Annotated in this window: 41 protein-coding genes, 1 pseudogene and 1 riboswitch (1 of these 43 cut by a window edge); of the genes and pseudogenes, 22 read left to right on the forward strand and 20 right to left on the reverse strand. The window is 69.9% G+C overall.

Annotated elements, in window-relative coordinates; all coding sequences use genetic code 11:
• A protein-coding gene (locus E4A53_RS01550; RefSeq protein ID WP_136161340.1) for a response regulator transcription factor crosses the window boundary here: on the reverse strand, positions 1 to 269 show its 5' portion. 394 nt of this gene lie to the left of the window's left edge; 269 of the gene's 663 nt are visible here — the first part of the coding sequence; the start codon lies at positions 267 to 269; its stop codon lies off the left edge, out of view.
• A 7-nt stretch (positions 270 to 276) separates the two neighbouring features.
• Positions 277 to 609: a PepSY domain-containing protein gene (locus E4A53_RS01555; RefSeq protein WP_206366193.1), complete on the reverse strand. Its 333-nt coding sequence runs from the start codon at positions 607 to 609 to the stop codon at positions 277 to 279.
• An 86-nt stretch (positions 610 to 695) separates the two neighbouring features.
• Here E4A53_RS01555 and E4A53_RS01560 point away from each other — a divergent pair, with 86 nt between their 5' ends.
• Positions 696 to 2,720, forward strand: coding sequence for a TonB-dependent receptor plug domain-containing protein (locus tag E4A53_RS01560; protein ID WP_136161342.1), 2,025 nt, complete (start codon positions 696 to 698; stop codon positions 2,718 to 2,720).
• A gap of 11 nt (positions 2,721 to 2,731) precedes the next feature.
• Here the strand turns inward: E4A53_RS01560 and E4A53_RS01565 are convergent, their stop codons facing one another.
• Together E4A53_RS01565 and E4A53_RS01570 are read right to left on the reverse strand one after the other, a co-directional pair.
• Positions 2,732 to 4,066 (reverse strand): MFS transporter, encoded by a 1,335-nt coding sequence (locus E4A53_RS01565; RefSeq protein ID WP_136161343.1) that lies wholly within the window; start codon positions 4,064 to 4,066, stop codon positions 2,732 to 2,734.
• Between the two features lie 128 nt (positions 4,067 to 4,194).
• The gene (locus E4A53_RS01570) at positions 4,195 to 6,729 is read right to left on the reverse strand and encodes a TonB-dependent receptor (RefSeq protein WP_168694279.1); all 2,535 of its coding nucleotides are present in this window, start codon (positions 6,727 to 6,729) and stop codon (positions 4,195 to 4,197) included.
• A 178-nt stretch (positions 6,730 to 6,907) separates the two neighbouring features.
• On the opposite strand from E4A53_RS01570, the gene E4A53_RS01575 reads away from it, so the two are divergent.
• The gene (locus E4A53_RS01575; protein ID WP_136161345.1) at positions 6,908 to 8,962 is read left to right on the forward strand and encodes a phytase; all 2,055 of its coding nucleotides are present in this window, start codon (positions 6,908 to 6,910) and stop codon (positions 8,960 to 8,962) included.
• A 17-nt stretch (positions 8,963 to 8,979) separates the two neighbouring features.
• Positions 8,980 to 10,266, forward strand: a complete 1,287-nt coding sequence (locus E4A53_RS01580) for a histidine-type phosphatase (RefSeq protein WP_136161346.1) — start codon at positions 8,980 to 8,982, stop codon at positions 10,264 to 10,266.
• 62 nt (positions 10,267 to 10,328) lie between these two features.
• On the opposite strand, the gene E4A53_RS01585 is transcribed toward E4A53_RS01580, so the two are convergent.
• Entirely contained in the window at positions 10,329 to 11,117 is a 789-nt protein-coding gene (locus tag E4A53_RS01585) for an ABC transporter ATP-binding protein (RefSeq protein ID WP_136161347.1), read from the reverse strand.
• Positions 11,111 to 12,118, reverse strand: a complete 1,008-nt coding sequence (locus E4A53_RS01590; RefSeq protein ID WP_136161404.1) for a FecCD family ABC transporter permease — start codon at positions 12,116 to 12,118, stop codon at positions 11,111 to 11,113. The genes E4A53_RS01585 and E4A53_RS01590 overlap by 7 nt, the downstream gene beginning before the upstream one ends.
• A 34-nt stretch (positions 12,119 to 12,152) precedes the next feature.
• Between E4A53_RS01590 and E4A53_RS01595 the strand changes: the two genes are divergently transcribed.
• On the forward strand, positions 12,153 to 12,989 hold the full coding sequence (locus tag E4A53_RS01595; RefSeq protein WP_136161348.1) for an ABC transporter substrate-binding protein: 837 nt from the start codon (positions 12,153 to 12,155) through the stop codon (positions 12,987 to 12,989).
• Here the strand turns inward: E4A53_RS01595 and E4A53_RS01600 are convergent.
• Both E4A53_RS01600 and E4A53_RS01605 read right to left on the reverse strand, forming a co-directional pair.
• Positions 12,986 to 15,010 (reverse strand): TonB-dependent receptor, encoded by a 2,025-nt coding sequence (locus tag E4A53_RS01600; RefSeq protein ID WP_136161349.1) that lies wholly within the window; start codon positions 15,008 to 15,010, stop codon positions 12,986 to 12,988. The two genes, E4A53_RS01595 and E4A53_RS01600, sit on opposite strands and share 4 nt — an antisense overlap.
• A gap of 170 nt (positions 15,011 to 15,180) precedes the next feature.
• Positions 15,181 to 15,414: riboswitch (cobalamin riboswitch) on the reverse strand.
• A gap of 87 nt (positions 15,415 to 15,501) precedes the next feature.
• Positions 15,502 to 16,485 (reverse strand): AraC family transcriptional regulator, encoded by a 984-nt coding sequence (locus E4A53_RS01605; protein ID WP_168694280.1) that lies wholly within the window; start codon positions 16,483 to 16,485, stop codon positions 15,502 to 15,504.
• Positions 16,486 to 16,819: 334 nt separating this feature from the next.
• Here E4A53_RS01605 and E4A53_RS01610 point away from each other — a divergent pair, with 334 nt between their 5' ends.
• From E4A53_RS01610 to E4A53_RS01620, 3 genes are read left to right on the forward strand one after another with little or no spacing between them, the layout of a single operon-like run.
• The gene (locus E4A53_RS01610; RefSeq protein WP_136161351.1) at positions 16,820 to 19,204 is read left to right on the forward strand and encodes a TonB-dependent receptor; all 2,385 of its coding nucleotides are present in this window, start codon (positions 16,820 to 16,822) and stop codon (positions 19,202 to 19,204) included.
• A gap of 38 nt (positions 19,205 to 19,242) precedes the next feature.
• On the forward strand, positions 19,243 to 20,223 hold the full coding sequence (locus E4A53_RS01615) for a quinone oxidoreductase family protein (protein WP_136161352.1): 981 nt from the start codon (positions 19,243 to 19,245) through the stop codon (positions 20,221 to 20,223).
• Positions 20,224 to 20,253: 30 nt separating this feature from the next.
• Positions 20,254 to 20,661, forward strand: coding sequence for a RidA family protein (locus E4A53_RS01620; RefSeq protein WP_136161353.1), 408 nt, complete (start codon positions 20,254 to 20,256; stop codon positions 20,659 to 20,661).
• Between the two features lie 12 nt (positions 20,662 to 20,673).
• Here the strand turns inward: E4A53_RS01620 and E4A53_RS01625 are convergent, their stop codons facing one another.
• Positions 20,674 to 22,290, reverse strand: a complete 1,617-nt coding sequence (locus tag E4A53_RS01625) for an O-antigen ligase family protein (protein ID WP_136161354.1) — start codon at positions 22,288 to 22,290, stop codon at positions 20,674 to 20,676.
• A 246-nt stretch (positions 22,291 to 22,536) separates the two neighbouring features.
• On the opposite strand from E4A53_RS01625, the gene E4A53_RS01630 reads away from it, so the two are divergent.
• Positions 22,537 to 23,208, forward strand: a complete 672-nt coding sequence (locus E4A53_RS01630) for a class I SAM-dependent methyltransferase (protein ID WP_136161355.1) — start codon at positions 22,537 to 22,539, stop codon at positions 23,206 to 23,208.
• A gap of 25 nt (positions 23,209 to 23,233) precedes the next feature.
• On the opposite strand, the gene E4A53_RS01635 is transcribed toward E4A53_RS01630, so the two are convergent.
• Together E4A53_RS01635 and E4A53_RS01640 are read right to left on the reverse strand one after the other, a co-directional pair.
• Complete coding sequence (locus E4A53_RS01635; protein WP_136161356.1) at positions 23,234 to 23,455, reverse strand: hypothetical protein; 222 nt, start codon at positions 23,453 to 23,455, stop codon at positions 23,234 to 23,236.
• Positions 23,456 to 23,499: 44 nt separating this feature from the next.
• A complete protein-coding gene (locus E4A53_RS01640; protein WP_168694281.1) occupies positions 23,500 to 24,090 on the reverse strand; it encodes an SOUL family heme-binding protein in 591 nt (196 codons plus the stop codon).
• 161 nt (positions 24,091 to 24,251) lie between these two features.
• Here E4A53_RS01640 and E4A53_RS01645 point away from each other — a divergent pair, with 161 nt between their 5' ends.
• Genes E4A53_RS01645 through E4A53_RS01670 form a run of 6 tightly spaced genes read left to right on the forward strand, consistent with a single transcriptional unit; the run spans position 24,252 to position 28,055 of the window.
• Positions 24,252 to 24,968 (forward strand): hypothetical protein, encoded by a 717-nt coding sequence (locus E4A53_RS01645; RefSeq protein WP_136161358.1) that lies wholly within the window; start codon positions 24,252 to 24,254, stop codon positions 24,966 to 24,968.
• A gap of 37 nt (positions 24,969 to 25,005) precedes the next feature.
• Entirely contained in the window at positions 25,006 to 25,383 is a 378-nt protein-coding gene (gene crcB, locus E4A53_RS01650) for a fluoride efflux transporter CrcB (RefSeq protein WP_136161359.1), read from the forward strand.
• Complete coding sequence (locus E4A53_RS01655) at positions 25,380 to 26,471, forward strand: RluA family pseudouridine synthase (RefSeq protein WP_136161360.1); 1,092 nt, start codon at positions 25,380 to 25,382, stop codon at positions 26,469 to 26,471. Before crcB ends, E4A53_RS01655 begins: the two co-directional genes overlap by 4 nt.
• An 8-nt stretch (positions 26,472 to 26,479) precedes the next feature.
• The gene (locus E4A53_RS01660; protein ID WP_136161405.1) at positions 26,480 to 27,139 is read left to right on the forward strand and encodes an HAD-IA family hydrolase; all 660 of its coding nucleotides are present in this window, start codon (positions 26,480 to 26,482) and stop codon (positions 27,137 to 27,139) included.
• Positions 27,136 to 27,378 (forward strand): hypothetical protein, encoded by a 243-nt coding sequence (locus E4A53_RS01665; RefSeq protein WP_136161361.1) that lies wholly within the window; start codon positions 27,136 to 27,138, stop codon positions 27,376 to 27,378. Before E4A53_RS01660 ends, E4A53_RS01665 begins: the two co-directional genes overlap by 4 nt.
• Entirely contained in the window at positions 27,375 to 28,055 is a 681-nt protein-coding gene (locus E4A53_RS01670) for an ATP12 family protein (RefSeq protein WP_136161362.1), read from the forward strand. Before E4A53_RS01665 ends, E4A53_RS01670 begins: the two co-directional genes overlap by 4 nt.
• On the opposite strand, the gene E4A53_RS01675 is transcribed toward E4A53_RS01670, so the two are convergent.
• The 6 genes from E4A53_RS01675 to E4A53_RS01700 form a co-directional block, all read right to left on the reverse strand.
• The gene (locus tag E4A53_RS01675) at positions 28,038 to 28,607 is read right to left on the reverse strand and encodes a hypothetical protein (protein ID WP_136161363.1); all 570 of its coding nucleotides are present in this window, start codon (positions 28,605 to 28,607) and stop codon (positions 28,038 to 28,040) included. The genes E4A53_RS01670 and E4A53_RS01675 overlap by 18 nt on opposite strands.
• A 31-nt stretch (positions 28,608 to 28,638) precedes the next feature.
• Positions 28,639 to 29,271, reverse strand: a complete 633-nt coding sequence (gmk, locus tag E4A53_RS01680) for a guanylate kinase (protein ID WP_136161406.1) — start codon at positions 29,269 to 29,271, stop codon at positions 28,639 to 28,641.
• A gap of 129 nt (positions 29,272 to 29,400) precedes the next feature.
• Positions 29,401 to 29,619, reverse strand: a complete 219-nt coding sequence (locus E4A53_RS01685; RefSeq protein WP_136161364.1) for a hypothetical protein — start codon at positions 29,617 to 29,619, stop codon at positions 29,401 to 29,403.
• 51 nt (positions 29,620 to 29,670) lie between these two features.
• Complete coding sequence (locus tag E4A53_RS01690) at positions 29,671 to 31,494, reverse strand: DUF885 domain-containing protein (protein WP_136161365.1); 1,824 nt, start codon at positions 31,492 to 31,494, stop codon at positions 29,671 to 29,673.
• Between the two features lie 74 nt (positions 31,495 to 31,568).
• A complete protein-coding gene (gene fumC, locus E4A53_RS01695) occupies positions 31,569 to 32,954 on the reverse strand; it encodes a class II fumarate hydratase (protein ID WP_136161366.1) in 1,386 nt (461 codons plus the stop codon).
• A 79-nt stretch (positions 32,955 to 33,033) separates the two neighbouring features.
• Positions 33,034 to 33,516, reverse strand: a complete 483-nt coding sequence (locus E4A53_RS01700; RefSeq protein ID WP_136161407.1) for an SspB family protein — start codon at positions 33,514 to 33,516, stop codon at positions 33,034 to 33,036.
• A 78-nt stretch (positions 33,517 to 33,594) separates the two neighbouring features.
• On the opposite strand from E4A53_RS01700, the gene hisB reads away from it, so the two are divergent.
• The 5 genes from hisB to E4A53_RS01725 are packed head-to-tail and all read left to right on the forward strand — an operon-like array spanning position 33,595 to position 36,618.
• Positions 33,595 to 34,191, forward strand: a complete 597-nt coding sequence (hisB, locus tag E4A53_RS01705; RefSeq protein ID WP_136161367.1) for an imidazoleglycerol-phosphate dehydratase HisB — start codon at positions 33,595 to 33,597, stop codon at positions 34,189 to 34,191.
• Positions 34,184 to 34,789 carry an imidazole glycerol phosphate synthase subunit HisH gene (gene hisH, locus E4A53_RS01710; RefSeq protein WP_136161368.1) on the forward strand — a complete coding sequence of 202 codons (606 nt, stop codon included), beginning with the start codon at positions 34,184 to 34,186 and terminating at the stop codon, positions 34,787 to 34,789. Before hisB ends, hisH begins: the two co-directional genes overlap by 8 nt.
• Complete coding sequence (gene hisA, locus E4A53_RS01715; protein WP_136161369.1) at positions 34,786 to 35,523, forward strand: 1-(5-phosphoribosyl)-5-[(5-phosphoribosylamino)methylideneamino]imidazole-4-carboxamide isomerase; 738 nt, start codon at positions 34,786 to 34,788, stop codon at positions 35,521 to 35,523. The genes hisH and hisA overlap by 4 nt, the downstream gene beginning before the upstream one ends.
• Positions 35,524 to 35,533: 10 nt before the next feature.
• The gene (gene hisF / locus E4A53_RS01720; protein ID WP_136161370.1) at positions 35,534 to 36,298 is read left to right on the forward strand and encodes an imidazole glycerol phosphate synthase subunit HisF; all 765 of its coding nucleotides are present in this window, start codon (positions 35,534 to 35,536) and stop codon (positions 36,296 to 36,298) included.
• Positions 36,298 to 36,618, forward strand: coding sequence for a phosphoribosyl-ATP diphosphatase (locus tag E4A53_RS01725; protein WP_420822592.1), 321 nt, complete (start codon positions 36,298 to 36,300; stop codon positions 36,616 to 36,618). The genes hisF and E4A53_RS01725 overlap by 1 nt, the downstream gene beginning before the upstream one ends.
• Positions 36,619 to 36,699: 81 nt before the next feature.
• Here the strand turns inward: E4A53_RS01725 and E4A53_RS01730 are convergent, their stop codons facing one another.
• The 3 genes from E4A53_RS01730 to E4A53_RS01740 are packed head-to-tail and all read right to left on the reverse strand — an operon-like array spanning position 36,700 to position 40,494.
• Complete coding sequence (locus E4A53_RS01730; protein ID WP_136161371.1) at positions 36,700 to 36,981, reverse strand: ETC complex I subunit; 282 nt, start codon at positions 36,979 to 36,981, stop codon at positions 36,700 to 36,702.
• Positions 36,982 to 37,036: 55 nt separating this feature from the next.
• On the reverse strand, positions 37,037 to 39,484 hold the full coding sequence (gene hrpB / locus E4A53_RS01735) for an ATP-dependent helicase HrpB (protein WP_206366204.1): 2,448 nt from the start codon (positions 39,482 to 39,484) through the stop codon (positions 37,037 to 37,039).
• Entirely contained in the window at positions 39,481 to 40,494 is a 1,014-nt protein-coding gene (locus E4A53_RS01740; RefSeq protein WP_136161373.1) for a polyprenyl synthetase family protein, read from the reverse strand. Before E4A53_RS01740 ends, hrpB begins: the two co-directional genes overlap by 4 nt.
• Positions 40,495 to 40,590: 96 nt before the next feature.
• Here E4A53_RS01740 and E4A53_RS01745 point away from each other — a divergent pair, with 96 nt between their 5' ends.
• The 3 genes and pseudogenes from E4A53_RS01745 to E4A53_RS01755 form a co-directional block, all read left to right on the forward strand.
• On the forward strand, positions 40,591 to 40,875 hold the full coding sequence (locus E4A53_RS01745; protein ID WP_136161409.1) for a chorismate mutase: 285 nt from the start codon (positions 40,591 to 40,593) through the stop codon (positions 40,873 to 40,875).
• 39 nt (positions 40,876 to 40,914) lie between these two features.
• Complete coding sequence (locus E4A53_RS01750; protein ID WP_136161374.1) at positions 40,915 to 42,216, forward strand: O-acetylhomoserine aminocarboxypropyltransferase/cysteine synthase family protein; 1,302 nt, start codon at positions 40,915 to 40,917, stop codon at positions 42,214 to 42,216.
• A gap of 172 nt (positions 42,217 to 42,388) precedes the next feature.
• Positions 42,389 to 42,801 (forward strand): annotated as a pseudogene (locus tag E4A53_RS01755) (hypothetical protein); the annotation flags it as partial.

Consider the following 42,801-nt stretch of genomic DNA (forward strand, 5'->3'; position numbering starts at 1 on the left):
CCCTCGACCCGCTCGGTCCAGTCGCCGCGCGCCGAGACGATGATCACCGGGAACAGCCGGTCAGCGGCGCGCCAGCGCTTCAGTACGGACAGGCCATCGAGCTGCGGCAGGCCGAGGTCGAGGATGGCGATGTCGTAATCCTCGACATCGCCGGCGAACCAGGCGTCGCGGCCGTCCGGCGCGATGTCGACGACGAAGCCGGCCGCGTGGAGCGCGGCGCGGATATCCTCCGCGACGGCGGCTTCATCCTCGACGACCAGGGCGCGCATCCGGCGGTCAGTCCTCCTCGACCTTCAGCACCTTGCCGGTGCGAGCGTCGATCTCCACCTCCATTACCCGGCCGGTGGACGACAGGGTCTTCACTTCATAGATCAACCGGCGCGGATGATCATCGTCGTCGTCGAGCTCGACCTTGATGACCTGGCCGGGGGCGCGAGCCTGGGCGATCGCCATGATCCGGGTCAGCGGCAGCACCTCGCCACGGCGAAGCGCGTCGCGGACCTGCTCGTGCGACTTGTGGGACTTGCTGCCGGCAACGGCAGCGGCGGGGACGATGGCGAGCAGCAGCGCCGCGGCGATCGTCTGGCGGAGGGATGGGCGTTTCATCATGGCCGCTGCCTAGCGAGGCGCCGCTGACATCCGGCTGACGGCCGACGGCGGCGGGGCGTCAGCGCCCGGCGCCTATCACCACGGACATGGGGACCACCAGATTCACCGCCGGGACCGCGACGCTGCTGTTGCTTGCCGGCACGCCCGCGATCGCCGCGCCCGCCGCCGAGCCCACCGCCGCCGCCAGCGGGGTGCTGGTGTTCACGCCGGACTTCTTCGCCGATTCGCGGCCGAACGACGCGCTCGACATGGTCAGGCGGCTGCCCGGCTTCGCGATCGTCGACGCGGACGCCGAGGTGCGCGGCTATGCCGAGGCGGCGGGCAACATCCTGTTCGACGGCAAGCCGCCGTCGACCAAGGCGGAATCGCTGGAGGACCTGCTGCGCCGGATCCCGGCGGCGGCGGTGGCGCGGATCGAGTTGATCCGCGGCGGCGCGCCGGGAATCGCGATGGGCGGGCGCGACGTCGTCGCCAATGTCGTGCGCGCGACCGCAGCCAGCCACCACGCCGCGATCACCGCCGGCGCGATCGCGGCCAATGACCATGTCCTGCACCCGGTGATGACGCTGGAGGCGTCGCGCCAGTCCGGCCCCCGGCGGATCGAGGGCGCGATCGGCATCACCACCGAGATCGACGAGGATGCCGGGCGCGGATCGACCCGGACGATCGACGCGGCGGGGGCCGTCACCAGGCAGATGCCGCGCCGCAAGTGGGAGACGGTGCAGACGCTCTCCGGGCGCGGCGCCTGGGACACGCCGCTGGCCGGCGGCACGCTGTCCGCCAACGCCAGCATCAGCCGCGCCCGCAAGCGTGAGGATGTCGACACCGGCCCGGAGGCGGTGCGCGAGCGCGAAACGCTGACCGAGGGCGAGGCCGGCGCGCAGTACCGTCATCCGATCGGCGCCGACAGCCGGATCGAGGCGTTGCTGATCCACCGCATCGGCCGGCTGCGCTTCGATTCGACCGCGATCGAGGGCAACGACAGCGAGCGCTTCACCCAGAGCAGCGATACGGCGGAAAGCATTGCCCGGCTGTCGCTGCGCCGCGAGCGCGGGCCGCTGGCGATCGACGCGGCGATCGAGGGCGCGATCAACAGTGCCGACGGCAGTGCCGCGCTGTTCGCCAACGGCGCGCCGGTTCCGGTGCCCGGATCGAACAGCCGGGTCGAGGAGCAGCGGGTCGAGGCGTCGCTGGGCGCGACCTGGCGGCCGTTCGCCCGGCTGACCGTCGAGCCGTCGCTGCGGCTGGAACGGTCGCGGCTGCGCCAGCGCGGCGACGCGGTGCTCGACCGGCGCTTCACCTATTGGAAACCGCGGCTGGCGCTGACCCGCGCGCTGGGCGGCGGCGACCAGATCCGGCTGGCGGTGCAACGCGACGTCGGGCAGCTCGACTTCAACGATTTCGTCGCCTCCGCCTCGCTCGACCGGGGCGAGATCAACGCCGGGGCGGTCGACCTGCGGCCGCCGCGCAGCTGGAGCGCCGCCGCGACCTACGAACACCGCTTCGCCGGCGACGGCGCGATCGTGCTGCGCGCGGCGCACGAACGGATCAGCGACGTCGTCGACCATGTCGTGCGCCACGACCAGGGCGTACCGTTCGACGCGATCGGCAATATCGGCCGCGGCAGCCGCGACACGCTGACCGCCGAGACCACCCTGCCGCTGGCGCCGCTGGGCATCGCCGGCGCGCGGATCGTGTCGAGCGTGACGCTGACCCGAAGCCGGGTCGGCGACCCGGTGACCGGGGCACGGCGCTGGATTTCCGGCGACAAGCCGGTGACCGGTACGATCAGCCTGATCCACGATTTGCCCGGCGGGGCGGTAAGCTGGGGCGCCGACCTGACGCTGGCGGAGCGCAAGCGCGAATACCGGCTGGACGAAATCCGCACCAAGGCGCGCGGATTCCGGTTCGACGCGCATATCGAATACCGGCCCGCCCCCGCCTGGCGGCTGCGACTGGAGGCAGTCAATCTGACCGCCCTGCCCTTTGCCGAGACCCGCCGCAAATATGCCGGCGCGCGCAGCCTGGCCGCCCCCGACAAGACCGAGGAGCGGCGGACGGCGACGACGCCGACGGTCCTGTTCACCGTCCGGCGGGCATTCGGCGGGTGAGCGGCGCGTGCTCAATCGGCGAGATGGGTCCGCCACAGGCTGGCGGCGAGCAGCATCGACAGCACCGAGGCGCCGATCCAGAACCAGATCGCCGGGCCGAAATCATAATGGCGCTGGCCGTCGACGATCCGCATGCCGCCTTCGATCAGCGCGCCGGAGACATGCTCCTGCACGGCGGCGCCGACATAGCTGAACACGCCGATCACCCCCATCGCCGCGCCGGCGACCCGTTTCGGCGCGATGTCGACCGCGAACAGGCCGCCGAGCGAGGTGACCAGGCCGGTCAGCCCCATGCCGAACAGCAGCATGCCGAGAACCAGCATCGGCGTGCTCGCCGGGCCGAAGAAGATCAGCAACAGGCCGATCAGTTCGAGCACGGCGAACAGCAGGTTGGCCGGCGGGCGGCGGGTAGCGAACCATTTGTCGGAAATGAAGCCGAAGGCGATCGCGCCGACGATGCCGGCGAGCGTGCTCAGCATCAGCAGCGTGCCGGCCATCGGCAGGCTGTAGCCGCGCGCCTCCTGAAGATAGAGCACGCCCCAACTGTCGATCGCGTAGCGGGTGACGTAGGTCAGCGCGCTGGACACGGCGAGCACCCAGATCGCCGGGATCTTCAGGATCGACAACTGGGTGGAAAGCACGCTGCGCGCGGTGCCGCGTTCGGCATGGACATGGTGGTCGCCGCGCCATTCGGCGACCGGGGGCAGGCCGAGCGTCTGCGGCCGATCGCGCAGCAGCCACCAGCAGCCGGCGGCGGTCAGCAGGCCGAGCAGGCCCGGCCCCCAGAAGCCGTAGCGCCAGCCGAACAGCGCGGCGAGCCCACCGACCATGACGAAGGTCAGCCCCTCGCCGATCGAATGGGCGGTGCTCCAGATGCCGTAGATGCGCCCGCGCTCGCGGTTGGAATACCAGGCGGTCATCGCGACGACGCCGGCGGGGGCGCCGGCGCTCTGGAACCAGCCGTTCAGGCCCCAGATCAGCACCGCCGCCCAGAGCACGGTGATGCCGCCCATCGCGATGTTGCAAAGGGCGGTGGCAAGGAAGGTGGCGGTCAGGAAACGGCGGACATTGGCGTGATCGGCGAGGAAGCCGTTGGTCAGCTTGCCGATCGCATAGGTGTAGAACAGCGCCGAGCCGATCATCCCCAGTTCGACCGGGGTGAAGATGCCTTCGTCGATCAGCGGCTTCTTGACCACGCCGAGGGCGAGACGACAGGTGTAGATCAGCCCGTAGCCGAGGGTGATGGCGATCATCACCCGCAGGCGGTGGTGGCGGTAGAGCCGGTCGATTTCCGCCTTGTCGGCAAGAACGGGGCGATCCTGCCCGGTCACGAAATAGCGCAGCATCGCCGTCCCCCGCTCCCATCGCCCACGGCCCGGCTCTGCTCGGTGCCGATCCGACCCCGGCCCGGCACGGGCCGGACCGGGGCCGTCCAGTGAACCCGGTTCCGGGCCGACGCCGGCCCCGGAACCCCCTAGAAGTTCAGCTGTATGCCGGTTTTCGCCGACCAGCCGTAGCGTTCGATCTCGACCAGATGCCGCGGTATGCCGATGAAGCGGCGCTGCGGTTCGTCGTTCAGGTTCGCGCCTTCGACGAAGATGTTGAAATTGGGGGTGATCGCGTAGCCGATGCGCGCATCGAACTGGTTGAAATTGTCGACATACTGATCGCCATCGCGCGTCTCGCCGACCGTGTCGAGATAGCGCGAACGGTAGGTATAGGCCACGCGCGCCGAGATGCCGTATTTCTCGTAGGTAAGCTGTGCCGAGGCAACGCGGTTCGACTGGTTGGCGAGCCGGACCGAGTCGGTGCGGCCGGGGATGCCGGTTGCCCGCGACTTGACGAAGGTCATGCTGGCGCCGACGCTGAACCCGTCGAGCGGCGACGGCAGGAAGCTCAGCTCCATCTGCGCGTTCAGCTCGAGCCCGGTGACCCGCGCGTCGTCCGCGTTCTGCGGCTGGGTGACGAAGGCGGTCGGCAGCGTCTGGCCGGCATAGGTGCCGCCAAGCACGGTCGTGCCGGTCAGGAAGATCGGGTTTTCGATCCGCTTGTGGAAGAAGGCCGCCGACAGGATGCCCTGCTTGCCGATGTAATATTCGACCGCCGCGTCGAAATTGGTCGCGTAGAGCGGCTTCAGGTCCGGATTGCCGAGGCTGACTTCCCTGTCGCCGACATTGACCAGCACATAGGGCGCGATGTCCTCGTAATTCGGACGGCCGATCGCCCGGGTGACGGCGCCGCGCATGGTCAGGCCCGGTGCCGGGTCGAAGCGCAGGTTGATGCCGGGGAAGAAGTCCGTGTAGCTGCGGCGGCCGAAGCTGTCGAAGCCCTGATCGAAGGTCGAGGCGTCGGTGATCGTCTTGCCGGCGAAGCGGCCCCTGGTGTGCTCCATGCGAACGCCGGGCACGATGGTGAAGGCGCCGAACTTGGCGCTGGCCATCACATAGCCGGCAAGCACGCGCTCGCGGATCCGGTAGTCGCCGGCCAGGCTGTCCGACAGCGAGCTTTCGTCGTCGATCTTGAACTCGCCCTGGTGGGCGGCGAGGTAGGCGTCGGCCGCCGCGGCGTCGATGCCCTGCCCGAACGGATAGGCGGTGCCCTTGTAGATGTTGCCGACATCCGCGCCGAGCACGTCCGCGATCGTCATCGGCCCCTTGGTACTATAGGCCCGGTTCTCCTTGTCGTTGCTCTTGCGGCGATCGACATATTTGGCGCCCGTCTTGAAATAGGCGCTGTCGCCGATCTCCAGCGGGGTGCGGAAATCGACCCGCGCCTGATACAGATTTTCCAGCGCCAACCGGCTCTCGTACTTGGCCTTGGAGGCGGTGAATTTCGACGGATCATAGGCGGCATCAAGCGGCGACACGTCGACCATGTAATCGTCGAAATCATAGCTGCCGCCGATCTTCTTCGCCTTGAACGTCCATTCGTCGCGATGCGGGTCGCGCTTCTTGGCACGCGAGTAGGTTCCCTCGACGTTCAACTGGCTGTCGCCGAACATGAACTCGCCGCCGGCCGAACCGGAGAAGCTGCTCGTCGCCTCCTGACGAGTGCGAACCCGGCGATCCGCGCTGCCGTTGGCATAGTCGCCGCTGGTCGCCGTCTGGTTGGTGATTTCCGCCGGGTCGTCGACCGGCAACTGGGCGCCGAAATGCTGGCGCGATTCGCTGTCCTCGTATTTGGAATAGGTGAAGCGCAGGAAGGTCTTGACGTCGGTGCTGGGCCGCCAGTCGAAATTGGCGACGGCGCCGGTGCGGGTCCGGTGAGTCGCGTAGCGCCGGATACTGAATTCGTCAGGAATGACGTGGCCGTTGACGTCGACCCAGTTTTCCGAGGCGCCGACATTGTCCGCCCACAGCTTGCGGTCGGACCGGCTGAACGACAGCACGGCGCCGAAATCCTTGTTGGCGCCGAACAATGCGCCGGCGGTCAGATCCACCTCATACGGCTTCTTGTGGTTGGCCTGATAATAGCCGACCGCCGCCTTGCCGGTGACGAAGGTCTTGCCGCGATCGAACGCGGTCAGCGTCTGGATATTGGCCTGACCGGCGATGGCGTTGGCGTCGAGGTCCGGCGTCAGCGTCTTGACCACGGTGACCGAGCCGATCAGCGCGGACGGGATGTCGTCCAGCTTCACCTGGCGGCCGTCCGGTTCCGGCGCCGGGGCCGTCTGGCCGTTCAGCGTCACGTTCAGCAGTTCCGGGCCGACGCCGCGCACCGTCAGGTAGCGGCCCTCGCCCTGATCGTTGGCGACCGACAGGCCGGGCAGGCGGCGCACCGCTTCCGCCACGTTCTGATCGGGCAGGCGACCGACATCGTCGCCGCGCACCGCGTCGACCTGATTGTCCGACAGGCGCTTTTCCTCGATCGCCGCGCGATCCGCAGCCCGGCGCCCCGTCACGACGATATCGTCCGGCGTGCCCCCGCCCTGGGCCATGGCCGGCGCCAGACCGACAAGCCCCGTCGTCAGCATCAACGCCTTTACACACGACCCGAGATCAGCAGCCATCTTGCCCTCCATATCCGCCTCGCACTCTTGGCCCGGTGCGATTCGTCCAGGAGATACTATGAATGAAAATTCTATTTTGCAACATATTTAGAATAGTTCTTGCATATTTTTCGCACGTACTTACTCTGCGAGGGCGAAATGAAGCGGCGATGACAGCCTGGCAGCGCGGGAGAGAGGGATGAAACTGGTAACGACGATCGGCCTGCTGGTGGGAACGGCGCTGGTACCGGCCGCCGGCTTCGCCCAGGACCGGCCGGCAACGGTGACCGCGGCGGCCGAGACGCAGGCCGCGCCCGGCGGCGACGCCAACCAGGCGGCGATCGCCGTCAACCCGGCGGCGCCGGAAGCGAGCCGGATCGTCACCACCGCCGAGAGCAAGGGATTGCAGGTCCACGCGCTCGACGGCCGCCTGCTCAGCACCGCCGAGGCGGGCGAAGCGGTCGGCGTCGCCTTGCGCGGCGGCTTCATGTTGGGCGGCGCGGCGCAGACGCTGGTCGTCTCCGCCGACGGCGCGGCGAACAGCCTGCGCTTCTTCACGCTGGCGGGCGATCGGCTGACCGAAGTCGGCGCGCGCGCGGTGCCGCTGGACTTCGCGGTCGAGAATGTCTGCCTGTTCCGCAACGCGCCCGACGCCGCGCTCTATGCGATCGCGGTCGGCGACGGCGGCGAGATCGACCAGTGGATGGTCTACGCGACCCCCGACGGCAAGGTCGATGCGCGCCAGGCGCGGCGCATCACCCTGCCGACCAAGATCAAGCATTGCGTCGCCGACGACGCGAGCGGGAAGCTGTATGTCGCCGAACAGGCGACCGGCCTGTGGCGGTTCAACGGCGACCCGGAGACCGATTCGGCCCCGGCGCTGATCGACGCGCCTCGCATCGGCCGGATCAGCGAGGAACTGGGCGGCATCGCGCTGTACGACGCGGGGCCGGCGCGCTGGCTGATCGCGTCCGACGCGTCGACCGGGCGGCTGTTCCTGTACGACCGCACCAAGGACGACGCCTATGCCGGCGCCGTGACGATGGCCGGGCCGGGCGGCACGGCGGTGAAGGAGCCGGGCGGGCTGGCGGCGACCGGTGCGGCACTGGGCAGCGGCTTCGGCCACGGCCTGCTCGTCGCGGCGGACGAGGACGCTGCCGGCGGCGCCAATTACAAGCTGGTCGGGTTCGACGCGCTCGCCGCGCCTCTCGGCCTGGCGGTCGGTACGCCGGAACTGCCGCCGACCAGCGTCGCGCCGCGCTTCCCGACCGTCACCGCGCGGGTGGAGACGGTGCCGGTTGCCGCCGCCGGCGACGCCGCCGACGATCCCGCGATCTGGCACAACCCGGCCGACCCGGCCGCCAGCCTGATCATCGGCACCGACAAGAAGGCCGGGCTCTACGTTTACGACATGCAGGGCAAGGTCGTGCATTTCGCGCCGGTCGGGCGGATGAACAACGTCGACCTGCGCGACGGCTTCATGCTGGATGGCAAGCCGATCGTGCTGGTCACCGCCAGCGACCGGACGCGCAAGGCGGTGGCGATCTACCGGCTGGACACCGCGACCGGGGCGCTGATCGACATCGCCGACGGGCTGCAGCCGTCCGGCCTGTCCGACCCGTATGGCCTGTGCATGTACCGCAGCACCAGATCCGGCCGCAGCTACGTGATCGTCAGCGACCCGGACGGGCTGAACCGCCAGTGGGAACTGGTCACCCGGCCGAACGGCAAGGTCGCGATCAGGCAGGTGCGCGATATCCGGTTCGGGTCGCAGACCGAAGGCTGCGTCGCCGACGACGCCAACGGCGCGCTCTACATCGCCGAAGAAGATGTCGCGCTGTGGCGGGTCGGCGCCGAGCCGAAGGCCGGGGACGCGCGCAGGCAGGTCGATTCGGTCGCCGGCAACCCGGCGCTTAAGGACGACCTGGAAGGCGTGTCGCTCTATGACCTCGGCAACGGGCGCGGTTACCTGGTCGTGTCCAGCCAGGGCAACAACAGCTACGCCGTCTACGACCGCGACGGCGCCAATGCCTATCGCGGCTCCTTCGCCGTCGTCGCCGACGGCGCGACCGGGATCGACGGGATCTCGGAGACCGACGGGCTGGACGTGAGCAGCCTGCCGCTCGGCCCCGGCTTCGAGAAGGGCGCGATGGTCGCGCAGGACGGCCGCAACGTGCTGCCCGGCGAGAAGCAGAATTTCAAGATCGTCAGCTGGGCCGACATCGCCGCCGCGCTGAAACTGGAAAGCCGCTGAGCGGCCGGGAGGGGAGCATGAGCATGCACACAGCCATTCGCGCGATGATGGGCGTGGCGCTGGCGGCGATGACTGCCGGAGGCTGCGCCGCGACCGACAGCCCGGCGAACGCCGACGGCCTTGCGCTGGAACGGGTGGTGTTCGTGATGCGCCATGGCATCCGCCCGCCGACCAAGGACCCGGCGAAGGGCACCAATTACACCAGCGATCCGTGGCCGGCCTGGCCGGTCGACTACGGCCTGCTGACCCCGCGCGGCGCCGCCGGCATCCGCCTGCTCGGCACCGCCGACCGCGCCGAATACGTGAAGCGCGGGCTGATCCCGGCCAACGGCTGCCTGACCCCCGGCGCCGTCGATGCCGAGGCGAGCGCCAAGCAGCGCGCGATCAAGACCGGCGAAGCCTATCTGGAGACGTTGCTGCCCGGCTGCGTCGTCGCGGTCGCCCACCCGGAAAAGGAAGGGCCGGAGGACGCGATCTTCCATCCGCTCGATTCCGGGCCCGCCGATTTCGACGGCGCACGGGGCCATGCCGAAGCGCTGGCGCTCGCACCGGCCGGGGGGCTACCGGCCGAGGCCGCCACCCACCGCGCCGAAATCGACCTGCTCGGCACCGTCCTCGGCTGCTGTTCGGCGACGGTCTGCGCGGCGAACGGGGCGGGCGACGCCTGCACGCTGGCCGACCTGCCGACGACGCTGGCCGCGAACCCGCACGACCGGCCCGACCTGGAGGGGCCGCTGGTGATCGGATCGACGATCAGCCAGACCTTGCTGCTCGAATATCTGGAAGGCATGCCGATGAGCGACGTCGGCTGGGGCCGGGTGACCCGCGACCAGATCGAGCAGCTTCTCGTCTTCCACCCGGTCAAGTTCCGCTACGAGAACGGATCGCCCTATGTCGCGCAGCGGGCGGCGGGGCCGCTCGTCTCGCGCATGCTGGGCGCGCTGACCGCCGGGGCGGACGGCGCAAGGCTGACCCTGCTGTTCGGCCATGACACCAACCTGGCCGATATCGGCAGCCTGCTCGGCCTGGACTGGCAGGTGCCGAGCTACCCGAAGGACGATATCCCGCCGGGCGGCGCGCTGGGCTTCGAGCTGTTGCGCGACGGCAAGGGCCAGCGTTTCGTCCGCGCCTTCTTCCGCGCGCAGACGATGGACCAGTTGCGCGAGCAGCAGGCGCTGGACCCGGATGCGCCGGGCTATCGCGCCTATCTGCCGATCCCCGGCTGCAACGCAGCGGGCGACACCGCGCCCTGCCCGATCGACCGTTTCACCACGGTGGTGAAAGCGAAGCTGGCCGGATCCTGAATTCCCGGAAGGGTCCGACCGGCGCCCTGGCCGGACGGGAATGGGGGTGATGCAGCATCCGCTTATCCCGTCCGGCCATCTCCACAGCGGCGCAGCGGCACGACCAGCGCGGCATCGCCGGCGGTGCCGATCCACGCATCGATACCGTAGACGGCGGCGAGCCGGGCCGGGGTCAGCACCTCCGCCGGCGTACCGTCGGCGACCAGCGCGCCGCCGTCGAGCAGCAGCAGCCGGTCGCAGAAGCGCGCCGCCATGGTCAGCTCATGCAGCACCGCCACGACCAGCGCGCCGCCCTGCGCCTGCGCGCGGAGCAGCTCCATCACCTCAAGCTGATGCCCCGGATCGAGCGAGGCAAGCGGCTCGTCGACGATCAGCGCCGGTGCCTCCACCGCCAGCGCGCGCGCAAGCAGCACCCGCGCCCGTTCGCCGCCCGACAGCTCCGTCGCCACCCGACCGCGCAGCGCACCGACATCGGTGAACCGGATCGCCCGTTCGATCGCGGCATGATCGGCGGCGCCGATACGCGAGAATGGCGCGAGGTGCGGCAGCCGGCCGAGCGCGACCAGCCGTTCCACCGCCAGCGGCCAGTGCAGCGTCTGGCCCTGCGGCAGATAGGCGATGGTGCGGGCAAGTTCGGCGCGCGACAGGGCGGCGGCGTCGGTGTCGTCGACCAGCACCCGCCCCCGCGCCGGCACCAGCCGCAGGATCGCACGCGCCAGCGTCGACTTGCCGGCGCCGTTGGGGCCGACGACACCGATCAGGCTGCCGCCACCGAGGGTGGCGGAGACATCGCGCAGCACCGGCCGGCGGCCGAGGGTGACGCCGAGCGCGTCGAGGGCGATCGTCACCACAGCCTCCGCTCCCGCATCAGATAGACGAGGAAGACGGGGACGCCGACGAAGGCGGTGACGACGCCCAGCTTCAGCTCGTTGGTCGACGGGATGATGCGGACCAGCACGTCGGCGAGGGTGAGCAGCGCCGCCCCGGCGATGGCCGAAGGCACCAGCAGCGCCGAGGGCGAACGATCGGTCAGCGGGCGGACGAGATGGGGCACGATCAGCCCGACGAAGCCGATCGCGCCCGACACTGCGACCGCGCCGCCGACGCCAATCGCGACGCCGAGCAGCAGCCGCAGCCGCGCCCGGCCGAGGTCGATGCCGAGCGCCAGCGCCCCGTCCTCGCCCAGCGTCAGCGCGTCGAGCGCCCGCCCGTCCCACAGCAGCAGGGCGAGCCCCGCGGCGATGCAGGGCAGCGCGATCCAGATATGGGTGATCGACCGGTCCTCCAGCGACCCGAGCAGCCAGGTCATGATCTCCATCGCGGCGAACGGGTTGGCCGCCATGTTGAGCGCGAGGCTGATCCCGGCGCCGGCCATCGTCCCGATGGCGATGCCGGCGAGGATCAGGGTCAGCGGGCTTTCCGACCGGCCCGCGAGCAGGAACAGCAGCGCCAGCGCGACCAGCGTCGCGAGGATGGCGCAGAGCGGCAGAACCACCGGATGCAACGCCGCCAGCCCGAAATAGAGCGCGACGACCGCGCCCAGCGCCGCCGCGTTCGACGCGCCGAGCACCGACGGTTCGGCGAGCGGGTTGCGCAGATAGCCCTGCAGCGCCGCGCCGGCGGCGCCGAGCATCGCGCCGACCGCCAGCGCCAGCACCGCGCGCGGCAAACGCAGTTCGAACAGGATGGTGCGGGCGATCCAGTCATCGCCGCCCGCCGCCGCCGCGAGCAGCCGCCCCGGCGGCAGCCCGGCCGGACCGACCAGCACCGACAGCGCCGCCGCCACCACGCAGGCGAGCAGCAGGCCCAGCGTGACCAGAGCGCGCTTGTGCCGGCCGCCGGGCGGCGGCATGAGCGGGGGCGTGACCGCGTCCGTCGAGAGATCCATGCCCGCCATCGCCCTACGCCTTTGCCTTGCCCTGCTGCTGTGCGGCGCGGCGGCACCGGCGACGGCGGCAGCGCCGGCGCGGATCGTGTCGCTCAACCTGTGCGCCGACCAGCTGATCCTGGCGCTGGCCGACCGCGCCCAGATTGCCGCACTGACCCGTTTCGTCAAAGACCCTTCGTTGTCGGCCGCCGCCGCCGAGGCGCGCGACGTGCCTGTCGCCGACAGCAGCGCGGAGGCGGTGCTGGCGCTTCGCCCCGACCTGATCGTCGCCAACCCGGGCTTCGCGATGGGCCGGATCGCGGCGCTGACCGGCGGGCGCTACCGCGTCGTCGAGCTGCCGGCGGCGGAAAGCCATGCCGAGATCGTCGCCAACATCCGCACCGTCGCGGCGGCGGTCGGCCACCCGGCGCGCGGCGAGGCGATGATCCGCCGGATGGACGCCGAACTGGCGGCGATCCCGGTGCTGAAGGGCGCGCGCGTCGCCGCCTATTACCAGCGGCGCGGCTTCCTGAGCGGCACCGGCACACTGATGGACGAGCTGATGCGGCGGGCGGGGCTGCGCAACCTGGCCGGAGTGCTGGGCAAGGGCCCGCTGTCGCGGCTGAGCATCGAGGAACTGGTCGCCAGCCGGCCGGACTATCTGATCGTCGACAGCGACAGCGACCGGGTCGTCGACCACGGCACAGAGATGCTGCACCACCCGGCGCTGGCCGCGATCCCGCGCCTTCGCCTGCCGCAGGCATGGACGGTGTGCGGTGGGCCGGCCTATGTCCAGGCGGCGCGCAGCCTGGCCGCCCAGATGCGGCCGGCGCATCCGGGCGGCGCACGGCATTAGAGGCGGACCTTGACGCCGCCGTAGACGGCGCGGCCCGGTGTCGCGAAGCTGAACACTTCCTCATAGCGGCGGTCGAGCAGGTTCTCCGCCCGGCCGAACAGCGCGATCGCCGGGGTCAGCCGGTATTCCGCGTTGAAGTTGACCAGCGTGAATGACCGCAGCCGGACCAGTTCGGGCACATAGGACGGGTCGACGAAGGCCAGGTCGTTCTGCGCCCCGTTGTAGCGCACGGTCAGCGTCGCGCTGAGCGGACCGTCCGCCGGCGCCCAGCTGAGGTTGGCGCTGGCGATGTGCTTCGCCCGCCGCACGGCCTGCCCGGTGAAGCGGGTCGGCACGAAGGCGACGACCGGCAGCACGTCCTGATCCTGCTTGGCGTCGAGCCAGGTGTAGCTGGCATCGACGCGCCAGCCGTCGCCGAGCCGCGCCTGGGCATAGGCTTCCACGCCTTTCTGGCGGGTGGCGGTGGCGCGGTTGCCCGGCGTCGCGACATACTGGCCGCCGACCTGGACATAGATGGTGTAGATCTCGTCGCTGAAGCGGTTGGAGAAATAGGTGGCGCCGAGCGTCACCGCCCGGTCGGCGAAGCTCTGCTCGACGCCGGCCTCCCAGCCTTCCGATCGTTCCGGGCGCAGCGCCGGGTTGCCGGTGTAGCGGCCGTCGGAAAAGCCGAACAGCTCGAAGAAGCCCGGCGCCTTGATGCCGGAGCCGGCCGCCGCGTGGATGCGAGTGCCTTCACCGAAGCGGTAGCTGCCCTGCACCCGGTAGGTGGTGCTGTCGCTGAACAGATCGTTGTCGTCGATGCGCAGCGATCCACCGAGCGCCAGCCGGTCGAACAACGTAACGTCATACTGGGCGACGAAGCCGAGCGTGTCGCTGTGCCGCTTGCCGGTGAAATTGCCGGCGATGGCGGGGGGCGAAGTGTTCTGGAATTCCTCGCGCTCCGCATCGACGGCGAAGGTGAAGCGGTTCTGTACGTCGGCATTGCCGAAGCGGACGGTGCTTTCATAGGAACCGCGATAGCGCCGCCCCTTGTCGCCATAAGCATAGCCGACGGTCTGGCCGGCGCGCGGCAGGAAGGAGAAGGGCACGTCGTAGCCCTTGCGCGTGGTGTCGGCGATCTGGAACGACAGCGCGCTGGTCCAGTGGCCGTCGAACGCCGTCGCCTCCGCCCGGACCAGGCCGTAGAACGCCTCGTTGCGGTAATGGGCGCCCGGGCTGTCGATGGTGTAGCCGAAGCTCGGGCTGGTGGCATCGCCGTCGCTGGCGTTCAGTTCGGCGTCGGTATAGCTGTAGCGGGCGACGCCGGTGACCTTGAAGTCCGGCGACGGCGCCCAGACCAGCTTGGCCGACGCGCCGGCGTTGTCCGACCCGACATCGCGGCTGCCGCCACGCGCGGTCGCCGTGCCGCCGGTGTGGAAATAGGAGCCGGTCAGCGCATAATCGAGCGTGCCGGCAACGCCGCCGACGCGGGCGCCGGCGGACAGCGTTTCGAACGATCCGCCTTCCGCGCGCAGGCTGACGCCGGGCGCCTCGCGCCCCGACAGGGTGATGTAGTTGACGACGCCGGCGATCGCGTCGGAGCCGTAGAGCGCGCTCTGCTGGCCGCGCAGCACCTCGATCCGCGCGGCTTCGTCGGCGATCAGCGTGCCGAAATCGAACTCGCCGTTGAACGGGTCGCTGGCCTTGATGCCGTCGACCAGCACCAGCACATGGTTGGCCTCTGCCCCGCGGATGCGCAGCGCGGTCAGGCCGCCGACGCCGCCGACGCGGCTGACCGCGACGCCGGGCACGTCGCGCAGCACGTCGGAGACGATGCGGGTCTGGCGCTGTTCGAGCGCGGCCGCGTCGAGCAGGGTGACCGACGCGCCGAGCAGGTCGGCGGGGATCGCATCGCCCGAGCGCGAGGCGGTGACGACGATCGCCGCGCCGTCGTCCGGCTGGGCCGGCGCGGCCTGGGCATGGGCGGCGCCGGCGCACAGCACGGCGGCGATCGCGGCGCGTGACGGGAGGAAACTGAACATGATCGAAAACCCCAAGCGTCCGAACGACGGGCCGGGGCGTCCGCGCGAGCGGCCGGCGCGCGCTGCCGGGCGGACGCGATAGCGCCCGACACGCGTGCCGGTGCGGCCCCTGCCGCACGATGCGTCGCTCAGACGGAGGACCGTGCCGTGGCCAATCCCTGGGCCAGGGCAAGAGCGACCATGCGCCGGCAGGTCTCCTGGCTCGCGGGTCAGGGCGCGATGCACGCCTTCCCAGGCCCCGCCCGTTCGGCTTCGGCCCAGTGGCGGCCCCTTCCATCAGAGGGGCCCAGTGCATCGCGCTCGCCGCTTACAGTTGCAGGGACAGCCGCGGATTTGGGTGTCGCCACCCGCACCGCATTCCCGTTTTCAGCCCCTTGCGGGGCACCGGCGCGATCTTTCGGCAACCGGAGTGACCCGCTTGCCGCCCGCGGCCCTAGACCAATCGCCGGGCAATGCCAATCATGTTGTCAACCGCCCGGCGCGGCGCCGGCTCAGCCGCCGCGCCGCAGCGTTTCGGACGGGGTCTCGCCGTAGCGGCTGCGGTAGCATTGGGCGAATTTGCTGGGGTGGGAGAAGCCGCAGCCGAGCGCGATGTCGGTCACCGTCCGCCGGGTGCGGGCACCGGCGATCAGCGCCAGCCGGGCCTGTTCCAGCCGTTCCCGTTTCAGATAGCCGGTCGGCGAGGTCGACCGGAAGCGCCGGAAACCGGCCTGCAACGCCCGCTCGCCGACGCCGGCGGCGCGGACGATGTCGGCAAGCGCGATCGGTTCGGCGGCATGGGCGCGGATAAAGCGTTCGGCGCGCAGCACGAAGTAGGGGACCGGCCCTTCCCCCAGCCCCGGCAACGCATCGGAGAAATTATGGGGAAAGGCGGACAGCAGCAGCGCCGCGATGGTCTGCTGGGTGCTTTTCTGCACCGCTTTCAGGCAATAGCCGGAATGGTCGCCGGTTGCCGCGAGATCGCCCCAGATCGCCACCACCGTCCGCGCCAGGCTGGCCAGCCCGCCATGGAGCGGCCGTGCCGCCGTCAGGAATTCCAGCCGGCGCGGCAGGCGGCGGCCGAGATCGGCGGCCAGCGCCTCCTCCAGGACCGAACGGCCGATCTTGACCGTCATCTGGCTGTAGGCGTCATCCATGTCGAGCCGGATCGGCTGGGTGGTGTTGAGCACGCACAGCGTGCCCGGCAGGCTGTTCGTCGAGGCGTTGCCCTGCCAGGTCTGGCAGCGGCCGCTGAGCGTGAATTTCATCACGAAGAAGTCGTCGAGCGGCGGCGCCTCTATCGTCACCTCGCGATTATAGCGGAACTTGGTCAGGATCAGGTCGCCGCCCAGCGCCACTTCGTCCAGCTCGAACAGGCGCGGTTCGCCCGGGCGGCCGCGCGGGTTGATCGCGTGCGGGCGGAAACGGCCGCACATCGTGTCGCGGACGACGTCGAGATCGGTGGTGGCGAAACGGTGGAACACGCTGGCTGCCATGCCGTCGGCGATATTCGGCCCGCGCCATTCCGGTATCACAAGGGGTGCGATCCCCGCGACAGCGTTCCGGACCGAAGCCATGCTGCGTATCTCCGTAGCTGCCGCCTTTTTGCTGCCGGGGCATGAATTTTGTCAATCCGGACCACCCCCGCCGCCGCGGGCCGGCACGATTTCGACGGAATCGGGCTAGGATTCGGCCGAAACGATATAGGGCGGCGCCCGCCCCCTTCCCTATCCTTGCTTTCCGCTATCGGCAGGGCAGGCCCGGTCGCCCGGCGGACGGCGCAAAGAAAACACCATAACGACAAGAACTGGCAGAGGGTGGGAACGGTCCATGCGACACACATCAGGATCATTGTTTTCCGCGACGATCATCCTGGCGAGCGTCATGGGGGGGACCACCCCTGCCCTTGCCGGGGCAGAGCCGCAGGCGGAAGCAAGCCAGGCGCCGGCGGCCACCACCGCCTATGCGGTGGAGGACATCATCGTCACGGCGCGCAAGCGGGCGGAGAACCTGCAGGACACGCCGATCGCGATCACCGCCTTCTCCGCCGCCGGGATCGAGGCGCGCGGCCTGACCAACATCGCCGAGATCAACAGTTTCGCGCCCAACCTGACCTTCCGCAACACCGCCGCCTTCGCCGCGACCAGTTCGGCATCGTCGATCTACATCCGCGGCATCGGCCAGCAGGACTGGGCGCTGGCGACCGACCCCGGCGTCGGCGTCTATGTCGACGGCGTCTATGTCGCCCGCTCGATCGGCGGGGTGCTCGACATGCTGGACGTCGAGCGGATCGAGGTGCTGAAAGGCCCGCAGGGCACGCTGTTCGGCCGCAACACGATCGGCGGCGCGATCAGCATCACCACCCGCAAGCCCAGCTTCGACGGCGTGTCGGGCAGCGGCGAGATCACCATCGGCCGCTACAGCCGCGCCGATTTCCGCCTGAGCCTGAACCTGCCACTGTCCGACACGCTGGCGGTGAATTTCGCCGGGTCGCGCAGGAGCCGCGACGGCTACGTCAAGAACCTGCTGCCCGGCGGGCCCGACCTGGGCGACGAGGGCAGTTGGGCCGGGCGCGCCAGCCTGTTGTGGAAGGCGTCACCGGACCTGGACGTCTACCTGGCCGTCGACGGATCGCGCGACCGCACCAACCCGGCGGCGAACGTGCTGATCGACGCCAACGAGAACGCGATCTTCCCGCTGATCGCCAACGGGCTGGAACTGGACCCGGCCAACCCGGTCAACCGCTACGGCAAGAACCCGAGCGCCAACTGCCTGAACCAGGGCAGCCCGGCCCGGCTGTCCGATCCGACCTGCTTCAACGCGCAGTGGATCGCCGGGCCGTACCGCACCTACAGCCAGCATCTGAGCACCAACCCGCTGGTCAACGCGCTGATCCCCGGCCATCCGCTGTCGCCGGACACCGGGACCAGCGCGTTCGGCGCCTCGCTCGACCTGAACTGGCAGGTCGGCGACAGCGTCTCGATCCGGTCGATCAGCGCCTATCGCAAGATCTCCGGCTTCTGGAGCCGGGATTCGGACCATTCGCCGCTGACCGTCCTGCAGACCACCGACTATTACAAGCAGGACCAGTTCAGCCAGGAGATCCAGGTGCAGGGCAAGACGGCGGACAGCCGCCTCGCCTGGCTGGTCGGCGGCTATTATTTCGAGGAGCGGGGCACCCACATCGACATCATCGAGCTGGCCGGCGCGGTGTTCAATTCGGGCGGGCTGGTGAAAAGCCACAACAAGGCGCTGTTCGGCCAGTTCACCTACGACATCACCGACCAGTTGAGCGTGACGCTGGGCGGCCGCTACACGGACGAGACCAAGAAGTTCAATCCGAAGTCGGCGGTAGCGCAGGACAACGGCCTGGGCATCCCCGCCGGCGTGCCGGTGCTGCCCGACCGGTGGGAAGCGATCCGCGCCAGGGAGACGACGCCCTACGTCAACCTGGCCTATAAATGGACGCCGGACGTGATGACCTATGCGTCCTACAGCAAGGGCTTCAAGTCCGGCACCTTCACCCAGCGCGTGTTCCCCCCGCGCCCGGACATTCCGAGCGCGCGGCCGGAGAAGGTCGACGCCTATGAGGTCGGCTTCAAATCGAGCTGGGCCGACAACCATGTTCGCCTGAACGGCGCACTGTTCTGGACCGACTACAAGGACATGCAGGTCAACGTGTCGGAAGCGACGCCCGGCACCACCGAGATCGGCACGATCACCCGCAACGCCGCCAAGGCCCGCATCCGTGGCGGCGAGTTGGAGCTGCACGCGGTGCCGGCCGACAATCTGGTGCTGGAAGGCGGCCTTGGCTATCTCGACGCGCGCTATCGCAGCCTGGAGCCGGGCGCGCAGTTGACCCTGAACGACCGGCTGGTCAACACGCCGAAATGGTCGCTGAACGCGGCGATCGCCTACAGCATCGCGGTGTCGGACGGGTGGATGGTCACGCCGCGCGTCGACTATGCCTATACCTCGACGATCGCCAACGACGCCGCCAACACGCCGCTGCTGGTCCAGAAGCCGGTCAGCCTGCTGAACGCCGCGCTGCGCCTGACCGATGCCGACGCCCTGTGGGCGGTGACCGCGATGGTCAAGAACATCACCAACCGGTCCTATCTGGTGGCGGGGGTGAACGACCAGAATGCCGGGGTGATCGAGGGCGTCTTCTCCCACCCGCGCGAATGGTCGCTGTCCGTCCGCCGGACATTCTGAGCCCCCTTCCCAAGCAGAACAGCAGGATCGTGCCGCCCATGAAGACCAACGCCATACGTTTCCACACCGTCGGCGATCCGGACGTGCTGCGGTGGGAGGAGATAGAGGTTCCGACGCCCGGCCCGGGCGAGGTGCTGCTGCGCAACGTGGTGATCGGCGTCAACATGAAGGAGATCGGCGAGCGGCAGGGCGCCTATCCCTGTCCACCGCTGCCGACCGTCCCCGGCATCGAGGCGGCGGCGGTGGTCGTCGAGACCGGCGCGGGGGTCAGCGAATTCAAGCCCGGCGATCGCGTCTGTTACGCGACGGTGCCAACCGGCAGCTATTGCGAACAGCGCGTGCTGCCCGCCGAGCGGCTGATCGCGCTGCCCGACGACATTTCCGACGAACTAGCCGCCGCGACGATCCATAAGGGAATGACCGCGCGCTACCTGGTCCGGAAGACCTTCGTTGTCGGCGCCGGGCACACGGTGCTGGTCCACGCCGCCGCCGGCGGCACCGGATCGCTGGTCTGCCAATGGGCAAAGCATCTGGGCGCCACCGTCATCGGCACGGTCGGCAGCGCGCGCAAGGCCGATTACGCCCGCGCCCATGGCTGCGACCACGTGATCAACTACAGCGAGGAGGATTTCGTCGCCTGCGTGCACGAGATCACCGGCGGCGCCGGGCTGCCCGTGGTCTACGATTCGGTCGGGCACGCGACCTTCGCGCAATCGCTGGAATGCCTCGATCCGTTCGGGCTGATGGTGCTTTACGGCATCGCTTCCGGCCATCCGCCGCCGCTGGAGCTGATGAAGTTCGACATCTGGAAATCCTATTTCTACACGCGGCCGTCCTTCTTCGCCCACACCAAGCGGCGCGAGGACCTGCTGGCCAGCGCCGAGGATCTGTTCGCGGTGCTGCGCAGCGGCGCGGTCAGGGTCGAGATCGGCGGACGCTTCGCGCTGCGCGATGCCGCGTCAGCACATCGCAAGGTCGAAAGCCGGGGCACGATCGGTCCGGTTCTGCTATTCTCCTGATCCCCTCGACCACACATGGAGCGCCACGCCATGGCCCATCGCCGTCTTTATCCTCCGACGCTGTTCGACAGCGGCCCGTTCGGTTTCAGCCAGGTCGTCAAGGCGGGTGCCGGCGAGACGGTCTATTGTTCCGGCCAGACGGCGTGGGACAAGGATGGCGCGCTGATCGGCGCCGGCGATTTCGCCGCCCAGCTCGACGAAGCGCTGAACAATGTCGGCCGTGCCCTCGCCGCGGCCGGAGCGGCGACGCACGACGTCGTCGGCATCCGCATCTATGTCGTCGACCACAAGCCGGACTATCTGCCGGTCATCGGCCAGGCGGTGACCGCATTCTTTGGCGCCGATCATCTGCCGGCGAGCACGCTGATCGGCGTCGCATGCCTGGCGACGCCGGAATTTCTGGTCGAGATCGAGGCGACGGCGGTGATCCCGGCGTAACGCCGCGGTGGGTCAGGCCGCTGACGGCGGCGCTATCGCCCGCCCCGCCATCGCCTGCCGGTGGCGCGCGAGGATGGCGCACGCCATGCCGAGCAGGACGAAGTACAGAGTGTGGTTGTCTTCCTGGCTGAGCACCAGCTTCGCCGCCAGGAAGGCGACGAGCGACCCCGCCACGGCGAGCGCAAGGTGGATGTCCGGATCGGACCCGTCCTCCTCCAGCGTCACCTTCGACAGGCCGAAGATCATGCTGATCATTGCCCCGTAAAAGATGATGAAGCCGATGACGCCGTAGTCGAGCACCGCGGTCAGCACGTAGCTGTCAACCGTAAGCTGCCCGCCGGGCGTGCGGTAGCCAAGCGCCGGCCCGCCCTTGCCCGAACTGTAGCCGAGCGGATTGCGGGCAATGACCGGGGGGGCCATGCGGAACTGTTCCTTGCGGCCGGTGTCGCTCAACCCGGTGGAACCGCCGCCGATCGTCCGCTTGCTGACCGCGTCGACGGAGGTCATGGCGATCAGCACCATCGCGCCCGCCGCCGGCAGCGCCACGACCAGCGCCACCGCGAACAGGTCGCTGGGATTCTGGCGCCAGCGGCGGAAGGTCCAGACCATCAGGTAGAAGCAATGCGCCGCGATCCAGCCGACGACGCCCAGCCGCGCCGTCGTCATGTAGGTGAGGACGAGCAGCGTGATGTCGGCGATCACCCAGAACGCGATGCCGAACACATGCTTGGCGTTCATCGCCCGGTGCAGCACGAAGGGCGACACCATCGCGAGGAATTCCGAGAAAGTCAGCGACATACCGAAGGTGGTGGTGATGCGATAGCGCCCGTCGCGGAAATTGGCGGTCAGCATCCGCTCGACCGCTTCGTCGCCGACGCGCAGGAAGGACGGAATATGGCTGGCCCACAGGATCGCCTGATTGCGGTATTCGGCGATCGCCATCAGGCCGAGGAACATCGTCATCCCCACCATCAGCGCGGCATAGAGGCGCACCCGGCCCGGCTGCTGGAACACCCAGACGCTGGCGAAGAAGGCGGCGGTCCAGACGAACTGGTGGTCGAGCACCAGGAAGAAACTGCTGAACGGCGGGTCCGACCAGAACAGCGTCGCGAACTGGATGATGGCGAAGCCGATCATGCCGTAATAGAGGAAGGGCGTGGCGGTCAGCGCCTCCTTCAGCCTGCCCCGGAAATCCGACGAAACCGACAGGCAAAGCAACAGCACGATGCCGACCATCGCGCCGACGACCCGGCGGACCGAGATCCACGGCATGCCGGGCAGCGCGATCGCCAGATAATTGGGCCACAGCACAGTGACGATCAGCAGGAAGAACAGCAGCCGCGTCAGCAATTTGGTCGGCCCGGTCTTCTGGTCGGGCAGCGACCAGATCACCACCAGCATCAGCACCAGGATCGGGATCGACAGGATGATGACCAGGAACGGCGGGAACACCGTGAAGACGAAGCCGTAGAAGATGCCGGCGAAGGCGCAGACCGCCAGGAACAGCGTCTTGCGGACCAGCGCCCGGTGCGGCGCCAGCGGTGCCCGATAGGGGCTGAGCACGGGCGGTGCCGGCTTCACGAGGAAAGCCAGATAATTCGCGATGCCGCCCTTCAGCGCTCTCAACATGCAGCCACTCTACCCGTTGGACGCCGACCGCGCCGCGAATCACATGCGGCCGTAGCATGCCATCGATTTCTTCAACACCGCGCTAAGAAGCGGGCGGCTATGCCACCACGCGTTTTCGGCTTGGCGCCATCGCCCGCCGCCGCCTATGCAGGACGACGGCGGTCATCATCGCTTAAGGGTAGCGCCTTATTGGCGGTCCCGGCATGCCGGCCCGGGGAGCGCCGCCGCCTTGTTGAAGAGTGAAAGATGGCCGACCAGAGTCCTTCCGAATATTTCGAGCACGTCCGCGCCGAGATCGCGCCGCTGCTGCCCGACCGGGCGCCCCGCCGTATCCTGGAGATCGGCAGCGGCGCCGGCGGCACCCTGGCCTGGCTGAAGCAGCGCTGGCCGGAGGCGGAAGCGGTGGCCTGCGAAGGGCAGGCGGCGCTGCGCCCGGTGCTGGAGCAGCGCGTCGACCGCGCCGTCATCCACGACCTGGAACAGCCGCTGCCCGACGATCTCGGTCGGTTCGACCTGATCCTGGCTCTCGACGTGCTGGAGCATCTGACCGATCCGCAGGCGGTGCTGACCAAGCTGGTCGCCCTGCTCGAACCGGGCGGCGCGGTCATCGTCTCGGTGCCGAACGTCGCCCATTACAAGGTGGTGCGCGACCTGCTGCTGCGCCGGCGCTTCGACTATACCGACGCCGGCATCATGGACCGCACCCACCTGCGCTTCTTCACCGAGCGTTCGGCCCTGGCACTGATGCAGGGCGCCGGGCTGAGCGTGGTCGCCGGGCGGGTCAACGGCTTCGGCAGGCGCCGGACGCGCCTGCTCGACTGGCTGACGCTGGGCCGCGCGCGCCACTATCTGGCCGAACAATACATCATGCGCGGCGAGCGCGACGGAAACAGCCGCTTCCGCTGGATATTCCGCTAAACCGGGTCGTGCCCGGTACCGCGCCCTATAATATCCCGCCGCCCAACCACAGGCGGACGCAGCAGATCAGGAAGACGATGATGTTGAGGTTGCGGCCGGTCTTGCTGCGCGATAGCGCGCCGACGCCGATGCCGACCAGCGCGATCGGCACGATCAGCCAGTTGGCGGCGCCGAGGATGGGCATGAAGGCCGGGATCGCAAGCAGCAGCGCGAACAGGCCGATCAGGATCGAGAGGATGTTCAGCATGGCCCGATAGTGGGGGTGCCCGCCCCCACGCGCAAGGCCACAGATCAGGCGACCGGGATCAGCACTTCGTTGTGGCGCATCGGCGCCGGCACCGACGGGCCGGAATAGGACGCATATTCGGCCGGGCCGGCAGCGCGCAGGCCCTGCCCCTCCAGCCAGCGGCGGAGCGCGCGTTCCTTGCGGCCCAGCGTGCGGTCGTCCGCCCGGCCGGAAAAGCGCACGGCGGCGACGCGGCGCGGCGCCAGTTCGACGATAGCGATGCCGTCCGGCGGCGGCGGCAAGGTCGCCGCCGTCCACTTGCCCGGCATGAACAGGCGGGTGCGCCAGCCGACCGGTTCGGCGCGATCGCTCAGCACCGGCGTGGTCATCGCCATCCGCTCGCCCTTGCGCGAGCGGGCGAGGACATAGTCGACCAGCGCCTCATACCCTTCCATCAGCGCGGCAACGCGCGGGCCGGAGCGGACCGTTTCGGCGAGCAGCGCGGCCGGATAGGCGCGCAGTTCGAACGCGCCGTCGGCGGCGATCGTGCGGTGGTTGGGCCGTTCCGTCGCGCGTTCGCGCAGGTACCAGCCGCCCGCCGCCGCCGCGGCAGCCACCGCGACCCCGCCGAAGATCCATTTCGCGTTGAGCCGCATCGCCTGCTCCCCTTGGTCCCGCCCCCCATGTGGGGGCATGGCACGGACTGTCAAACGCCCATTGGATCAAAAGGGCCGAGCTGCGGTCAAATCTTCCTTCACGTTTTTCGGGCATTGACGCGGATCGGATGGTAAACAGGCCGATGACGAAGGAGCGCGCGATGCGCCTTGCCCTGATGCTGCCGCTGCTGGCGCTCGCCGCCTGCCAGCAGACGCCGTCGAGCGGCCTTGACGACAGCGACCGCGCGCTAAACGTGGGCAATGCCGTCGACCCGGCGCTGACCGCGGCGCTGGAGGACCAGATCATGGTCGACCCGGATCTGGCCGGTGCGTCGAACCGCACCAGCCTGAAACCCGGCGCGCCGGCGCTGCGCGGTGCCGTCCCGGCCCCAGGCGGCGGCGGACCGGGCAAGGTCGAGCCGGGCGCGGCGCTGTCCGGCCCGTTGATGAAGGCGCCGCCGCCCAGCCGCACCACCGCCGCGACCCGGCCGATGACGATCGGCCAGCGCGCCGGGCGCCAGGCCGCGCGTTCCGGCGGCGGCTGCAACGGCAATGTCGTCTATGGCGCATCCTGGGCGACCAGCCTGCCGAGCGCGTTCCCGATCTTCCCGCGCGGCCAGCTGGTCGAGGCGGCGGGCAGCGACACCCCGCGCTGCCGGCTGCGCATCGTCAGCTTCACCACCGATGCCGCGCCGGCGGCGCTGCTCGATTATTACTACACGCGCGCCCGGCGCGCCGGGTTCGACGCGGAACGGGTGCGCGAGGGGCAGGCGGACATATTGGGCGGCACGCGCGGCGACGACGCCTATTACCTGATCGTCAATCCCCGCGCCGGCGGCGGAGCCGACGCGGACCTCGTCGTCAACAACGGCCGCTGAGCCTTTTCCAACGCCCCGCGCCCGGCTAAGGCGGGGCATGAACGCCTCGTTTCTGGTCATGGCCGGCGGCGCGATCGGCGCGCTGCTGCGCTATCAGCTCGGCCGCGTATCGATGCTGCTGCTCGGCCCCAACTACCCGTGGGGGACGCTGTTCGCCAACCTGATCGGCGGGCTGGCAATGGGCCTGCTCGCTGGGTTGCTCGGCCGGCTGAGCGGCAGCGGCGAGGCGCTGCGCCTGTTCGTCGGCGTCGGCATCCTCGGCGGTTTCACCACATTCTCCGCCTTCAGCCTGGATACCGCGCTGATGATCGAGCGCGGCACGCTGTTCGCCGCCGCCGTCTATGTCACGGTGTCGGTAGTCGGCGCTGTCGCCGCGCTGTTTGCCGGGCTGGCGCTGGCCCGGGCGGTGGCATGAGCGAGGTCCGCCAGTTCACCGTCGCGCCGGACGACGACGGCATCCGGCTCGACCGCTGGTTCAAGCGCCATCTGCCCGACGTCGGCTTCGCGCAGGTGTCGCGCTGGGCGCGGACCGGCCAGCTTCGCGTCGACGGCAAGCGCGCCACCCCCGGCGACCGGATCGAGGCGGGACAGGTGCTGCGCGTGCCGCCCGCCGAACCAAAGCCGGAGACGAAGGCGCGGCCGAAGCGCGAGCGCCCGCCGCTCAGCGCCGACCAGATTGCCTTCGCCCGCGACATGGTGATCCACCGCGACGCGCAGGCGATCGTCATCAACAAGCCGCCGGGCCTGGCGACGCAGGGCGGCACCAAGACCCACGACCATGTCGACGGCCTGCTCGATGCCCTTGCCTTCGAGCGCGATGACCGGCCGAAGCTGGTCCACCGGCTCGACAAGGACACGTCCGGCGCGCTGCTGCTGGCGCGCAGCGCCCGCGCCGCCGCCTTTTTCGCCAAGAGCTTTTCCGGCCGCACCGCGCGCAAGGTCTATTGGGCGCTGATCGTCGGCGTGCCGTCGATCGAGGACGGGATGATCGAGCTGCCGCTGGCCAAGCAGCCGGGGACCGGCGGCGAGAAGATGCATGTCGACGAAAAGGCAGGCAGCCCGGCGCGGACCCGCTATCGGGTGATCGAGCGCGCCGGCAACCGCGCCGCCTGGGTCGAGCTGCAACCGTTCACCGGCCGCACCCACCAATTGCGCGTCCACATGGCGGCGATCGGCCACCCGATCGTCGGCGACGGCAAATATGGCGGGCAGGACGCGTTCCTGACCGGCGGGATCAGCCGCAAGATGCATCTCCACGCCCGCCGCATCCGCATCGACCACCCCGACGGCGGACGGATCGACGTCACCGCCGAACCGCCCCAGCATTTCGCCGACAGCGTCGCCCATCTCGGCTTCGACCCGAAGCTGGGCGACCTGCCGATCGACGAGGTCAAATTCTCCGAAACGCCGGAAGGCAAGCGCAAGGCGGTGAGCGCCGCCGCCAAGGCCCGGCGCAAGGAGCGCAAGGGCGAACGGCGCGGGCGCGGGCGGGCGCCGGCATGACCGCGCGGATGAACCGACTGGCGTTGTTCGACTGCGACGGCACGCTGGTCGACAGCCAGGCGAATATCTGCCGGGCGATGGAGGGCGCGTTCGGCGGCGCCGGCCTTGCCGCGCCGGACCGCGCCGCGATCCGCCGCATCGTCGGCCTCAATCTGGTCGAGGCGATGCGCGTGCTGGTGCCCGACGGCGACGGCGCCCTGCATCTGCGCCTGGCCGATGACTACAAGCGCGTGTTCCAGGGCCTGCGCCATGACGGGCTGGTCGAGGAACCGTTGTTCGACGGCATCGCGGAGGTGCTGACCGCGCTCGCCGATGCCGGCTGGCTGCTGGGTGTCGCCACCGGCAAGTCGGATCGCGGGCTGGCGCTGTGCCTGGAACATCACGGCATCGCCAGCGCCTTCGTCACGCTGCAGACCGCCGACCGCCACCCGTCGAAGCCGCACCCGGCGATGGCCGCGCTGGCGATGGCGGAAGCCGGCGCCAGCCCGGAAACCACGGTGATGATCGGCGACACCAGTTTCGACATGCTGATGGCGAAGGCGGCCGGCGCCCATGCCGTCGGCGTCGACTGGGGCTATCACGACGCCGCCGAACTGATCGCCGCCGGCGCCGGGGTGGTGCTGGCCAGCCCGGCCGCGCTGCCCACCCATCTGGAGACGCTGGCATGACCGAAGCGAACGACGCGAACAGGGACCGGGACGCGCAGGCGCGCAATCGGTATTTCGCGCTGTCGCTGGTGCGGCTGAGCGGGGCGGTGCTGGTGCTGATCGGCATCGTGGTCACCTCCGGCCGGGTCGAGAGCCTGCCGGCGATCGCCGGTTATGCGCTGATCGCCGTCGGGCTGCTCGACATGCTGCTGTTCCCGCGCCTGCTCGCCCGGCGCTGGCGCACGCCGCCGCGGCCGTGAAGCGGTTCTGGACGCAGGCGACGGCGGCCGGCGGTGCCGTCGCGCTCGACGGGCGGCCGGTGCGGACGCCGGGCGGCCGGCCGCTCGCCCTGCCCGCCCAGCCACTGGCCGCTGCGATCGCGGCGGAATGGAATGCGGTCGGCGAGACGCTCGATCCGCGCGCGATGCCGCTGACCGGCCTAGCCAACGCCGCGATCGACATTGTTGCGCCGGACCCGGACGCCTTTGCTGCGCCGCTGGCCGCCTATGCGGAAACCGATCTGCTCGCCTATCGCGCGGAGCACCCGGCGGCGCTGGTCGCGGCGCAGGCGGCGTCGTGGGATCCGCTGCTCGCCTGGGCGCGGCAGCGTTACGACGCACATGTCGAAACCGTCGCCGGTATCCGCCACCAGCCGCAGCCGCCGGCGACGGTCGCGCGACTGACCCAGGCGCTGGCGGCGCACGACCCGTTCGCGCTGGCCGCGCTGGCGCCGCTGGTCACGATCGGCGGATCGCTGGTCGCGGCGCTGGCGCTCGCCGAACGGGCGTTCGATGCCGACGCCGTCTGGCAGGCCGTCCACCATGACGAGTTGTGGCAGGAGGCGCAGTGGGGCGAGGACGCGCTCGCTACCGCCGCCCGTGCCGCCCGCCGCGCCGATTTCGACGCGGCGGCGCGCTTCCTACACCTGCTCGGCTGACGGCGCCGCCACCGCCGGCAGGAACCAGCGGATGATGACCAGCCCGCCGACGACCAGCATCGCCAGCGAGCCGACGAACGCATAGAGCGTGTAGGCCCAGTCGACATGCAGCCAGACCGAATCGCTGATGATGCCGATCAGCAGCACCGCGACCGAGAACAACACCAGCAGGCGGACGCGGTCGGCGAACAGTGTCACCCGCCCGGCGACGCCGTAGAGCGCGAGGCCGATCAGCAGCGCCACGATCAGGTCCAGGACAAAGCCGGCGATCAGCGCGTCCGGCGACGCGACGCTGAACCCGGCGCTGTTGTAGTGGACGGTCGCCACCGGCCCCTTGCCGAACAGCACCGTCGTCGCCGGCGTGTCAGGCGACGGCACCACATAGGTGGCGGTGCCGGGCAGGTTTGCGGCCAGCGCGTTCTGCACCGCCGCCTGCTGCGCCTCCGTCGCGGAACCATAGGCGATCTGGCCGAGCGGCGTTGCGAAGAAGATGAAGCCGGTGATGAACATGGCGATCGCGGCCGCGATCGCGCCGAGCACAAGCTTTGGCATGGGTTTCCTCCCTGTCGTGCGACAACGGAGGCTAGGCCGGACCGGTTCCCTGCACAATCGGGTCGCGGGTCAGGCCGCGGACGAAGCCGATCAGCCCGGTCTGGCGGCTGCGCCGGTGGCGTTCGGCGTCGAGGATGGTCTTGAGCGCGGCGAAGCATTCGTCGGCGTCCTGATTGACCAGCACATAGTCGTAGCCGTCCCAGTGGCCGACCTCGGTCGCGGCGCGGGCCATGCGGGCGGCGATCACCTCCTCGGAATCGGTGGCGCGGCTACGCAGGCGGCGTTCCAGCTCCTCCATCGACGGCGGGAAGATGAACACGCGGACGACGTCGCCGCCGGCGAGCTGATGCAGCTGCTGCGCGCCCTGCCAGTCGATGTCGAACAGCACGTCGCGGCCGGCGGCGAGCATCGCCTCCACCGGCGCGCGCGGCGTGCCGTAGCGCTGGCCGAAGACATGCGCCCATTCGAGGAAATCGCCGGCCGAGACCATTTCGCGAAAGCGAGCCAGATCGACGAAATGATAATCGATGCCGTCGATTTCGCCGGGGCGCATAGGCCGCGTCGTCGCGGAGACCGACATCTCGATGCCATCGTCGGCGGCGAGCAGCTTGCGCGACACCGTCGACTTGCCGGCGCCGGACGGCGACGAAATGACGAACAGCATCCCCCGCCGCTTGAACTTGAACGGATCGGAACGATCGGCCGGCAGGGCGTGGGGCGGAAACGGATCGGCCATGGCCGCTAGTGCCGTGGCGAAGCCGCGCCGTCAATCACCGCATGGCGTGGCGGCGGATCAGGGTGCTGGCGGCGGCTCCGGCGCGGCGCGGCCCGCGCGGCCGCGGTCGTAGAGCTTCTTCGCGACATAGGCGCCGCCGATCACCAGGCCGAGCGGCCCGAACCGGCGCAGCCCGCCGGCGACGGCGGCGCCGAGCACGGCGCCCTTGACGCCGCCCTTGCCGTCCCGCCGGTCGATCTCCCGGCCAACCAGGGCACCGATCACCTTGCCGATCATCCGTTCGTTCCTTCCCGCCGCATAGCGCGGCACCACGGCAAAGGTTCCCCCTCAGCCCCGCTGCATCGCGTCCCAGTCGGCAATCACCTGGCCGAGCACTTCCAACGGCATCGACCCGCCGAGCAGCACCGCGTCATGCCATCCCTTCAAATCGAAACGCTGGCCAAGCACCTGCTTCGACACCTCACGCAGGCGGGCGATCTCGGTATGGCCCATCTTGTAGCCGCAGGCCTGGCCGGGCCAGACGCAATAGCGGTCAACCTCATTCTCCACCGCCGAACGGGTCAGGCCGACGGTTTCGATCATGTAGGCGATCGCCTTGTCGCGGCTCCATCCCTTGGCATGGATGCCAGTGTCGAGGACGATCCGCGCCGCGCGGTAGAGGAAGCTCTGCTGCCAGCCGACCTTGCCGAACGGGTTGCCGTCGTACAGGCCGGTTTCGGCCGCAAGCTGCTCGCCGTAGAGCGCCCAGCCCTCGGTGAAGGCGCTGAAATAGAGGTTCTGGTGGAGCAGCGGCAGGTCCTTCGTTTCCTGCAGGATCGCGCCGTGCCACAGGTGGCCGGGCACCGCCTCGTGATAGACAAGTGTCGGCAGCGTGTATTTCGGCCAGTCGTGGACATCGTGCAGGTTGATGTAGAAGGCCCCGGGTCGGCTGCCGTCCAGGCTGCCGGGGGAGGCGTAGCCGCGCGGCGCGCCGAGCTCGATCGCCGGCGGCACCCGCCGGATGTCCATCGCCGCGGCCGGCGGCTTGTTGAAATAGGGCTGCATTCCGGCGCGGGCCGCCGCCATCACCCCGTTCAGATAGGCGATCAGGTCGGCGCGGCCCTTGTCGTCATTGGCGAAAAGCTGCGTCGGGTCGGCGTTGAGCGCGACCAGCCGCTCACCGACGCTGCCGGTGCCGCGCCCCTGCGCCTTCAGCAGAGCGTCGACCTCGGCGGTGATCGCAGCGACCTGGCCCAGCCCGATCCGGTGCGCCTCCTCCGGCGAGTGGGTGGTGGTGATGTGGGTTCGCAGCGCCAGCGCGTAAAAGCGCTCGCCGTCCGGCAGGCGCGATGCGGCGGGCGCCGTCCCGGCGCGGGGCCGCAACGCCGCCAGCACCGCAAGCTGGCGGTCGAGCGCGGCGGCGATCGGGCCGTCGACGATCTTCGCCGCCCGTGCCGCCCAGTCGTTGCCCAGCCGCTTTTCAGCCGCCCGCCGGCCGAGCGAGGCGGCCAATCCCGATGTTTCGCCGCTCTGCCCGCGCAGCGCCTCCGTTTGCGCGACGGTCTTGTCGAGGATAAAATCCGGCGGAATCACGCCCTTAGCCGCATCCGCCTCCGCACGGGATGACTGCTGCCCGATAACCTTGGCGAAATCCTCGAGCCGCGCCAGATAGGCGTCGCAATCCGCCCTGGTCTCGATCCGATGCTGGCTGTCGAGAAAATCAGGCACCGCCTGGTATGCGCCGGTCAACTGGCTGAGCACATAGGGCACAGGATAACCGTCAAGCCCGCCGTAATCGAACGTCTTGACTTCGCCGGCCCGCTCGGCCGCCCAGATCGCCGTATCCAGATAATAGGGGTCCCGTCCGCCGAGCGCGGCCCGGTCGACCGCCTTCAGCGCCGGCAGCGCGTCGACCATCGCCTGGCTGCCGCCAAGCCGGTTGTCGAACGCCGCGTCGGCCAGCTTGCTCTTCAGTCCGGCGCGGGCGCCGCTATCGAGGCCAAGCGCGGTCGCGGTGGCTGGATCGGCAAGCATCTGGCCTTCGAAAATGCGGTCGTAGAGCGCCCGCGCCTTCGCCCCTTCCGCACCGCCCGCCGCAGCGAGCAGCGGCTGGGCAAGGGGCAGAAACGCGGCGGCGGCTGTCGTCGCAAGAAAGTGCCTGCGGTCGATCATCGGGATTCCCTTTCGCGAACCAACGGCTTGTTCGCCGCACGGTAGCGCAGGAATCCCGGCAGGCGACAGGAAAATCAGCGGCCGAGCATCGCCTCCGGCCGCACCACCCGATCGAACGTCTCGGCGTCGATCAGGCCGAGCGCCAGCCCAGCCTCCTTCAGCGTCAGGCCTTCGAGATGGGCGTGCTTGGCGATCTTCGCCGCGTTGTCATAGCCGATTTCCGGCGCCAACGCGGTCACCAGCATCAGCGAGCGGCCGAGCAGCTCGGCAATCCGCGCGCGGTTGGGCTTCAGCCCGGCCAGCGTGCGTTCGGTGAAGCTTTCCGCGCCGATGCTGAGCAGCGCGATCGAGCGCAGCACGTTGGCGCCGATCAGCGGCTTGAACACGTTCAGTTCCATATGGCCCTGCAGGCCGCCGACCGTCACCGCCTGGCCGTTGCCGATCACCTGCGCGGCGACCATCGTCAGCATCTCGCACTGGGTCGGGTTGACCTTGCCCGGCATGATCGAGCTGCCCGGTTCGTTGGCCGGCAGGTCAAGCTCCCCCAGGCCGCAGCGCGGGCCGCTGCCAAGCAGGCGGATGTCGTTGGCGATCTTGGTGAAGGCGACGGCAACGACGGTCAGCACCCCGGCCAGTTCGACCAGCGTGTCGTGCGCCGCCAGCTCGGCGAACTTGTTCGGCGCGCTGACGAAGGGCAGGCCGGTCAGCCGCGCCAGTTCCGCCGCGACGCCCTCGGCAAAGCCCGGCGCGGCGTTGAGGCCGGTGCCGACGGCGGTGCCGCCCTGCGCGAGCTGGTGCAGACGCGGGCGAACCGCCTCGACCCGCTCGATGCAGGCAGCGATCTGCGCCGCATAGCCGGAAAATTCCTGGCCCAACGTCAGCGGCGTAGCGTCCTGCAGGTGGGTGCGGCCGATCTTGACGATATCGTCCCAGTCGCGGGCATGGGCGTCGAGGCTGGCATGGAGCGTCGCCAGCGCCGGCAGCAGTTGATCGGCGACGGCGCGGGCCGCCGCGACATGCATCGCGGTCGGGAAGCTGTCGTTCGACGACTGGCCCTTGTTGACGTGATCGTTCGGGTGGACCGGGGTCTTGCCGCCGCGCTGGCCGCTCAGCGCCTCGTTGGCGCGGCCGGCGATCACCTCGTTGGCGTTCATGTTCGACTGGGTGCCGCTGCCGGTCTGCCAGATGACCAGCGGGAACTGATCGTCGAGCTTGCCGGCGACGACTTCCGCCGCCGCCGCGTCGATCGCGTCGGCCAGCTTCGCGTCAAGCCCGTGGTCGCGGTTGACCCGCGCCGCCGCCTGCTTGACCAGCGCCAGCGCGTGGACGATGCCGATCGGCATCCGCTCTTCCGCACCGAACGGGAAATTTTCCACCGACCGCTGGGTCTGCGCGCCCCAATAGGCGTCGGCCGGGACCTCTATCGCGCCAATGCTGTCGGTTTCGGTACGGGTGTTCATCCTGCAACTCCGTTGGGTGGGCCAGTGCTGGCCCATGCCTCAACGGCGTCGGCGCGCGCGGGTCAAGCCCGAAGGCGGATTATTTCTTGCGGCCGAAATCGACAGTGACGACGTTCGACCCGTCTTCCACCGGGGTCGCGACCGGGCCGTCATTCTCTGCTTCCTCGTGCGGTTCGGGGCCGTCACCGTCGCCCTGTGCCTGGAACTGCAACGCGAAATCGACCGCCGGGTCGACGAAACCGGTGACCGCCGAGAACGGGATGACCAGCTTCGCCGGCAACTGGTTGAAGCTCAGCCCGACCGAGAAGCCGTCCGCCTGCACCTTCAGATCCCAGAACTTGTTCTGGAGGACGATGGTCATCTCGTCGGGAAAGCGTTCGGTCAGGTGCTTGGGGATGTCGACGCCGGCGGCGCCGGTCTTGAACGTGATGTAGAAATGGTGTTCGCCCGGCAGGCCGCCCGATGCCTCGACCTCGCCCAGCACGCGCCCGACGACCGCGCGCAGCGCCTCCTGCACGATCTCGTCATAGGGAATCAGGCTGTCGGGTGTCTTGTCGTTCATCGCCGCCGTGGTGAACGCGCGCGCGCCGATGGTCAAGACGCGTTGCGCCGCCCCGCCGCATCGCTATACGCGTCCGCCATGCGCAACGGCTCGATTCATCGCAAGACGAAGGAAACGGCGATCCGCGTCGCCGTCGCCCTCGACGGCACCGGCAGCTACGAGGTGGCGACCGGCATCGGTTTCCTCGACCATATGATCGAGCAGTTGTCGCGCCATTCACTGATCGACATCACGCTGGAGGTGCAGGGCGACCTGCATGTCGACCAGCATCACACCGTCGAGGACAGCGCCATCGCGATCGGCGAGGCGGTGTCGCAGGCATTGGGCGACCGGCGCGGCATCACCCGCTATGGCCACGCTTACGCGCCGATGGATGAAACGCTAACCCGTGCCGCGATCGACATTTCCGGTCGGCCGTTCCTGGTATGGAAATCCGGGTTCAGCCAGCCGCGCCTGGGCGAGATGGACACCGAGCTGTTCGAACACTGGTTCCACAGCTTCGCCAGCGCGGCGGGGATCACCCTGCACGTCGAGACGCTGTACGGCCAGAACAACCACCACATCGCCGAAAGCGCGTTCAAGGCGCTGGCCCGCGCGCTGCGCCAGGCGGTGGAGATCGACCCGCGCAAGGCCGACGCCATTCCCTCGACCAAGGGCACGCTCGGCGGTGGCTGATCGGGTCGCGCTGATCGACTATGGCGCGGGCAACCTGCATTCCGTCCATAACGCCCTGAAGGCGGTGGGCGCCGACGATGTCGTCGTCACCGCCGATCCGGAAACCGTCATCGCGGCGGACCGGATCGTCCTGCCGGGCGTCGGCGCCTTTGCCGCCTGCATGGCCGGGCTGCGCGCGATCGACGGCATGGTTGCGGCGCTGGACACGGCGGTGCTGGACAGGGGGCGGCCGTTCCTCGGCATCTGCGTCGGCATGCAGCTCATGGCGAAGGCGGGGCTGGAGCATGGCGAGACCGCCGGGCTGGGCTGGATCGACGGGCAGGTCGCGGCGCTGGACGGCAACGGCGTCAAGGTGCCCCACATGGGCTGGAACGACGTGGTGCCGGTAGGCGACCATTCGCTGATTCGGGCCGGCGAGGCCTATTTCCTCCACGGCTATGCGTTCACCGGCGCCGACGTGCTGGCGACGAGCGACCATGGCGGACCGCTGGTCGCCGCGATCGGCCGCGACAACCTGGTCGGCGTGCAGTTCCACCCGGAAAAGAGCCAGCGCTACGGTATCGCGCTGCTCGAACGCTTCCTGGCTTGGCGGCCATGAGCCTAATCGTCTTTCCCGCCATCGACCTGAAAGCGGGGCAGGTCGTCCGCCTTGCCGAAGGCGACATGGACCGCGCCACCGTCTACGGCGACGACCCGGCGGCCCAGGCGCAGCTGTTCGCCGAGGCAGGGGCCGGCCATCTCCACGTCGTCGACCTTGACGGTGCCTTCGCCGGCGAAGCGGTCAATGCCGAAGCGGTGCAGGCGATCGTCGAACGCTTTCCCGGCCATGTCCAGTTGGGCGGCGGCATTCGCGACCGGGCGGCGGTGGAACGCTGGTTCGCCCTGGGCGTCGCGCGGATCGTCATCGGTACCGCCGCGCTCGACGACCCGGATTTCGTCCGCGCCGCGGCGCGCGACTTCCCCGGCGGTATCGTCGTCGCGGTTGACGCGCGCGGCGGCATGGTCGCGACCCGTGGCTGGGCCGATGTGTCCACCGTGCCCGTCGTCGACCTTGCCCGCCGCTTCGAGGATGCCGGCGTCGCCGCCCTGCTGTTCACCGACGTCGGCCGCGACGGGCTGCTGAAGGGCTGCAATGTCGAGGCGACGGTCGACCTGGCCCGCGCCGTTCGCATCCCGGTGATCGCCAGCGGCGGGGTGAAGGGCATCGGCGATATCCGCGCCCTCAGCTGGTACGCGAAGGAGGGGGTCGAAGGCGTGATCACCGGCCGCGCCCTGTATGACGGCCGGCTCGACCTGGCCACCGCCCTCGCCATTGCGGCGGCGGCACCTTGAGGACCGGCCGATGAGCGTGCGCATCCGCGTCATCCCCTGCCTCGACGTTGCCGGCGGCCGCGTCGTCAAGGGCGTGAATTTCGTCGATCTCGCCGACGCCGGCGATCCGGTCGAACAGGCGCGCGCCTATGACGGCGCCGGCGCGGACGAGCTGTGCTTCCTCGACATCACCGCCAGCCATGAGCAGCGCGGCACGATGATCGACGTCGTCCGCCGCACCGCCGAGGTCTGCTTCATGCCGCTGACCGTCGGCGGCGGCGTCTGGTCGGTGGAGGATGCGCGCGCACTGCTGCTGGCCGGTGCCGACAAGGTCGCGGTCAATTCGGCGGCGGTCGCCCGGCCGGAACTGGTCGCCGAGCTGGCCGACCGTTTCGGCGCGCAATGCGTCGTCGCCTCGGTCGACGCGCGGCGGGTGGATGACGGCTGGGAAGTGTGCACCCATGGCGGCCGGCGGGCGACCGGGGTCGACGCTGTCGCCCACGCCGCCCGCCTTGCCGAACTGGGCGCCGGCGAATTGCTGGTCACCGCGATCGACCGCGACGGCACCCGCGACGGCTATGACCTGTCGCTGACCCGGCTGATCGCCGATTCGGTGCCGGTGCCGGTCATCGCCAGCGGCGGTGTCGGCCGGGTCGACGACCTTGTCGCCGGAGTGACGGAGGGCCACGCCAGCGCGGTGCTCGCCGCATCCGTCTTTCATTTCGGCCAGATCAGCATCGCCGAGGCGCACGCGGCGCTTGCGGCGGCAGGGCTGCCGGTGCGATGCCCGCTGTGATGGACACGCTCTCCCGCCTCGAAGCAACGGTCCGCGCCCGGCGCGGCGCCGACCCGGCCAGTTCCTACGTCGCGAAGCTCACCGCTGGCGGGCGGCGCCGGATGGCGCAGAAGCTGGGCGAGGAAGCGGTGGAAACGGTGATCGCGGCGACCGCCGACGACCGCGATGGCACCGTATCGGAAGCCGCCGATCTGCTGTTCCACCTGATCGTGCTGCTGGCCGACATGGATGTGTCGCTGGCCGACGTGCTGGCCGAGTTGGACCGCCGCGACGGCATGTCCGGGCTGGCGGAGAAAGCGGCGCGTGTCAGCGACATCTGACCGGCGCGACGGCGGAGCGGAATACGGGGGCTTGGCTCCTGCTTTCGCAGGAGCACTGGTTTCATCCCCTCGGGGCGAAGTCTAGCGGAAGTTATCCGCGTAGGACTGCAGCTTCAACACCCGTTCGGGCGCCGGGACGACGTGGTAGGCGATGCCCTCGCGCTCGGCATAGGCTTTCGCCGCGTCAAGCGTCGGAAAGTCGAGGCGGAGTTGCTGGCGGGTGTCGCCCGATCCGGCCCAGCCGGTCAGCGGGTCCGGCCGCTTGGCCTCCGCCGGCTCATATTCCAGCATCCAGTCGTCGGTGCGCGCGCGCCCTGACTGCATCGCATTCTTCATCCGCTGGTAGATTCGCGCCGTCGCCATGCCATGCTCCTGTTTCGCCGCCCATACCGGCGACATGGGAGTGCTGGCAAGCCGGTCAGCGCCGGCGGGCGTCCGCCTTTTTGGTGCGTAGCGTCGGCGCGGTCGCCGCCGGGTCGTCCGGCCAGGGGTGGCGCTGGTAGCGGCCGCGCATCTCCTTCGCCACCGCCGCCCAGCTGCCCGCCCAGAAACCCGGCAGGTCGCGCGTCGTCTGGATCGGTCGCCCGGCCGGCGAGGTCAGGCTGAGGACCAGCGGCACCCGCCCGTCCGCCACCGTGGGATGGACGGCGAGGCCGAACAGCGCCTGCACCCGCACTTCCACCTTCGGCCCGCCCTCCGCCGCATAGTCGATCGCGTGGCTGCTCCCGGCCGGGGTTTCCAGCCGGGCGGGCGCGAAGCGGTCGAGCAGCCGCTGCCCGTCCCAGCCGATCAGCCCGGCGACCGCCCCCGCCAGCGCCTCCGCCGGAATATCGCCCAGCCGCCGCCGGCCGGCGAGCAGCGGCGGCAGCCAGGCGTCGAGCGCATCAATCAGTGCGGCATCGGACAGGTCAGGCAGCGTGGCGCCCTGCGCGGCGGCGAAGCGCGCCCGCGCCAGCAGTACGGCGGCCGGCCCGTCCCAGGGCAGCAGGGCGAGGCCGCCGTCACGCACCCCGGCGAGCAGCGCCGCCGCGATCGCTTCCGGCTCCGCCCGCTCATCCGGCCCGCGCGCCAGCACGATCGCGCCCAGCCGGCGGACCCGGCTGGCCGAGGCACTGCCGGTCGCCGGGTCGAAGGCGACGCTGCGTATCGTTTCGATCCGATCGTCGAACAGCGCCTCGACCGTCGCGGAGTCGATCGGCGCGGCGGACAGGATGCGGGCACCGGCGGCGGTGCCCTGGGTTTCGGCGACCGCCAGCCATTCCGCCCGCGCCAGCGGCGAGGCGGGGTCAAGCCGGAAGCCGCGCCCGCCGACGCTGATCCAGTCGGCGCCGTCCGCACCGCGCCGCTTGGCGACGCGATCGGGAAAGCCGAGCGCGATACAGGCGCCGATCTCTCCGCTGCCGTCGTCGGCCCCGGCCAGCCGGCGCCAGCGCTCCGCCAGCCGCCGTCCCGCCTCCGCGCGCGGGCCGCGCTCGCTCGCCCAGCGCCGCGCCCGCACCTCCAGATCGGCGTCATTGCCGCCGAGCCCGCGTTCGGAGAGCAGCACCGCGACCGCCGCCGCCGTCCGCCCCCAGCCCCGCGCGGCGCCGGCAACCAGCATATGCGCAAGGCGCGGCGGCAGCGGCAGCGCGGCAAGTGCCCGGCCATGCGCGGTCGGCCGACCCGATTCGTCGAGCGCGCCGAGGGCCGCCAGCCGGCGTCGCGCCTCGTCCAGCGCCGCCGCGCCGGGCGGGTCTAGCCAGCGCAGCGTGCGCGGATCGGCGACGCCCCACAGCGCGCAGTCGAGCAGCAGCGCCGACAGGTCTGCCTCGGCGATTTCCGGCGGGTCGTAGGGGGGCAGGCCGGCAGTCGCCGCTTCCTCCCACAGCCGGTAGGCGACGCCCGGCCCCTGCCGCGCGGCGCGGCCGGCGCGCTGGGTGACGGCGGCGCGGCTGGCGCGTTCGGTGACCAGCCGGGTCAGCCCCGCCGCCCGGTCGTAACGCGGCCGCCGCGCCAGCCCGCTGTCGACGACGATCCGCACCCCGTCCAGCGTCAGGCTGGTCTCGGCGATCGCGGTTGCCAGCACCAGCTTGCGCGTCCCCGGCGCGGCCGGGGCGATCGCCGCGCGTTGCGCCGCCGGATCGAGCGAACCATGGAGGCGGTGGAGCACGATGTCGGCGGGCAGCCCCGCCAGCCGCTCGGCCGTCCGCTCGATCTCCGCCACGCCGGGCAGGAAGGCGAGCAGCCCGCCAGTTTCCTCCGCCAGCGCGCGGCGGATCGCGGCGGCCGTCGCATCCTCGATCCGCGCCTCCGCCGCCCGGCCGACATGGCGGAGGGTCAGCGGGTGGCTGCGCCCGGCGCTTTCGATCACCGGCGCACCGCCCATCAGCGCGGAGAAGCGGGCGCCGTCCAGCGTCGCCGACATCGCCAGCAGCCGCAGGTCCGGGCGCAGCGCCGCCTGCGCGTCGAGCGCCAGCGCCAGCCCGAAATCGCTGTCGAGCGAGCGTTCGTGCACTTCGTCGAACAGCACCGCCGATACGCCGGCTAGTTCCGGATCGGCCTGGATGCGGTTGCGGAAAATCCCCTCGGTCAGCACCAGCAGCCGGGTCGCCGCCGACTGTTTCGAATCCATCCGCGTCGCATAGCCGATCGTCCGCCCGACCGGCTCTCCGGCCAGCGCCGCCATTCGTTCCGCCGCCGCCCGCGCGGCGAGCCGGCGCGGTGACAGCAACAGCACCTGCCTGCTGCACCAGTCCTCGGCGAGCAGCGCCGGCGCCACCGCCGTCGTCTTGCCGGCGCCGGGCGGCGCGACCAGCACCGCGTTCGGCCCCTGCCGCAGCGCGGCGAGCAGGGCCGGCAGCACCGCCGCGATCGGCAGCGCGCTCAGTATGCCCGCGCCACCGCGAATTCGACCGCCTCGACCAGCGCCGCCTTGGCCTGCCCGTCAGGAAAGCGGCCGAGCGCGTCGATCGCCCGCTGGCCGTAGACGCGGGCACGCGCCAGCGTGTCGTCGAGCGCGCCGGTCACGCGCAGCAGGCCGGTCGCATGCGCCAGGTCGGCGTCGGAAATCCGGTGGCCCATCATCGCGTCGCGCCAGAACGCCTTGTCGGCATCGCCGCCGCGCGCATGGGCGAGGATGACCGGCAGCGTCACCTTGCCGTCGCGGAAATCGTCGCCGACGCCCTTGCCCATGGTTTCGGCGTCCGACGCGTAGTCGATCGCGTCGTCGATCAACTGGAACGCGATGCCGAGGTTGCGGCCGTAGGAATCGAGCGCCTCCTCCTCCGCCTCCGGCCGTTCGGCGACGACGGCGGCGATGCGGCAGGCGGCGGCGAACAACGCGGCGGTCTTGGCGCCGATGATCGCCAGATACTGCTCCTCGCCGGTGTCGACCCGGCGCTGGGCGCTCAGTTGGTTGACCTCGCCTTCCGCGATCACCGCGCTGGCGCCGGAGAGGATGCGGAGCACGCGCAGGCTGCCGTCCTCGACCATCAGCTCGAACGAGCGGCTGAACAGGAAATCGCCGACCAGCACGCTGGCCGGGTTGCCCCAGATGATGTTGGCGGTCCGCCGCCCGCGCCGCAGGTCGGACCCGTCGACGACATCGTCGTGGAGCAGCGTCGCGGTGTGGATGAACTCGACCGCCGCCGCCAGCCGATGGTGGCGGTTGCCGAGATAGCCGACCAGCCGCGCGCAGGCGACGGTCAGCATCGGCCGCATCCGCTTGCCGCCGCCGGCGATCAGATGCCCGGCCAGTTCCGGGATCAGCGGAATGTCCGATTTCATCCGGTCAAGAATGACGCTGTTGACCGCATTCATTTCGTGCGCCACCAGCGCGACCATGGGGTCAAGGGATGGTTGGCGCCGGGCGCCGATCTGGTGGATGGTCGCGGTCATGGCGGCGATGTGGCCCGCCCCGGCGCCAAGCGCAAGCGCCAAGCGCCGGACCGACGCCGCAACCGCCTAGAAACGGGCGCGAAGATGGGGAATGCGATGACCGACGACTGGCTGACGCGCTACCGGGAAAGCATCGACAATATCGATGCCGCGCTGGTGTTCATGCTCGCCGAACGGTTCAAGATCACCAAGGCGGTCGGCCGCCACAAGGCCGAGCACGGCATGCCCCCCGCCGACCCGGGCCGCGAGCAGCGCCAGATCGCGCGGCTCCGCCGGCTGGCCCAGGAGGCGAATCTCGACCCCGAATTTTCCGAGAAATTCCTGCGCTTCATCATCGACGAGGTGATCCACCATCACGAGCGGATTCGCGACGAAAGCTAGTCCCGCGTCCGCGCCCCTTTCGAACCTGGAGAGACTGAAATGACCGAACGCCCCCTGCACCCGGAAACGCTGGCCCTGCACGCCGGCTGGCGCGCGGACCCGACGACCGGCGCGGTGGCGCCGCCGATCTTCCAGACCACCTCTTTCCAGTTCAAGGACACCGGCCACGCCGCCCGGCTGTTCGCGCTGGAGGAACTGGGCAACATCTACACCCGCATCATGAACCCGACGACCGACGTGCTGGAACAGCGCGTCGCCGCGCTGGAGGGCGGCGCGGCAGCGCTGGCGGTCGCATCCGGCCAGGCGGCGTCGACCTATGCGATCCAGAATCTGGCCAGCGCCGGCGACAATATCGTCGCCGGCACCGACCTGTATGGCGGCACCTGGAACCTGTTCGTCAACACCTTCAAGACGATGGGCATCGAGGTCCGCTTCGCCGACCCGGCCGACCCGCAGGCCTTCGCCCGCTCCAGCGACGAACGCACCCGCGCCTGGTACACCGAAACGCTGCCCAACCCGAAGCTGTCGGTGTGCCCGATCGACGAGATCGCCGCGCTCGGCCGGCCGCTCGGCATTCCCCTCATCGTCGACAACACCTGCGCGGCGCTGCTCGCGCGGCCGTTCGACCACGGCGCCGCCATCATCGTCTATTCGACGACCAAATATCTCGGCGGCCACGGCACATCGATCGGCGGGATGATTGTCGACGGCGGCAATTTCGACTGGAGCGCGGTGCCGGAACGCCAGCCGAACCTGAACACGCCCGACCCCAGCTACCACGGCGCGGTGTGGGTGGAGGCGGCAAAGCCGCTCGGCCCGATCGCCTATATCCTGCGCGCCCGCACCGTATTGCTGCGCGACCTGGGCGCGGCGCTGTCGCCGTTCAACGCGTTCCAGATCCTGCAGGGCGTCGAGACCCTGCCGCTGCGGATGCCGCGCCACTGCGCCAACGCGCTGAAGGTCGTCGATTATCTGAAGAGCCAGTCGCAGGTGACGCGGATCATCCACCCGTCGGTGCAGACCGGCGTCCAGCGCGAGCGTGCCGACCGCATCCTGACCGGCGGCCTGGGTGCGCTGCTCGGCTTCGAACTGGAAGGCGGGCTGGAAGCCGGCAAGCGATTCATCGACGCGCTACAGCTATTTTACCATGTCGCCAATATCGGCGACACGCGCAGCCTGGCCATCCACCCGGCGTCGACCACCCATTCGCAGCTATCCGCGGAGGAACGGGCAATCGCCGGGGCGTCCGACGGGTATGTCCGCCTGTCGGTCGGGCTTGAACATAGCGACGACATCATCGCCGATCTGGAGCGCGGCATGGCGGCGGCGCGTAACGGCTGACTGATCCCCGGTCCGGCCGGGCGCGACAGCGCCCGCGCCGGACCAGCCCGTAGAAACGCAAGAAATTCGCGTAACGAACATACGTTCGCAAAACTGGTGGTCATCGCCACGGGGCCGCGCTATCCCTTCGGCGATGCGGCGCGGGTCCGCGCCATGCCTTCGGGGGGACAGTATGACGACTTACCTGCGCGCGCTTCTGGCCGGCGGTGCCCTCGCGCTTGCCGCGACTACCGCCCAGGCCGAGACGTTCAAGGTCGAGCTTGGCCGGGGACTGCCGCAGGCGAGCTATGACGGCCGCGTCATCCTGATCGTCAGCAAGGACGCGAAGAGCGAGCCGCGTTTCCAGGCGTCGCGCGGGCTGGACGTCGCGCAGGTGTTCGGTGTCGACGTCAACGGCATCCGGGGCGGTGAATCGGCGATGATCGCCACCGGCATCACCGGCTATCCGATCGAGGATCTCGGTCAGGTCCCCGCCGGGACCTATTACGTTCAGGCGGTTTTGCACAAATACGACACGTATAATCTGTCGAACGGCAAGACGGTGAAGCTGCCGGCGGCGCGTGGCGCGGGGCAGAACTGGCGGCT

This window comes from Sphingomonas flavalba, assembly GCF_004796535.1.
In the GTDB taxonomy this organism is placed as follows: domain Bacteria; phylum Pseudomonadota; class Alphaproteobacteria; order Sphingomonadales; family Sphingomonadaceae; genus Sphingomonas_L; species Sphingomonas_L flavalba.

Coding starts and splice junctions, on each gene's coding strand:
- E4A53_RS01685 (WP_136161364.1), bottom strand. CDS start 29,619: ATGATCGGCAAGGTGATCGGTGCCCTGGTTGGCCGGGAGATCGACCGG.
- E4A53_RS01575 (WP_136161345.1), top strand. CDS start 6,908: ATGAAACTGGTAACGACGATCGGCCTGCTGGTGGGAACGGCGCTGGTA.
- E4A53_RS01665 (WP_136161361.1), top strand. CDS start 27,136: ATGACCGAAGCGAACGACGCGAACAGGGACCGGGACGCGCAGGCGCGC.
- hisF (WP_136161370.1), top strand. CDS start 35,534: ATGAGCGTGCGCATCCGCGTCATCCCCTGCCTCGACGTTGCCGGCGGC.
- E4A53_RS01625 (WP_136161354.1), bottom strand. CDS start 22,290: ATGTTGAGAGCGCTGAAGGGCGGCATCGCGAATTATCTGGCTTTCCTC.
- E4A53_RS01675 (WP_136161363.1), bottom strand. CDS start 28,607: ATGCCAAAGCTTGTGCTCGGCGCGATCGCGGCCGCGATCGCCATGTTC.
- E4A53_RS01595 (WP_136161348.1), top strand. CDS start 12,153: ATGCCCGCCATCGCCCTACGCCTTTGCCTTGCCCTGCTGCTGTGCGGC.
- E4A53_RS01750 (WP_136161374.1), top strand. CDS start 40,915: ATGACCGAACGCCCCCTGCACCCGGAAACGCTGGCCCTGCACGCCGGC.
- E4A53_RS01620 (WP_136161353.1), top strand. CDS start 20,254: ATGGCCCATCGCCGTCTTTATCCTCCGACGCTGTTCGACAGCGGCCCG.
- E4A53_RS01615 (WP_136161352.1), top strand. CDS start 19,243: ATGAAGACCAACGCCATACGTTTCCACACCGTCGGCGATCCGGACGTG.
- E4A53_RS01730 (WP_136161371.1), bottom strand. CDS start 36,981: ATGGCGACGGCGCGAATCTACCAGCGGATGAAGAATGCGATGCAGTCA.
- E4A53_RS01645 (WP_136161358.1), top strand. CDS start 24,252: ATGCGCCTTGCCCTGATGCTGCCGCTGCTGGCGCTCGCCGCCTGCCAG.
- E4A53_RS01635 (WP_136161356.1), bottom strand. CDS start 23,455: ATGCTGAACATCCTCTCGATCCTGATCGGCCTGTTCGCGCTGCTGCTT.
- gmk (WP_136161406.1), bottom strand. CDS start 29,271: ATGCTGTTCGTCATTTCGTCGCCGTCCGGCGCCGGCAAGTCGACGGTG.
- E4A53_RS01600 (WP_136161349.1), bottom strand. CDS start 15,010: ATGTTCAGTTTCCTCCCGTCACGCGCCGCGATCGCCGCCGTGCTGTGC.
- E4A53_RS01640 (WP_168694281.1), bottom strand. CDS start 24,090: ATGCGGCTCAACGCGAAATGGATCTTCGGCGGGGTCGCGGTGGCTGCC.
- fumC (WP_136161366.1), bottom strand. CDS start 32,954: ATGAACACCCGTACCGAAACCGACAGCATTGGCGCGATAGAGGTCCCG.
- E4A53_RS01590 (WP_136161404.1), bottom strand. CDS start 12,118: ATGCCGCCGCCCGGCGGCCGGCACAAGCGCGCTCTGGTCACGCTGGGC.
- E4A53_RS01690 (WP_136161365.1), bottom strand. CDS start 31,494: ATGATCGACCGCAGGCACTTTCTTGCGACGACAGCCGCCGCCGCGTTT.
- E4A53_RS01570 (WP_168694279.1), bottom strand. CDS start 6,729: ATGGCTGCTGATCTCGGGTCGTGTGTAAAGGCGTTGATGCTGACGACG.
- E4A53_RS01610 (WP_136161351.1), top strand. CDS start 16,820: ATGCGACACACATCAGGATCATTGTTTTCCGCGACGATCATCCTGGCG.
- E4A53_RS01700 (WP_136161407.1), bottom strand. CDS start 33,516: ATGAACGACAAGACACCCGACAGCCTGATTCCCTATGACGAGATCGTG.
- E4A53_RS01630 (WP_136161355.1), top strand. CDS start 22,537: ATGGCCGACCAGAGTCCTTCCGAATATTTCGAGCACGTCCGCGCCGAG.
- E4A53_RS01745 (WP_136161409.1), top strand. CDS start 40,591: ATGACCGACGACTGGCTGACGCGCTACCGGGAAAGCATCGACAATATC.
- E4A53_RS01725 (WP_420822592.1), top strand. CDS start 36,298: ATGGACACGCTCTCCCGCCTCGAAGCAACGGTCCGCGCCCGGCGCGGC.
- E4A53_RS01655 (WP_136161360.1), top strand. CDS start 25,380: ATGAGCGAGGTCCGCCAGTTCACCGTCGCGCCGGACGACGACGGCATC.
- E4A53_RS01580 (WP_136161346.1), top strand. CDS start 8,980: ATGAGCATGCACACAGCCATTCGCGCGATGATGGGCGTGGCGCTGGCG.
- E4A53_RS01605 (WP_168694280.1), bottom strand. CDS start 16,485: ATGGCAGCCAGCGTGTTCCACCGTTTCGCCACCACCGATCTCGACGTC.
- hisA (WP_136161369.1), top strand. CDS start 34,786: ATGAGCCTAATCGTCTTTCCCGCCATCGACCTGAAAGCGGGGCAGGTC.
- E4A53_RS01740 (WP_136161373.1), bottom strand. CDS start 40,494: ATGACCGCGACCATCCACCAGATCGGCGCCCGGCGCCAACCATCCCTT.
- E4A53_RS01560 (WP_136161342.1), top strand. CDS start 696: ATGGGGACCACCAGATTCACCGCCGGGACCGCGACGCTGCTGTTGCTT.
- E4A53_RS01660 (WP_136161405.1), top strand. CDS start 26,480: ATGAACCGACTGGCGTTGTTCGACTGCGACGGCACGCTGGTCGACAGC.
- hisB (WP_136161367.1), top strand. CDS start 33,595: ATGCGCAACGGCTCGATTCATCGCAAGACGAAGGAAACGGCGATCCGC.
- E4A53_RS01555 (WP_206366193.1), bottom strand. CDS start 609: ATGATGAAACGCCCATCCCTCCGCCAGACGATCGCCGCGGCGCTGCTG.
- E4A53_RS01565 (WP_136161343.1), bottom strand. CDS start 4,066: ATGCTGCGCTATTTCGTGACCGGGCAGGATCGCCCCGTTCTTGCCGAC.
- crcB (WP_136161359.1), top strand. CDS start 25,006: ATGAACGCCTCGTTTCTGGTCATGGCCGGCGGCGCGATCGGCGCGCTG.